Source organism: Flagellimonas onchidii, from assembly GCF_004804315.1.
GTDB lineage: Bacteria > Bacteroidota > Bacteroidia > Flavobacteriales > Flavobacteriaceae > Flagellimonas > Flagellimonas onchidii.
This window is the reverse complement of the sequence record NZ_SRXX01000001.1, coordinates 403,118-456,885: the sequence shown is the minus strand read 5'-3', so window position 1 is coordinate 456,885 and position 53,768 is coordinate 403,118. Positions and strand designations below refer to the sequence as shown.

Below are 53,768 nucleotides of genomic sequence, written 5' to 3'. Positions count from 1 at the left end.
ATGTTCAATATGACAGGTAGTTTTAATCAAGATATAAGCAACTGGGATGTTGGTAATGTTACCAATATGTTTGGAATGTTTGAGGATTCTCAGGTTTTTAATCAGCCATTGGATGGTTGGGATGTATCCTCTGTGACAAATATGGAAGGGCTTTTCCGGTCTGCCCAGATGTTTAATCAACCAATTGGTTCGTGGGATACGTCAAGTGTTGAGAATATGGCCTCTATGTTCAATATGACAGGTAGTTTTAATCAAGATATAAGCAACTGGGATGTTGGTAATGTTACCAATATGTTTGGAATGTTTGAGGATTCTCAGGTTTTTAATCAGCCATTGGATGGTTGGGATGTATCCTCTGTGACAAATATGGAAGGGCTTTTTCGGTCTGCCCAGATGTTCAATCAACCAATTGGTTCATGGGATACGTCAAGTGTTGAGAATATGGCCTCCATGTTCAATATGACAGGCAATTTTAATCAAGATATAAGTGGGTGGAATGTTGCCAATGTCAAAAATATGACAAGCATGTTTGAAGGCTCTCAAGCATTTGATCAACCTCTTGCCGATTGGGATGTGTCCTCTGTGACAAATATGACATATATGTTCAATGGAGCAGCGAGTTTTGACCAAACCCTCGAGAATTGGAATATTGGACAAGTGACGTCAATGATAAACATGTTCTCAGGCACAGTACTATCACAAACCAATTATGACAGTACTCTGATAGGTTGGGCCAATTTGACTACCCTACAAAACAATGTTCAATTTGATGCCGACAACAACGAATATTGTATAGGAGAAATAAGCAGGCTAACTTTAATTGAGGAATTTAATTGGACAATTAATGATGGTGGGAAGAATTGTCCATTTATCACCACTTGGAAAACTGATAATCCTGGAATATCTGAGGACAATCAAATTATTATTTCAACATTTTCAGGGGAAATCTATAATTATACAGTGGATTGGGGGGATGGTTCATCAGATTCTGGTGTTACCGGAGATATAACACATACTTATGCCCAATCCGGAACATATCAAGTGTCTATTTTAGGTGATTTCCCTAGAATCTTTTGGGGATACAACTTAAATGCTCCTGAAGGGGATAATTTAAAGTTGATTTCAATTGATCAATGGGGCAGTCTCAATTGGACTTCTATGGATCATGCTTTTATGTTATGCAGCAATATGGATGTTTTGGCTACGGATGTTCCAGACTTTTCCAATACTCAAGATTTAAATAGGATGTTTTGGGGATGCTCCTCTTTGCAAGGGAACGACAGTTTTAATTTTTGGAATGTAGAGAATATAACTGAATTAGTGGGTACTTTTGGCAATACAATCCTTTTCAATCAGGATATTGGTAACTGGAATGTTTCCAACGTGACCAATATAAATGGAATGTTTGCTGAGGCACGTTCTTTTAATCAAAACCTAAATACTTGGAATGTGAGCAATGTTGTTGATATGGGCGTTACTTTTGGGTATGCGTCTGTTTTTAATCAACCATTGAACCAATGGGATGTAAGTAAGGTCACCAATTTTAACGGCACATTTTCAAATACTCCATTTAATCAGCCACTAGATAATTGGGATACGGGTAATGCACAAGATATGTCAAATATGTTTGCCGATTCAAAAGTTTTTAATCAAGACATCGGAGGCTGGGATGTAAGCTCTGTATCCAATTTTGGAGGTATGTTTATCAGAACAGAGATTTTTAACCAAAAAATTGGAAAATGGGATACCTCAAGTGCAGAAGACATGGTAATCATGTTTGCCGAGACAAAATCGTTCGATCAGGATCTTTCAGGCTGGGATGTTTCCAATGTTATGCATATGGATGGGATCTTCTCGGAAGCGGGACTATCATCTGTCAATTATGATAAGACACTTTTAGGTTGGTCTGAGCTGCCAAATCTTCAAAGTGATGTGATTTTTAATGCCGGAAATAGCAGGTACTGCGAAGCATCAGACGCTCGACAACTTATTATGGATACTTACGGTTGGACCATTAACGATGCTGGTGAACATCCGCTTTGCAATCAAGACAATGATTCTGATGGAGTGCTTGACCATAAGGATGTTTGTTTAGGGAGTCTGCCCGGTGCTGAGGTAGATGCCAATGGATGTGATATAATACCAAAAGATGGGATTAAGGTTAATGTGCTCACTCCAAGTTGTGTGGGCAGTTCTGATGGATCCATAAAAATTAATATGGATGTTTCCGGTTATTTAATGGATGTGTCTGTAGTTGGGGAGGGTGTTTCCAATGAGATAAATGATGTTGCTTCAGCAATGGGTGCTGATATCAATGGGTTGGCTCCAGGCAGTTATACGGTTACCGTTACTATTCCTGAGATACTTTTTGAACAGACTTATGGAATTAAAATCAATGAATTGGGTGCGGTTACGGGTAAGAGAACTTTACTTGATACAAACTCCAGAACAGTTACTTATTCTGTGGCCGGAAGTAAAACCTATAAGGTCATGGTCAATGATAGAATCATGCACTTTGAGTTTAAAGATTCTGGTGAGCAGACCATATCTCTCCAAAACCTGAATGGTAAAATTGAAATAGCAATTTTAGGAGAAAGTGATTGTCAAGGAAAAGTGAGCGATAACTTTTTTATGGGTAGCGACATTCAAGTTTTTCCTACGGTTACATCTTCAACAGTAAATTTTTTTACTAACCAAAGGCAATTGAATGTTAAGGTGTTCGGTGTTGACGGAAGATTGATTAAGGAACAGAGTTATAACCAAAACGAGAAAAGTATGAACGTTTCGTCCTTGGAATCGGGATTGTATTTTCTTCAAACGGAAATAAACGGGCAAAAAGAGAATATTAAAATCGTAAAAAAATGAGAAGGCTTAAGATAAAATTATTTCAATTCGCGCCAATGCTAATGATGGTAGCGCTCTTTTCCTGTGGTGGAGGTGGTGGTAACGGAGAAGAACCGCCTGAGGAAAAAGCTCAACCTCCTGCAAAAGCAGTTGGAACATTGCCGGCTAATGGTGAGCCTTGCTCAGATTATGAAGAAGTTTCCAGTAATGATAGTAAAGTGCTCATTCCTTTCAAATGGAATGCCGCACAATTGGCACAAAGTTATACACTGGTGGTTATGCAAGGGTCTACCCAAGTGTTTGAAAACTCTTTGTCCGCTTTAGAAGCCAAAGTAGAGTTGGATAGGGCCAAAACGTATTCTTGGTCCGTAACTTCTGCAAACGCGGATGGTGAAACCAATGGTGACACATATTCGTTTACAACACCGGGCATTCCAGAGAGTAATTTCGCACCATATGCCGCTGCGATTTCAATAGAATTTAACATTGAAAACTCAGTAATGACCATTTCTTGGGTTGGAAGCGATGAGGATGGCGATGAGTTAGTATATGACATTACCGTATGGGAGGGAGATACAATTATGGTTGAAGAAAATGATTTTGAAGCAGTAGCCATAGATCCTATAGCTTACACAGACGGGGAGAAATACACTGTGGAAGTTGTATCAAAAGACCCATCAGGGAGTTCTTCGATATCCGTCAAAGAAAATGAGGCTCCCGAATAGTTTTTCTTTGACATTTTTTATCTTAACCCTATCTGTTTGGTTTATGTTACATCTATTGCATCTAACCTGCCAAGAAGATTACAAGTTAATTTTTGGAAAAAGTATAAACAAATGAAAATGGTTTACAGGAAACAGGGAAAATTATATTTAGTTACGTTATTATTATTCAGTTACTTGGTCAACGCTCAAGAAGTAACAGTGATGACGTGGAATATTTGGCATGGGGGATTACACGGAAAAAAAAGTGAACAGTTCAAAAAAGATACCCTGAACACCCAAAATGTTCTAAAAGTATTGAAGAGCTATGAACCAGATGTGCTATTAATGCAAGAAACCTATTGCTGCGGAATGGAAGTTGCCAAAGAAGCGGGTTATCCATATTCATGGCGAGGTAGCTCTAATCTATCTATTCATAGCAAGTTTCCAATAGTGGACACTTTAAACATTTATAAACCTTTTAATAGTCAAGGTGTAGTTGTGGATGTTAAAGGAAAAAAGGTGCTGTGTTTTAATATTTGGTTGGATTACCTGCCTGACACTTTTAATCAATATCCTACGCATAGCCCAGAGCAAATGATTGCTGAGGAGGAACCTACTAGGGTAAAAGAGATTAAATCAATTTTGGAAGAGGTTAATAAAATTGGTGATGAAAAAGGCTATCCAATTATTATAGGTGGCGATTTTAACTCAGCTTCGCATTTAGATTGGGTCGAAAGCACAAAAAAATGGCATTTTGGAAAAGTGGTGAAATGGCCAGTTAGTAAAGTAATGGAAAATCATGGGTTTGTGGATTCGTTTAGAGAGTCCAATCCAAATCCTGAGGATACTTTACATTTTCTATCAGATGATGTGATTTCTGATCGCATAGATTATATATATTATCGTGGCGATAACATTAAGAGTAATGCTTCCAAGATTGTTTTGGAAGACCCTTTGGGAGGTTTTTTTAATTCTGATCATAGAGCTGTACTTACACAGTTTTATTTGAGGGAATGACAATTTTCACCTATTCATATAAAATGACTGGTACGATTAAAAAATACGTTATGTATGTTTTTTGTTCACTGGTGCTTTCCAAAGTAAGTTTCGGTCAGGATAACACGATACTTCTATGGCAGAACAAGGTGCCAAATCAAAATCAAAGTCAAGAAGTAGAGTCACAAAATAAAGATGATATATTTTGGATTGAAAACGTTCAAAACCCCACTTTGGAAGTGTTTTTGCCCGCTAAGAGAAACTCAACGGGTAAGGCCATTATAATTTGCCCTGGTGGAGGGTATCAAGGCCTTGCCTATGATTGGGAAGGAACGGATGTAGCCAAATGGCTAAATTCAAAAGGAGTGGCGGCCTTCGTGTTGAAGTATCGATTACCGGGTTCAAAATCTATAATTAATAAAAGTATAGCGCCTTTACAAGATGCTCAAAGAGCATTACGTCTGGTTAGATACCATTCCGATAAATGGAACATTAAGAAAAATCAAATCGGAATCATGGGTTTCTCCGCAGGCGGTCATCTTGCTGCTACTCTTGCTACGCGGTTCAATGCCAATCTTTCTTCCAAATATGACGAAATTGATGATGAAAGTGCAAGACCAGACTTTACGATTTTAATTTACCCGGTAATTACAATGAACGTTCCATATACACATGAAGGTTCAAAGAGGAATTTATTGGGGGAAAATCCTGATAATCAACTGGTAGCTCTTTTTTCCAACGAACTTCAAGTTACTGAAAATACGCCTCCAACATTTTTGATTCATACTTCGGACGACGAAGCTGTACCGGTTGAAAATAGTATACTGTTCTATAAGTCCTTAAGAGAACATAAGGTTCCGTCGGAAATGCACATATTTCCAAAGGGAGGGCATGGGTTCGGTTTAGCGTTAGGACAAGGATACTTACAAACTTGGACGGAAAGGCTTTCCGATTGGATGGACAATTTGGATAACCAAAACTAATAGAAACTCATTTGTTCTAAGTAAAAGATAAAGACTCTCCATTTTCATCAGACTTTGTAAAATCGCTTTATGCGCAGAGACACATATTGATTAAATATAGAATGATGATTTTAATATCTAGTGGGTTTACGCATGTAGTATCAGGTTTTTTCATATGTCTTTATTGATATGACCGTTTATCTCATAGGGTAATAATTTATAGACCCGACAATTGTTTCCGTAAACACTTATCGGCTAGAACCTCATTATAGATGGTTTTTGGTAACTATGGTAAAGGTTTTTACCTAAACGGCTATGAGAAAAATCTTCAAAAGTTTATTTTCTTCCACCGGCGTCACCATAGAAAAAGAAGTTCAAACCGTGGCTTCGAAATATGAAAAATCTGGGTTGACGTTGGCAGAGGCAGTTGAGATTAAAAAGGAAATCGAGATAGCTTTTGAACTTGACAAATTGTATAAAGGTAATTCTGTAGGGTTGGCCGATCTCTCTCAGTACATTTGCAGAGACAGATACAAGGTGTCACAGGTGCTAAATGAGTATATGTTCAAAAACTTCTACGCTATACTCAATCAATACCGCATATCTGAGGCAAAGGATTTATTGCTTTCCCATCCATCCTTAAGTGTTAAAGCCATAATGTATGAAGTGGGTTTCAACAGCAAGACCAGTTTTTATAGCGCTTTCAAAAAAGAAACCGGATTGAGTCCGAATGACTTTCGGAATTTGACGCTGTTTGCCTCTTAAACAAAAAGTATTTACCCTATTTTGATTCTTGCTCTTACTTCGACAAATGCATTAAAGAAAAAACCTGTCTTTTCTTTTTTTTAATGTTTATTGTTTGTATATCAGTGGTTTATACTTATTTGTCTTTATTGTCATAAAGCTTTTGACATAAGTACTCTTGCCAAAAAAAGTTAAAAAGAGTTCTTCCCGTTGGGGAAAGATTATTTATAAGTGCATCCCGTTTTAAAAGTACTTGTCGTGATAAATCTTCTAGTTGTTTTGTTGTGCAATTGTAAAGGTAAGGCGGTGAGAGGCTTTACTACCTATAAATAATTAGACTTTCCATTAAAGTTTTGTTTTCGTACTAGGGAGTATTATTTGAATTAGCTATCAAAACATCTTCTCCCGCCTACCTTTCTCAGTTGCGCTAACTCATTAATTACTAACAAAACTTTTAGTTCTATGAAAGTAAAAAAGCTATTTGGGACATTAGTGCTGGCATTATTTTGTGTAGCCTTCATGAGATCTCAAGAAAAAACAATTACAGGTACCATTGTAGATCAAGTTGGTATTCCCTTGCCTGGGGTAAATATCGTGGTTCAGGGTACCAGCGTTGGTACGCAATCGGATTTTGATGGTAACTATGCCATTTCGGCCAGCCCGGGTCAAACATTGGAATTTTCCTATATCGGGCAAAAAACAATAACACGGACCATTGGTGGACAAAGTGTTATTGATGTTCAAATGGAAGAAGATGCCCAAGCTCTCGAAGAGGTTGTTGTTACAGGTAACGCCTCTGGTAAGTCCTTAAAAGAATTGAGCTTTGCCTTGGGACAGGTCAAAAATGAATTGCTGGAAAATGTACCGGCCACCTCGGCGGCGGCGGCACTTCAAGGTAAAATTTCGGGTATTTCAATTTCTTCTCCAGGTGGACAGCCGGGAAGTAATGTGGCAATTCAGTTAAGAACGGCAAACTCCCTTGCAACCGGTCAAGACCCATTGGTAATTGTGGATGGCGTTATACTCGAAGGAGGATTGGCTGATATCAACACTGAGGATATTGATAGAATAGAGGTTGCAAAAGGTGCAGCTGGTGCTTCTTTGTATGGATCACGTGCTGCAAATGGTGTAATCCAAATTTTTACCAAAAGAGGTAAGGGGAATAATAAAATCAATGTAACCTATAGAAACGAACTAGGGTTGAAAGAGATAAACAGCAAGTATGATTTGTCTACAACCCATAGGTTTAAATTGACAGATGATGGATCGGCATTTGACCTTTCCAGTGGATCTCGTGAGGTTGATGATGATGGTTTGAGCGATAACCGATACCCCATTAGTAGTATTTTTGATTACCAAGATGAAATATTCACAAAAGGAGTTTTCAACACACACTATGCTTCCGTTTCTGGTGGGGATGAAAAGACTAGATATCTTTTTTCTTACCAAAGACTTCAAGATGAGGGAATCTATGTACTGGTAGACGATTACAGACGTGATAACTTTAGATTAAATCTTGATAACAACCTATCGGATAAGATCAGTTTAAAAACATCGTTGTTTTACAGTAATTCCAACAGAGATGCCGCAATTAATTCAGGTACTACAGTGGGAATATTGTTTCCTGCCTTGATTACGGAGCCAATTTATAATTGGAATGCAGTGAATGAGGAAGATGGGAGTCCGTATAATTTTGACAGTAATACATTTGATCCAAACATCAAGAATCCGTTGTATACATTGGCAAATAATGATAGAACAGAGAAAAGAAACAGGGTTCTTGGAAATATTTCATTGGATTACAGAATAACACCATGGTTGAAATTAAATGGACAGTATTCGTATGACTTTGAAAACAACTCTTTTGAAGACTATATTCCAAAAGGGTATTTGTCAGATGATCCCGATGGTCAAGCCCAGAATATTGGATTTATTCAACGATCCAATTTTAACGGTAGAGCTCAGAACACTAGATTCAATGCGTTGTTCTCTCCTTTTGATGTGGATTCAGATTTCAACTTAGCATTGAGGTTGAGTTACCTTCACGAGCGTTATGAAAGTGAGTTTAACAATTCAGAAGGTTATAACTTGGCCGTTTCTGGTATTCGCTCTTTGGACAATATCTCGGATGAGCCTTCGGTTTCATCGCAAGCGCAAGAAATACTGACAGATAGTTATTTTGTCATTGCGGATTTTGATTATAAAGGAAAATATATATTCAGTGGTGTTGCCAGAAGGGAAGGTTCATCTCTTTTCGGACCAAACACCAGATGGGCAAATTACTTTAGGTCAAGTGTGGCCTATCGCTTAACAGAGGATATTGAAATTCCTGGAATTCAGGAACTGAAGCTAAGAGCTTCCTATGGTACTGCGGGTATCAGACCTACCTATGAAATGCGTTTCGAAACTTTCCAACTTAGGAATGGCTCACCATCGAGGGCAACAATAGGTAACAACGACTTAAAGCCAGCCAAAACAGGAGAGCTTGAGCTAGGTATAAACATGAATTTCTTAGATCGTTTTTCGTTCGAATTCAATTATGTAAGAGCGAAGACCGAAGATCAGATTCTTAGGGTACCGCTATCTGCAGCAGCTGGATTTAGTGCACAATGGAGAAACGCAGGTGAGATAGATGCCACAACTTATGAGGCGTCATTAAACGCTAGTATTATAAGGAGCAAAAATGTTTCGTGGGATTTAGGTATTGTATGGGACAAATCTGAGCAGAAAATCAGCCGTTTGGATGTTCCTGCATATTTAACAGGTCCGGGAACCCAAGAAACAACTCTCTTTAGAATTGAGCAAGGGCAGAATTTTGGGGTAATGTATGGTAATGAATTCATAAGGAGTTTGTCTGACTTACCAGCGGGATTAAACCCAGGTGATTATGTGATAAACAGTGATGGTTATGTAGTAGATCAGGCGACTGGTGAAACCCCCGTAAGAAGATCCGATGCATCAGGCAATGAGTTCTTTGTGATTGGAGATATAACTCCTGATTTTAGAATGGGTATCAATACCACCTTTAATTATAAGAACTTGTCTCTTTATGCCTTGGTCGATTGGAAACAAGGTGGGGATATTTACAACAAAACCAAACAATGGTTGTATCGTGATGGAAGACATACTGATATAAATAGCGGACTTCCATATAATTTCTATCAGGGCCTTTACAATGTTAATTTACCTAGTTCCGCCTTTGTGGAGGATGGTACTTTTGTAAAACTAAGAGAATTGTCCCTCTACTATACTCTTAAGGGAGAAACATTGGGCAATGTTGGTAACTTTATGGATTCTGTAAGGTTTGGTTTGGTAGGCAGAAACTTATTGACGTTTACAAAATACTCTGGTTTTGATCCGGAAATCACACACCAACCAGAATCCAACAGGGCTAATTTGACGACTCGTGACACGGACGGTATTGGAAACGACCCCAATACACCAGGAGGAGATCCGAACATCTTTAAGGTAGACAACTTTCCTTATCCAACTACCAGAACGTATAGCTTCTCCGTTCAATTAACATTTTAAAAAAAATAGAAATGAAAAGATTAATTCGTAATAAAGTTCTATTTCTTGGTTTTTTGATTTTATCCTTTTCATGTACCGAGGAAATAGACAAAGTAGTAAATCAGAACAATCCAGATAGGTCGCAGGTATTGGCCAATGGATCTGACTTGATAGGTATAGTCAGCGGTGGCTTTGTAAGCTGGTGGCAGGCAAATAATAGAGACCTTTATCCAGCGGTCGCTGTGGCCGGGGATATTGCAACATGCTCTTGGGGTAACTTTGGAATGCAGGTTTTGTCCAATGAGCCAAGAAACCCGATATTGAATGCGGCCTCATGGGCAGATGCAGCGGTCCTCGAACAACCATGGCAAGGAAATTACGCTGCAGTATCTTCTGCTAATGATGTTATCAATGCCATTAATAATAATGGAATTACCTGGGTGGTTGGAGGTATTGACAATACACCAATGGTCTTGGCGGCGGCTCACCTTCTAAGAGGTTTTTCCTATGGTTATTTAGGGTTGCTGTTTGAAAAAGGATTCATTGTGGATGAAAATACGGATATTTCACAGAAACTACCTTTTGTAGGATATGATGAACTGATTGCACAAGCAATTAGCGATTTAGATGCGGTAATTGCGCTTGCAAACTCAAACTCTTTTGAAATTCCAAATACGGTGATTAATGGGGTGTCGCTTCCCACGGATGACTTGATCAAGTTGTGTAATTCATTTAAAGCTCGATTTATTGTGCAATCTGCGCGCAACATGGACGAAACAAACGCAATTGACTGGAATGCCATTAAAACATATACAGAAAATGGAATAACGGAGGATTTCGGACCTACCGGAGACAATGGAATCAGTTGGTGGAACAACGCCAATGTGTTGATGGATTCTTCGAACGGTTTTGGAGCTTTTGGCGGTAGATTGGATATGCGATTGGTGCACTTGCTTGACCCGAATCAACCGGAATTCTTCCCAGCGACCTCTGGGTCTACTTTAGCAAACCCTGAAATGACTACTGATGACGCTAGGGTTGGAGATGGTAGGGATTTTGAGTTTAGGTCGGATATCCTTTTTAGAGCAGAAAGAGGAAGATTCCATTTTTCACATTATTTCCATACCAGAAATCTGTATGATGAGGGCTTTTCCGATGGAGCGGATGCCAAACAAATAAAAACCTTTATGTTGGAAGACAATAGGTTATTGTTGGCAGAAGCGAAGGCAAGGATGAACGACGCTACTTCTGTGGATGATGTCAACGCGGGATCAAGAGTGACTCGTGGTGAGTTGACTCCTTTGGCTGGCGGAGCATCACAGCAAGAAATATTGGATGCTATTTTTTACGAGAGATATATTGAGTTGTTCAACACTGCTGTGGGAAGTGGTTTCTTTGACAGAAGAAGAACCAACGATTTGCAAATAGGCACGTTTAGGCATTTCCCGGTTCCTGCCACGGAGCTTGAGGTGTTGGAAGAAGAATTGTACACGCTAGGTGGAGTTGCTGCTGACCCAACGGGGACAGTGCCTCATTATAATATTGCTGCAGCACCAGCTAGAACAGACGATACAGATATACCTACCTTTAATTGATGTAATTAAATTCAATATTGGAGCAAAGGGGCTTTTATTATAATAAAAGCCCCTTTCTTTTTAATGATTCCAATAAAAGGGCATGGGTATACGAGTACATTTTTGGTTCAATCCCTTAGTCAAAGTATCTTTGCCAAAATTATATTCATTTGATTGCGACTATTTGTAGAAAGGCACATTTTAACGCAGCTCATAGGCTCCACAATCCGAACTGGAGCGATGAAAAAAATGTAGCGGTGTTTGGGAAGTGCAACAGTAAGTATTATCATGGTCATAATTTTGACCTTGAGGTCAGAATTAGGGGAGAGATTGATCCAGATACTGGTTTTGTGATGGATTTGGCCAAACTTGGGAATCTTATCCACGATGAAGTTGAAGAACGCTTCGACCATAAAAACTTAAACGTAGACTGTCCTGAATTTGCCGATTTATATCCTACAACAGAATATTTTGTCAAGATCATCTACGATATCCTTAAACCCAAGCTTAAAAAAAGTCATCTATTGCATATTACTTTGCACGAAACAGAAAAGAATTCGGCAGAATATGGAGATTGGTAACAATTTTACGATATTGCACTCCATTTTCAAGGGATATTAGCTCAGTTGGTTTAGAGCGCTGCCTTGACAGGGCAGAGGTCACTGGTTCGAATCCAGTATATCCCACAAAACAGGACTTCTTCCATTTCTGGATGAAGTCTTTTTACATTATTTCCCCTTGCTGTTTCGAAACCTTAGGATACATCTTCTGTTTAAAATCTGAGATTTCATCTTTTAATCTTGTATTGGCTTTTTCCAACAGCTCATTTTGATGTTTCATAATGCTCAACAAATCATGCATTGCATTAAGATTTTCCAATTGGGCATAAACCACTTTTTCAAGGTCTGCTTTGGTGTATCGAATACTCATAATTATGTTTTTAATTTCTAATAAAAATCTTTTAACGTTTGTTTATCTCCTTTTAAAGCATTTCAAAGTTATATAAAGATTTTTAAATCTCCTAATAAAGCATATTTTAATGCTTATGACATTTATTTTTCTTAGTTATTTTTATTATAGAATCATTGCATTTAATATGAGTAAGCCAGTTTATAATAGGATTAAAGCGGTATTAGCTGAAAAAGGAAAAACCAACAATTGGTTGGCAAATGAGTTGGATATGAATACCAATACTATTTCAAAATGGTGTAGAAATGATATGCAACCAAGAATTGAAAATTTGTTCCTTGTGGCCACTGTTTTAGACGTAGATGTGAGGGAACTTTTGATTTCAACTAAAAAGTGAATGCTAAAAAGCTTTTCCAGTTTAAATTAACTGCCGTTTGTACATTTAAAAAACAAACTGTTCCTCCTTTAAAGGTTGATTGCACAAGTTTGTGACTTTCCAAACCATTTTACCCGATTCTGTGCTGCCAAAACATAAATGCGATCTCTAATTTCTTTGGGGATATACAAAAGAGCTGTCCCTGCGAATTGCCATTTTGGTATTTTGGAAAGAATGCGTAAAAATCCATTTGAACGGGTATGTTTGCCTTCTTCATCAAAAAGTATGACCGTATCTAGTTGTTGGGTGGGAAACCCATTGCCAATTAAAAGTTGTTGACCTAATGGGGATTGAAAGGCGACCATTTGAAATTGGTTTTTAGGAGCGAATTTTAATAACCATCCTACAACACCATTGCACAGATTGCATTCGCCATCAAAAACAATTATATCTTTCATAACACGAGGGCATTTTTCAATTACTAGGTCGAAAAAAATGCTCTTTCATTATGGAATTATGCTTTATTTAAGAATATTGTATGGTCAGAGTAGTTTTAAAACTCGCTCAAGGGCCATACCTCTAGAGCCTTTTATTAAGAGGGAACCTTTTTTAGGGGGATTGGCTTTTATATATTTTTGAAGATTATCAAATGATTTGAATTTTGCATAGGCGGTTTTAGTATTATAAAAGTTCTCGCCTACAAGAAACACATTGGGAAAATCCAAGACATGGGCTAAATCTACGATGGATTGATGTTCTTTGGAAGCCTCACTTCCAAGTTCAAACATATCACCAAGAATCAGCGTTTTATCCGTACCCTGAATGATTTTGAAGTTTTCCAAAGCCAACTTCATACTAGATGGATTGGCATTGTAGGCATCCAAAATAACTTTAAACCCTTTTTTTTCTATTATTTGCGAACGATTATTGGTGGGTACATAAGATTCTAGTGCGGACTTAATGTCTTGCATAGGAACATTGAAATACTTTCCCATAGTGATAGCAATGCAGCAGTTGGTGAAGTTATAGTTGCCAACCAACTGTGTTGAAATTTTAGCACCCTCAACTTTGATGGTAACAAAAGGGTTGCATTCTGTCAGTTCTATATTGAAGTATTCTGGATCACTGGTGCTGAATCCTATTTTTTTGATATAGCTGGACAGTTTTTTAAACTGTATAGGGTCATCAGCATTTAAGAAAATGTTCTTTTTGTTTGGAATTAGGTAACGATAAAGTTCACTTTTACCTTCAATAACACCTTCAATACCGCCAAAACCTTCAAGATGTGCTTTGCCAAAATTGGTGATATACCCAAAATCAGGTTGGGCCATATCGCATAAAGAAGCTATTTCACCTTTATGATTGGCCCCCATTTCGACCACTGCAAGTTCGGTGTCGGATTGAATGGTCAATAAGGTGAGAGGTACTCCGATATGGTTGTTAAGATTGCCTTTTGTGGCAATCGTGTTGTATTTTTTTGAAAGTACCGCATGTATTAACTCCTTTGTAGTGGTTTTACCATTACTTCCGGTTAAGGAAATCACTCTGGCTTTGCAGTGATTCCTATGGTAAGTAGATAACTTTTGAAGGGTTTCAAGCACATTTTCGACCAGCAAACATTTCTCCGAAACTTTAAATTTGGTGTCATCGATAATGGCATATGCCGCGCCTTTTTCCAAAGCTTGCCCAGCAAACTCATTTCCATTAAAATTTGGCCCCTTAAGTGCAAAAAAAAGACAGTTTTCAGTTATTTTACGAGTATCCGTGCAAGGAAAGGGGTGTTCCAAGAAAATCGAATGAAGTTGTTCCAATGTCATAAATCGAAGATATAAAAAAGCCCTGATGTTAATCAGGGCTTTTCTTTGAATTTTATCTAAAGCTTATTTCGCTTTTTTATGTCGAATTGTTTTGTTTTTGGATTTGGATTTAGACCCAACTCGTGACATGGCACATCTGAATCCGATATCGTCTGTAGCCATATATTGTGGTAAATATCTCCGTTGTGCAGGATCCAACCAAAACGCGCGATCTCTCCAAGAACCACCTTTATATACCCTTACTTCGTCATTGATTAGGGAAGTACGATAGTTAGAGGTGTCATACTGTCTAATTAGTTTGCCAGTAGAATCACGTTCAACCTTATGTTTTGGTGAGTCGTACATTTTTCTATTGTCAGATTCATCGCTGAATCTTTCGAAGAATCGTGAAGAACCTGGGTCACCATCTCGATAACCACGGTTGTCACTTGAGTCAAAATTAGTTCTCAAGTAGGTTTCTTCTTCTGTAACGGGAACCATTTCAATTTCTCCAGGTAGGTTTATCGCAACAATCTTACCGTTCGGGAGTGTATCGTATTTGATTTCATCACGTAAAACCTTCACCTTGCCATCTTCTCCAATGGCTTTCTTCAAGAAAATGTTTCCTCTATAGTAGTTAAAGTCACTGATTTCGTCATCAACAATCGGGCGGTATACATCAGCCACCCATTCTGATACGTTTCCTGCCATGTCATAAAGACCAAAATCGTTTGGTTTGTATGATTTTACCTCAGCGGTTATATCTGCACCATCATCTGACCATCCTGCAATACCGCCATAGTCTCCCTTGGCTTGCTTAAAGTTGGCCAATTGATCTCCGCGACCAACACGCTGTCCGTTACGAGTATAATCACCTTCCCACGGATATTTTTTTCTACCTCTGTAATTGTTGTATTCTCTTGACCCAATTAACGCCTGAGCGGCATATTCCCACTCTGTTTCTGTAGGTAATCTATACTCGGGCATAATAACACCACTGCTTCTTTTCGCAAAGGTGTTTATAGAGTCACGTTTTTGCTTTCCTTGCAATGAGTCAATCTGTCCACCATAAACAGATTCAGGGTTGTTTAGATAGGCTTCTGTGCTAAATGTGCCTCCAATTTCACCGTTTAACACTTGATACTTTGCATCTTGTGCCAAATACCCCTCTCTTTCTAGCATAGCCTCATTGACCCTGTCGGTTCTCCATTCGGCATATTGCGAAGCCTGTACCCAATTAACACCTACTACTGGATACTCCGCATATGCTGGGTGTCTTAGGTAGTTGTTGGTCATGGTTTCGTTAAAGCCCAATCGGTTTCTCCATACCAATGTGTCTGGTAACGCCCCATTATATATATTCCTGTAATTCGGGTTTTCAGGAGGATAGACTGCTTTTAGATAATCCAGATATTCCAAGTACATTACGTTGGTTACCTCTGTCTCATCCATGTAGAACGATTGCACATGTTGCTGTGTTGGGGTGTTGTTCCAATCATGCATAATATCATCCTGAACCTTACCTTTGGTAAAGGTACCACCCTCAATAAATACTGTTCCAGGAGGGGTTTCCTGCTCTTTAAAGTCAGAATTGTACTGAAATCCACCCTCTTTGGCGTTAATTTTCCAACCTGTGGCTCGAGAAACATTTTTTGATGAAGAGGATGAGGAATTTTTACAGCTTGAAAAACTTCCTGCTATAATAGCGCAAGAAAGTACAACTTTGATAAAGTGTTTTTTCATAATTTGGGCTTGAGTACTTTATATACTAGGCTTTTCCTAGCAACTTTAACTTGATTTGATTTTATCTAAAATCTATGTAACGGCTTTAAAACGACGTTTTCTCCATAATATTTTATACCTGAAAAATTAATCTTCGGGTATCATCTACCTTTTTAAACGACATTGAACCGAAATTAGTATGGGATACTCATAGTTTTAACTGTTTTAAACTCCTCTGCACGCAATGTGGGTATGCGAACTTCTTCTTTTTCTAAAGTTTTGCACAAAAAAAGGATATAAATTATAAGAATTGATAATAATGTTCGTTTACATGTAATACGTCATGAACGTATGCTATTTAAAGACGTAGGTTAAACTAAACGCTAAACGCTTAAAATGAAAAAGTTACTGATACTGGTAGTGCTTCTTGTTTTTGCCCCAAAAATGAACGCACAGCAAGAGAGAGTAATTACAACAGCAGTTCCATTTTTGACCATTGCTTCTGATGCCAGGGCTTCTGGTATGGGAGATATGGGAGTGGCAACATCTTTTGATGCATATTCCCAACAATGGAACCCTGCAAAATTTGCTTTTGCAAACCAAAAATCTGGAGTTGGGGTAAGTTATACACCTTATTTGGAAAGCATCGTAAATGATGTTTCTCTTTTAAATGCCAATTACTACAACAAAATTAATGACCGAAGTGCCTTTGCCTTTAGTTTAAGATATTTTGGTCTTGGTGATATAGAACTTCGTCAAACATTCGACCAATTAAACCCAACTTTGGTAAAGCCTAATGAGTTTGCTATTGATGGTTCGTATTCCCTTAAATTGAGCCAGACCTTTTCCATGGCTGTAGGAGGGAGATTTATCAGCTCCAATCTAAGATTCCAAGAAGGTACCCAAGATTCCCAAGCAGCCAATGCATTTGCTGTGGATATTGCAGGATTTTACCGATCTAGGGAAATCGCCTATAATAGTTTCGATGGAAGGTGGCGTGCCGGATTCAATATTTCCAATCTAGGAGGTAAAATTCAATACGATGCGGGAGGACAGGAAAACTTCTTGCCAACAAATTTGAAATTCGGTGCCGGATTTGATTTTATCTTTGATCAAGACAATGTTTTGGGACTGCACACGGAATTCAATAAGCTATTGGTGCCGACCCCAAGAGATTTTACCGGAGATGGTCAAATTACGGCGGAAGACAACGACGAATATCAACAAATAGGATTCTTTAGCGGAGCATTCGAATCTTTGGGAGATGCCCCGGATGGCTTTGGTGAAGAATTGAAAGAAATAACTTGGGCCTTAGGGGCAGAGTATAAGTACATGAATGCTTTTATGCTTAGAACGGGTTATTTTAATGAAAGTGAGGATAAAGGTTCAAGAAAGTTTTTTACCCTTGGAGCAGGATTTCAGTTTAAATCGGCACAGATAGATTTATCTTACCTGTTTTCAACTTCACAAGTGAAAAACCCATTGGAAAATACCCTACGCTTTTCACTTACCTTTAATTTTGGTGAAGAGTTCGTAAACGATTAGGAAAGAAACAACATAAATATTCGAAAACCTGTCGATCGACAGGTTTTCTTATTTTTGGATAATACCTTACCATAACCATGCAGAAAAAACAGATTGGTTTTGAACTTTCCATATATGAAAGCCCTGATGAGCTTTCACAAATCGAGCAAAAATTGTTAAGTGAAGCCGAAGCTGCACGGGAAAACGCATATTCCCCCTATTCCAACTTTAAGGTGGGAGCTGCGGTGTTATTGGAGAATGGGGAGATAGTTAAGGGTAATAACCAAGAGAATGCATCATATCCTTCCGGATTGTGTGCAGAACGTGTGGCGGTCTTTCATGCAGGAGCCATATATCCGGGAATGGCAATAAAAACTGTTGCTATCAGTGCTACTTCAAAAGATTATGTAGTGGATTCTCCTGCGGCTCCATGTGGTAACTGCAGACAATCGATAATTGAATATGAGCAAAAACAAAAATCCCCAATTTCCATTATGCTGCGTGGAGAGGTAGGTCCCATTTACAAGTGTAATTCCATGGCCGATATTCTACCCTTGGCATTCAGTAGTTCATTTTTGAGCGATTCTTAATCCAAATTTTTCCACAAAACAGATATATATGTATTTTTGCTGTTCTCCTAAGTTGGGGAATTTCAAATAATACAATCGTTGATGAAAAAAATCACCAAAGAAGTCTACCTCAAGTGGTACGAGGACATGTTATTCTGGAGAAAGTTTGAAGACAAACTGGCCGCAGTATATATTCAACAAAAAGTTAGAGGATTTCTACATCTATATAATGGTCAAGAAGCTGTTTTGGCAGGTTCATTGCATGCGATGGATCTTACCAAAGACAGAATGATTACGGCCTATCGGAACCACGTGCAACCCATCGGAATGGGTGTGGATCCAAAAAAAGTAATGGCTGAACTTTATGGTAAGGTCACGGGTACCTCCAAAGGTAACGGGGGATCTATGCATATCTTTTCCAAAGAACACCGTTTTTACGGAGGACATGGTATCGTAGGGGGACAGATTCCACTAGGAGCAGGATTGGCTTTTGCTGATAAATATTTCAAGAGAGATGCAGTTACCCTATGTTATATGGGTGATGGAGCTGTTCGCCAAGGATCGTTGCATGAAGCATTCAATTTGGCGATGCTTTGGCAATTGCCAGTTGTATTCATTTGTGAAAACAATGGATACGCCATGGGAACCTCAGTGGCGCGAACTGCGTATACTACCGAAATCTGGAAGTTGGGATTAGGTTACGAAATGCCGAGTACAGATGTAGACGGAATGGATCCTGCTGCTGTTGCTAAGGAGGTTGATAAAGCTGTAGAAAGAGCCCGAACAGGTGGTGGACCAACTTTCTTGGAAATGAAAACATATCGTTATCGAGGTCATTCCATGTCTGATGCACAGCACTATAGAACCAAGGAAGAAGTTGAGGAGTACAAAAAGATAGATCCAATTACCCAAGTTAAGGATGTTATCTTGGAGAAGGGATATGCTACGGAAGATCAAATCAAGGAAATCGATGCAAGAGTGAAAGATTTGGTCAAGGAATGTGAGAAGTTTGCGGAAGAATCCGATTTTCCACCAATCGAACAGATGTACGATACTGTATACGAACAAGAAGACTATCCATTTTTACAACATAAATTATAAGTAGATGGCAGAAGTAATCAACATGCCTAGGTTGAGCGATACCATGGAAGAAGGTACTGTGGCAAAATGGCTCAAAAAAGTAGGGGATAAAGTAGAGGAAGGTGATATTTTGGCTGAAATCGAAACGGACAAGGCGACTATGGAATTTGAATCCTTCCACGAAGGTACTTTGCTCCATATTGGCATAGAAGAAGGAGATGGAGCGCCAGTTGATTCACTTTTAGCCATTATTGGAGAAGAAGGGGAGGATATTTCTACTTTGTTAAACGGCGAAGGTGGAACACAGCCCGCTGTTGATGCTCCAGCAGTCGTCGAAAATGCTCCTGAAGCACCTGCTGCTCCTGTGGCAACAAGTGTTGCGATTCCCGAAGGAGTTGAGATAGTTAAAATGCCTCGTTTGAGCGATACCATGGAGGAAGGTACTGTTGCCTCTTGGTTGAAAAAAGTTGGGGATGCTGTGGAAGAAGGTGATATTTTGGCCGAAATCGAGACAGATAAGGCGACGATGGAATTTGAATCCTTCTACTCAGGTACCCTTTTGCATATAGGAATTCAAGAAGGTAAATCTGCTCCTGTGGATGAGGTATTGGCTGTTATTGGCCCTGAAGGTACAGATGTGAACGCCGTATTGAATGCCCCTGCAGGCGCTGCAGTTGCAGAAAGTGCTCCAAAAGCGGAAGCTACTCCAGAGGCACCTAAAGCACAACAGTCCGCTCCGGAAGTGATATCTTCCCAAAACGGACAACGTATATTAGCTTCACCTTTGGCTAAAAAGATAGCTGTTGAAAAAGGAATTAATTTGGCAGATGTAAAAGGTTCTGGGGATCACGGTAGAATCGTAAAAAGGGATGTGGAGAATTTCCAACCAACCCAAGCCCCTGTTTCAGCACCGGCTGTTTCCGCACCTGCAGAAACCGCTGCTCCTATAGCTGCACCGATTAACCTACCTGTTGGAGAAGAGGGCATGGAAGAGGTTAAAAACTCCAACATGCGTAAGGCGATAACTAAGCATTTAAGTGCTTCCAAGTTTACTGCACCTCATTTTTACCTTACCATTGAGGTGGATATGGATAACGCCAAGGCATCTAGGGCGCAGATCAACAACTTGCCCGACACCAAGGTTTCTTTTAACGATATGGTGCTAAAGGCCTGTGCTATGGCCTTGAAGAAGCATCCGCAGGTAAATACAACTTGGACAGATGATGCCACTATTTTCAAACACCATATCCATATGGGTGTTGCTGTGGCTGTTGATGAAGGTTTGGTGGTTCCCGTGGTCAAATTTGCCGATCAATTAACATTGACCCAGATTGGGGCTGCTGTGAAAGATTTGGCAGGTAGGGCACGTACCAAAAAGATAAAACCGGACGAAATGGAAGGAAGTACTTTTACAGTGTCTAACCTAGGAATGTTCGGAATTCAGGAATTTACATCTATCATAAATAAACCCAATTCAGCGATTTTATCCGTTGGAGCCATTGTTGAAAAACCAGTGGTAAAAAACGGGGAGATTGTTGTAGGAAACACTATGAAAGTGACTTTAGCCTGTGATCATAGAACCGTTGACGGTGCTGTAGGAGCACAGTTCTTACAGACATTGAGAGCTTACTTGGAAAATCCAGTGACTATGTTGGCCTAAATTTTTATTGTCACACTGAGCTTGTCGAAGTGTGTATAACATAATAATATTAAAGCATCCTTTTAGGATGCTTTTTTTATCTTTAAAAAATTCAAAAAACAGAACAATGAAAAAACTGAGCTGTGCTATCAGCGCCCTATTTTTAGTAAGTTGTGGTTCTACCCAATTGGTTGAAACAAAAACCTCACCCGCAGGACCTGATGGAGTTCAAGGCAAAATAGTTGAAGAAAAGCCCACGGTTAAAACGGTAGATGCTACTGGTACTACTTTTACAGATGCTGATCGTGTCGGAGAGATTATGAATTATCTAGCTTCCGACGATCTTAAAGGACGGGATTCTGGCAGCGAAGGCATAGAAATGGCGGCCAACTATATTAAAAATTATTTTAAGAGCTATCAGGTAAAGCCCTATTTCGATTCCTATTTAGATACACTTTCCAACTTCAAAAAAACATCTTATAACGTTGTGGGGGTGGTTGAGGGCAATGACCCTGATTTGAAGAAGGAATACATCGTGATAGGGGCACATTATGACCATATCGGGACCATTGCTCCCGAAAATGGGGACTTTATTGCAAATGGAGCTAATGATAATGCCTCGGGGACCACAACCGTAATGGAACTGGCCCGTTATTTTGGAACTAAAAAGAACAACAAAAGAAGTTTGATTTTTGCCCTATTCAGTGCTGAGGAAAAAGGATTGTTAGGTTCGGAGCATCTGGCTAAAAAAATGAAGGAGCAAGACCTGAATTTATATACAATGCTCAATTTTGAGATGACTGGAGTTCCTTTAAAAGGCAAAGATTATTTTGTATATATCACAGGATATGACAATTCAAACTTAGCGGAAGTGAGCAACACATATGCTAAGGAAAATCTGGTAGGTTTTTTACCAACTGCAAAGGAATATAACTTGTTCCAACGTTCGGATAACTATCCATTTCATAAACAGTTTGGAGTGCCATCCCATACCTACTGTACTTTTGACTTTACCAACTTTGCGCACTATCATAAGGTCGGTGATGAAGTTGACCTGATGGATTTTGGACATATGGCCGCCTTTGTGAACAAAATAATTCCAGTCTTAGAAGGAATTGCCAATGCACCAACCCAAGAAATTAAGATTACTTCAAAGTAGAATAATAATCTAGCACAGTCAAGAAGTCGTAATATGTCAAACATTATTATAACAGGCACCAGCAGGGGTATTGGGTTTGAGTTGGTGCAACTTTTTGCGAAAGAAGGACATCGGGTTTTGGCCCTATCTAGGAACGAAACACCCATCAGCAATTTAAACCTACCCAATGTCCATACCTTTCCTTTTGATTTATCAAATCCCAGTGATTTTAAAAAAGTAACTGATTTTCTCCAACAATGGGGTGGGGTTGACGTATTGATAAATAATGCTGGAAGTTTGTTGAACAAGCCTTTTTTAGAAACTTCTCCTTCGGAATTTGAGGAAGTTTACAAAGTAAATGTGTTCGGAGTGGCCGAAATGACGCGAACAGTGCTCCCAAAAATGGGCAAGACCGGGCATGTGGTGACCATTAGCTCTATGGGCGGTGTCCAAGGAAGTATGAAATTTCCGGGACTTTCAGCATATAGTTCCAGTAAAGGGGCAGTAATTACCTTAACCGAACTTTGGGCGGAGGAATTTAAAGAAACAGGCCCCAGTTTTAACGTTTTGGCCATTGGTGCCGTACAGACCGAAATGTTGGCTGAAGCCTTTCCGGGCTACCAGGCACCAGTTACTGCCTTGGAGATGGCGACCTATATCAAAGATTTTACCTTAACGGGACATAAACTTTATAATGGAAAACTGCTTCAGGTAAGTAATAGTACTCCTTGATGGGTTTGATTTTCAGATGTCAACCTGAACTAGTTTCAGGTTCTCACATATAGGTTTTTCAGCTTGTTTTTATTCTTTATTTATCTTTTTATTGAATCTTGATATTATCTTATCTAATTCCTGCCCATAAATCAATTTAGCATTTTCATAAACCTGGTTTTTTGATAATTCGATGAACTTTTCTTTATCTATAGAAATTAAGTGTTCAACAAAAGCTCCTGCAACAGGATAAATCACTTCTTCGGAATAAGTTTCCCCATCAATCCATAACTTCTTAACGTCAATTTCCTTATTGTTGGCGACCCGTTTTGCTTGGAGTATTCTATTTTTATTGGAATGGTCAAAATAGACTCCAATGCCTTCGTTAATGAATCGGGTTCTTTCAATATTATTACTAATCCAAAATGATATATTGTGTGCTATTTCGTGACCTTTTGTTTGATTTGGTCGATTATGGGAAATGCAGTACTGTGGATTTGTAAATCCTAAGGGCGTACCTAAAATTCTTATTGCTTCTTCATTGGACTTCCAGACGAAAAAGTCAATCTTTTTTGGCAAATTCGATAAGAAGAAAGAGTTTATGTTCATGAATACTCTTTCCCTTTCTTTTATGTACTTTTTCTTATCGTTTATCTTTACCCCTTCTTGAAAATGAAAAATGACATTTTGTCCCTCTATCGTTTTCCATTCTTCGTAATATTCTCCAAAACCAAACAATAAGGCTAATCTCCTGAGTTTTTTGTTTGAGTTTTGAGTGCCCTTATAATTAAGCGATTCTTTAAAATGTTTGTAGGCTTCATTTTTATTTCCAAGGGCAAAATGAGATTCCATTAGTTCTATGTTTGCCCATGCAAATTGCCAACCTTTTTCGCAATTATCAATCGCTTTATGCAAATAGGGGATCGCATTTTTGAAATTGTTCGACAGATTGTATGATTTTCCGATTACCAATAGTCCGTCATAATCATTTGGATGCAATTCAACAAGTTGTTTGCCAAGTTCGATTGCCTTTTCATATTCCCTGTTTTTAAAAGCTAAGCTTATCTCATTTTTTTGAGCGTAGGAAGGAAGATATAGGCAAATTAAAAAAACAGCCTGAAGGTATTTTTTCATAATTGAATTTTTTGTGCAAGCATAGAACTAAAGTAATTCTATATAGATATTCGCTGAAATGTGGCCAGGAATAATTTGAGATACCATATCTACTTCCGTTTTTTTCTCAACTTTTTGATTTCTTCTATAGTAAGTCCAGTAAATTCTACAATTTTCTCCACAGGCTCGCCGGCACTTTTCATGCTTCTTGCTATTTCAATGCTTCTTTTTTGCTCGGCAATTTCTGAAGCCTCCTTTTTAAATCGCTTTTCCAGAATATATGATGGCACGTATTGGGTGCTTTCTTCAAGTTTTTCCATGAGTCCAATATCCTTAAAGCTCAAATAACTTGTAGAGGAAATAATCAAATGATCAAGCACAGGAGTGTTTACGATGATTCCCACTTGAATCAGTCGATCGGTGGTATCCTTATCAGATGCAGAAGGTTTAAGTTCTCCTGAAGGATGGTTATGGCACAGAATAATCTTTACCGCTCTTTTTTGTAGTGCCAGACTAAAAACTTCCATTGGGTCTGCTATAGAACGGTTTACGGTTCCTAAACTGATCAATTCTATAAAAAGAATACGGTTATTGGTCTCTAGTCCAATTACCCAGAAATGCTCTCGATTCAGATCTATCTTGTCCTCACGCAAAAGAATCATACGCATGATTTCATACAAATCATCCGAGTTTAAAATCTTAATTCGTTCGGCTTCGGTAAGTTTAATGTCCATCGACTAAAGATAATGTTTTGTGGTTTTTTCTGTTTGAGGTAGATAAATTCAAATTTAGAAAAAATAACTACAGATTTTTCCTTCCAAAACAAACCAACCTATAACTTTGTTGGAAGTGAATACTACCTTACAAAAATATTTGCCTGAATGTGCAGTAAATCCATGTTTTGAATTGATCAAAACCCATGGGGTTCATTTAAAGGTGGTGAACCATCGAGTGACCAGACATGGCGATTATAGGATATTGTCCAATGGTCTTCACCAGATTACCGTGAATGCCTCCCTCAATAAATATCGTTTTTTGATTACGCTTATTCACGAAATTGCCCATCTGGTGGCCTTTGAAAAATACGGTAGACGTATAAAACCACATGGCTTGGAATGGAAGCAAACCTTTCAACATTTAATGATTCCTTTTATACGTCCAGATGTATTCCCGTCCCAGTTACTGCCTGTAATTGCAAATCATTTTAAGAATCCGAAGGCAAGCAGTAGTACGGACGCTCGTTTATCCATTGCATTAAAAGCTTTTGACGAGGGAGAACGTAGAAACAGTTATGTTTACGAAATACCAAAAGGCAGTACTTTTCGGTTATATAATGGCAAACTCTTTAAAAAAGGAGAGAAAAGGGTAAAGCGTTATGAATGTGTGGAGTTGGCATCGGGGAGGTTATATTTGTTCCAACCGAATGCCGAGGTAGAGTTGATACAATAATGTCACTTCGAGCGCAGTTGAGAAGTAAATAAGGTTTCGACTGCACTCAATCTGACAAATCGAATATATAAAATAGGTTGTCATTTCGAACGCATGTGAGAAATCTAAAGAAGTTCATCAGCAAAGATTTCTCAATCTTCCCGATTTATTTGGGGACTCATTTCGAAATGATAGTGAAAAATAAGAACTATGAACAAAAACTATTACGCAATATTGATGGCGGGAGGTATAGGTTCTCGATTTTGGCCCGTAAGCACCTCGTCAAATCCCAAACAGTTTCATGACATGCTTGGAACTGGAAGAACTTTAATACAAAAAACATTTGATCGGTTAAATCGATTTGTTCCTGCAGAAAACATCTTGATTCTTACCAATGAACGTTATAACGATTTGGTATTAGAGCAATTACCAAAGGTAACGCAAAAACAGGTAGTGCTGGAACCAGCTATGCGCAATACTGCACCTTGTATTCTGTACGCGGCACTCAAAATTCAAAAAATGAATCCCAATGCGGTAATGATTGTGGCGCCGAGCGATCACTGGATTGAGGATGAACTGGCTTTTGAAAATGATGTTAAAGCTTGCTTTGAAAAGTGTGAAAAAGAGGAGGTGTTATGCACATTGGGTATACAACCTTCATTTCCGAACACTGGTTTTGGATATATAGAGTATGAAAAAGGTAGTGACGAAAACCTGAAAAAAGTGTCACAATTTAGGGAAAAGCCGGATTACGAAACAGCCAAAGAATTTTTGGCCCAAGGCAATTTTCTTTGGAACGCTGGGATATTTATGTGGGGAGTCAACACAATAGTGAACGCATTTAAAAACTATCAACCTGAACAATACAAATTGTTCGAATCTGGAATCTCCTTATACAATACAATAGAAGAGAAAGACTTTATTCAAGAAAACTACGGCAAAGCAAAAAACATCTCCATAGATTATGCTATCTTGGAGAAATCCAAATCTATTTTTACCCTGCCTGCTACCTTTGATTGGAACGATTTAGGAACATGGGGGGCGCTATATGACAAGCTGGATAAAGACGGAGCTAAAAATGCCGTGGTCAATAGCCAAACCCTGTTGCAAGACGCTAAGGGAAATATGATTCGTTCCCCGAAGGGCAAAGTTATAGTGGTTGATGGCCTGGAAGACTATATTATAGTTGATAAGGAAGAGGTGTTGTTGATTTATCCCAAATCAAAACAACAAAACATAAAAGAAGTGCTTAACCAGGTAAAAGATAAATTTGGTGATAAGTATGCATAATTATGAGTGAACATTTGTTTACAGGAGGAGGGAATTCTCCTGATCAGGACAGTGGAGAAAAAGTTAAAAGAGACTTTAAAGGTCTTTTGGGAAGCGTTAGAAAGTTTCTTGCCGAACTCTTGGAGGTAAGAACAAACACAGATGCTGCTGCCACCAAGGAATCGATTATAGAAGATATTCCCTTTAAGGGCCATACCTCCTGGATTCTTATTTGCTCTATTTTTATCGCTTCCATTGGACTTAATGCAAATTCCACAGCTGTGGTAATCGGAGCGATGCTGATATCCCCTTTGATGGGGCCTATTTTGGGTATGGGTCTTTCATTGGCGATTAATGATATTGATACACTCAGAAGATCACTCAAAAATTTTACGGTGATGGTGGTTTTAAGTGTGATAACTGCTTATTTGTTCTTTGCAGTTTTTCCGCTACAGGATGAGTCATCGGAGTTATTGGCGAGAACTAAACCAGATATTCGTGATGTGTTGATCGCGTTTTTTGGAGGGTTGGCCTTGGTAATTGCCAGAGCCAAAAAAGGAACCATAGCTAGCGTGATTTTTGGTGTGGCTATCGCAACTGCCCTGATGCCACCGCTTTGTACAGTTGGGTTTGGATTGGCTATTGGGAAGCCTTGGTACGCAGCCGGAGCAATGTATTTGTTTATCATCAACACAATTTTCATTGGACTTGCAACTTTTTTGGTGATTAAGTTTTTGAGGTTTCCGATGGTCAGGTATGCTAATTCCCAAAGAAGAAGATTAATAGCTCGTTTAGCCTCCATCACTGGAATCGCAGTCATGATTCCCGCCGGTTTTACGTTTTACCAGGTTTTTCAGGAGTCCTTGTTTAAAAAACAAGCTCGACAATTTTTAGGAGAGACCATTGAAGTCTATCAGTTCAACGGTGCTGGGCGATATGTTGACAATCTAACTAAAATCGATTACAATGAAAAAGGGGAGTCACTTATTGAATTGGTGGTTATGGGAGATGAACTTATCCCTGATAATGTTCTAAATACTTGGAGGGTTCAAAAGAATGAGTTTTCAAGATTAAAGGAAGCTCAGTTCAAAGTACTGCAAGGTGGTAAAGATGATTCGGAGGAAAAGTTCAATTATGTAAGCGAACTGTATGAAAAAAACAAAGCTGAATTGTTGAACAAGGATGAGCAAATTCGATTGTTGGAGGAGGAAGTCGCTACGTTAACGAAAAACGCGGGAAAGCGGATACCATTCAATAATATCAGTGCAGAAGCAAAAGCCAATTATAATAATATAGAAGGGCTGGGTTTTTCCTACCAAATCCAAACAGATTTTAAGAAGCAAGATACAGTTCCAGTTTTTGAGATAAAATGGAAAGAAGGGATTCGTCAAAACCAAAAGGATTTGGACGCGAAGAAAATGTCTGATTGGTTAAAAATCAGGATTCAAGACTCCACGGTGGTAGTCAAGGAATCGGATTAAATTTTAGATATCTGTCATCTGAGCTCCGATATCCATTAATTCCTTTCCTCAATGTACATCTGGCGAACTTTTTTGAAGAGCTCCGAAGAATAGACAAAATTAGTTACCGCTTCGTTATCCGTTTTAAAGATTTCCTTATTGGTGCCTTCCCATTCTTTATATCCATCTTTTAAAAAGATGATTTTTTCTCCAATTTCCATTACGGAGTTCATGTCATGAGTATTAATCACTGTGGTAATGTTGTATTCCTTTGTGATTTCTTGGATAAGGTTATCAATCAAAATTGCAGTTTTCGGATCTAGCCCTGAATTAGGTTCATCACAGAACAAATATTTTGGATTCATAACTATGGCCCGTGCAATGGCAACCCGTTTTTGCATTCCACCTGAGATTTCGGAAGGAAATTTTTTATGGGCATCGATAAGGTTTACACGTTCCAATACAAAATCGACCCGATCTTGCATTTCACCTTTAGATTGGTTAGTGAACATGTTTAGGGGAAACATCACATTCCCTTCCACGGTCATGGAATCAAAAAGGGCGCTTCCTTGGAATACCATACCCATTTCTTGTCTTAAGTCTCGCCTTTGATCACCCGAAAGCTCTGAATAGAATTGGCCGTTGTAGCAAATATTACCTTCTTCTGGCTCGAAAAGACCCAACAGACATTTTAAAAAGACCGTTTTTCCCGAACCACTCTGACCGATGACCAAATTGGTTTTCCCATCTTCAAAAGTAGTGCTGACCCCTTTCAGAATATGGGCATCACCAAAAGACTTATGTATGTTTTCAACCTCTATCATTAACCTAACATGAGTTGCGTAAGGATATAGTTTGTAATAATGATCACCACACTGGTCCAAACAAATGCTGTGGTACTCGCTTTACCCACTTCAAGGGCGCCACCTTTCATATACAATCCATGAAATGACGGTATGGTGGCAATAATAAATGCAAAGACAACTGTTTTTATGAAGGAATAAGTAATATGGAAGGGAATAAAATCCAATTGAAGTCCCTTTATAAATTCACCACTGGGAGCATATCCGCCAAACGCCCCTGCAATCCATCCACCTAAAATACCCACATACATGGCAATGGCCACTGCAAAAGGATAGGCCAACATGGCTATAATCTTTGGAAATACTAAATAATTAACGGAATTGACCCCCATAACTTCTAATGCATCTATCTGCTCCGTTACTTTCATGGTACCAATACTCGAGGTGATGTAAGAGCCAACCTTTCCGGCCATAATAATAGAGGTGAACGTAGGGGCGAATTCCAATATTACGGATTGTCTGGTCGCAAAACCGATAAGGCTTTTCGGAATCAGCGGGTTGTTGAGGTTCAACGCGGTTTGAATGGTAACAACTCCACCGATGAAAAAGGAAATAAATATGATAATACCCAAAGAACCAAAGATCAACTCATCGATTTCCTTTAAGATAAGGGATCTCATGACGGGCCATTTGGTTGGTTTCTTAAATACTTCCCATATCATGATGAAGTATTTCCCAATCGCTTCAAGGTATTTCATGCACCAAAAATAGACTTGCGGCCATAAAAATAACAATATTGATGTGCATTTGACCATCATTTAAATTATTTAAATGAGAGAAATGAATAGTTTTGTCCTCGCTAATCCATAACTGGCCCATGAAAAAAATCGACCTGTTACTCGTATTGTCCTTTATTTTGGTAGTGAACCTTTCCTTTGGTCAGAGAAAAAGAAGGAAAGCTGCTGAGGTAAAACCTCAACCTGTACAAATTGCTGAAACCCCAAAATTGGTGGTAGGCATCATCGTGGATCAAATGAGATACGATTATTTGAGCCGTTTTTGGAATCATTATGGCGAAGGTGGATTCAAGCGAATTGTGAATGATGGATTCAACTGTAAAAACCACCATTTTAATTATGCACCGACCAAAACAGGGCCCGGGCATGCTTCGGTTTATACGGGTACAACCCCGGCTACACATGGTATTATCGCTAATGATTGGTATGACAAGAGATTGGATAAGGAGGTATATTGCGCCTCTGACGATAGTTATGCATCGGTAGGAACAACCTCAGATGCTGGAAAAATGTCTCCACATCGAATGCTCACCACCACAATGACCGATCAGTTGCGATTGCACACACAACAAAGAGGAAAAGTGATAGCTGTTGCTTTAAAAGACCGGGGTGCGGTATTGCCGGGAGGGCATACTGCAAATGCTGCTTATTGGTTCGAAGGCGGAAATACAGGAGAATGGATTAGTAGTTCTTATTATATGCAAAATTTACCCCAATGGGTAGTTGATTTTAATGCATCGGATAGGGTGGAAGTGTACAAAAAGCCTTGGACAACTTTAAAGGATATTGCTTTGTACAGGGAAAGTGGACCTGATAACAACTCGTATGAAGGGCTGTTCGAGGAGGAGGCCACTCCCACCTTCCCGCATGATACACCCAACATGTTGGCTAAGGACAGGGATTTTGAGATTCTGAAATATACACCTTATGGAAATAGCATTACACTGGATTTTGCTTTAGAGGCCCTTCAGCAAGAAAACCTTGGAAAAGATGCCATAACAGACTTTTTGGCCATCAGTTTTTCCAGTACGGATTATGTAGGCCACAAGTTTGGGGTAAACTCCAAAGAAATACAAGATACTTACCTGCGGTTGGACCTTGATTTGGAAAGATTGTTCAACCAATTGGATCAAAAAGTTGGAGTGGGTGAGTACACAGTGTTCCTTACTGCAGACCACGGAGCGGTACATGTTCCTTCGTATTTAAGAAGTCAAAAAATACCAGCAGGATATTTAGATTTAGAGGGTATGCAAAACAAGTTCAAGGAATATGTAAAATATACATACGGCACAACCGATATGATCAAACATATGTCAGATTCCCAAGTCTTTTTGGATCATAAGATTATATCCAATTTGGATATGGACCTAAAAAGTGTTCAGGAGGATATCGCTCTTGAACTTTTGGATTACGAAGGAGTCAACGAAACCTATACAGCTTATCAGCTTTGGCAGAATGAGTACAACCATGGTATACCCCATTTGCTTCAAAATGGATGGAACCAAAAACGTTCTGGTGATGTACTTATAGTGAAGCGCCCGGGATTTGCACATTATCATTCAACAGGCTCTACACATGGATCGCCAATGATGTATGATACCCATACACCACTGTTATTGTTTGGCAAGGGAATAAAAAAGGGAAGTACGTTTAATAGGACCGAGATTCCAGATATCGCCCCTACAATAGCCGCTTTATTGGGTATGGCTTTTCCCAATGGAACCACTGGGGAGCCTATTGCGGAGGTTTTGGAATAGGGGCGTCAAGTGTGCATGAACCATGATTGCTATTGGATTATGATGGCGTAATTTGAGTTTCCATGGCTAAAAATCAGTATTTCTTCATTTAGGGAAAGAAAAACTTGTCTTTTATCGGAATTATTTTTCATGAGTTTTTCCAGGTGAAGCAATATACTTTACTCCAAAAGAAAATACAAAATCAGTTAACGGAATATCATTGCTATAATAGGGATTGGAATGTTGACTTTTTAGCTTTTTTAATCATCTTTCCAATTGTTAAAAAGTTCATCCAAACGATGTTCCGTGGGGTTATGGTAAAGGGATTTTACATGGTCCTTCCATTCGCCCAAACATCGGAACCTTTTAAGGCATTTTCCAGTTGCGAAATACAATACCCACTTACTCTCCACATATCTCTACCGTGCAGGGTATGGCATTATCATAATCTTCTTGGGTGAGCTCCATAGTATAGATAGTGGGTGTTTCCTGCGCGTAATTGGAGATTCTAAAAATATTCCTTTCATTTGGTATGAATATCCTATTGTCCTGGTCATATGAATAAATCAAATATCTGTCGCCTAGTACTATAATTGCGGAATCGCCAATTGGGTTTGGATATAAAGGGACAAAATCTTCCAATAATTGTAAACTCCCATCATTAATTACAAATCCGAAAGGAGTATTTGGGTCAAGAAATGTTGTTTCGGAAAGAAGATTACCTGAACTCTTCTCATATATCTTGACTTTCATATTTTGACTTGTTTCATTATTTATAATAAAGGAATTTGTTTTCATCCCCTCTTCATCAGGACAACCATATAAGACTAGCAGAGACAATACGAATGGTAACTGTTTGGCTTTTTTAATCATCTTTCCAATTGTTAAAAAGTTCGTCCAAATGATGTTCCGTTGGGTTATTGTATAGGGATTTTACACGGTCCTTCCATTCACCCCATACGTCGGAACCTTTTAAAGCATTTTCCAACTGTCTAATTGAATAACCACTTACTCTATCATTAGGGTAGTCAGCCCCATATATTGAACGTTGATTATCAGTGTCAGTCATGTCATATCCACAGGAAGTATAATAATTGTTATCGATGATTCTAACCAATTGAAAATCATTATCTATATAGCTATAGTTACTTAAATACTTCTCCCGGTACAGTTTTCGGGTAAGGTAAATTTCTACAGTGGTGGCCCAGGTTTCCAACAGGCGCCTAGCACGTTTGTTATGGCGTTTCATGCCCACGGTTTTTGCTTCTATGTAGCCTTTCCATGCCAGATCATTATAGTTTTCGCGGTCCATGTTCCAATGGCTGGCATGGGCCAGTTCGTGTATGGTGGTGCCGATTACCTGGTCGCTCCGCTCCCCATATTCTTTTAATACGATCTGCGATCCGATAATGGGAAGCCACCTTCTTTGGTGTATATGGGAAGAAACAGCATTGGTCTTTGAGGCACTGATGTTCATCTTGCGTTTCCACAAAGCGTTAAGGGGGGGGTCTTCTTAAGCCATCTATATTTTTATAGTAGTAGTAATAGGCCCCTCTAAAGATATCGGCCAAATAACGTTCGTGTTGGCTTGTTAGGGTTCGGTTCACTTTTCTTTGTCTGCGATTTGCCCATATATATTTCCGCTGCTGAGCGACCTCTTGCCCAACGGATGATATCACCGGCAAATGTGCCCACATCTTTTATCTGAAAATGATGCCTTTCAAATACAATACGATATTTAAAATACTTCTTTCGTACCCTGCCCATGCGATAATACCCGGAACTATTGGTTATAGCTGATCGACGGGTAAACCATCGCCAGCCCTTTACCACGACTCCTTCCGGTGCTATTTTTTTTCCCAAACGATTGTCATGGGTTTGTACGGTACCTTCCGGTGTCCATTTTTTTCTTCGCCCGAACAATCTGGAAGCTTCCCCATCACCTATATAAAATGCCTCGTCTTCGTCGTCCTGCTCCATTTCATTTCCGGTCAGGCGAAAAGCCTCCGTCACAAGGGCATCCAAAAGCAATACCTTCTCCTTAGTCTTTCCTTTATTGGCAAAGCTTTTCAGGCCTTTCCTGTCCCAGGGTTTAGCGGTTAGGGGATTACTTTTTGAGGCCGTGCTTTCCTCGACGGTGACCACTTGGTCGTTTTCAGGATCGTCCAAAAGTTCGGGATCGATGACGGCATCCTCCTCTGGTAGGTAAAGTTCCGATAATATTTCGAAAGGAATGGTATCTGCCAGTACCTGTGAAATTTTTAGAGTGGCGTATCTGGGGGTTGGAATGGTATCGGGCACTTCGGGGTCACGGTAATAATCCCCTTCTTGTTCGATTTCATAGTCCAGGGGATGGTCGAAAAGCACCAATGTGGTATCTGCTTTTATGGCATCCAGTTCCTCTTCAGAACTGGGCTTGAACTTTACATATTTGTGGGTCACCCTAATTACGTCCTCAGGAATATCAACCAGTTCAAGGGTGTCTCCTACCTCGTCGATTACGGTCCTTAAGGCATACCTTCCATTGGTTTTGGCGCCTTCAGTAGGAGTGGTAATATTTTCGAAAGCCTTTTTCATCACCGAAATAGCATAGGGATTTTTCAGTTTTGGCCCTAAAACAATAGCACTTTCCGTTTTGTTCCCTTGTGTTACGTCTTGTATGGGTTCATTAACATAGTTGTGCTCTTTTTGACAGGAGTAAACAATTAACCCCAGTGCTGCGAGTAGCACTAATCGATTGATTCTCAATAAATACATATAGTCAGTTTTTAATTGCTATTTGATTGAGAGGTCGATTTGCTTTGCGAGCTTATCTGCTTTATTTTATTTGGAGGTAAATTCCTTCTTTTTTAAGAGAAAAAGATTTTAAAATTGATGAAAGCGGGGTATGAGTTGACGAATGCTAGTTTTCAATTGACGGATGACGGATAAAGATTAGGGGGAGTTAAGGCAATAGTTGCCTTACGCAAGCTAATAAAATAATTTACTTAGAGGAAAAGTGTCTAAAGTACTTCGAGATTTACAATGTAAGGTACCGTTCCTTGCTTGTAAAAACTGATGATGTTTGTAGCGCCCATTCGTGCCATTTCATTTCTGGCCGTTATTGTAGCTGAGCCAATATGAGGTAGCACACAGACATTTTCCATGGTCAATAATGGATTGTCTGGTTTCATGGGTTCGGGATTGGTGACATCGAGTCCTGCACCCCAGATGCTGCCTTTTTTTAAGGCATTGATCAAATCAGTTTCATTATGAACAGCTCCACGGGCCGTATTGATAAAAAGGGATGTGGGTTTCATCTTATCAAACGCTGATTTATTGAAAATGTCTTTGGTTTCGGGTGTAAGGGCACAGTGAGCGGAAATCACATCACTTTCAGCTACTAAAGTTTCAAAATCGACCCATGTCGCACCCAATTCACTTTCTGCTTCGGGGTTGGAGTTTCTGTTGTGGTATAAGATTTTCATATCGTAGGCTCCTTTACATTTTTTGGCCATAACCATCCCTATTCTCCCAAGTCCCAATATTCCCAATGTTTTTCCCTTTAGTTCCAGTCCTAAATGTCCAACAGGATCAAAAGAGCCCCATTTTCCATCCTTGATTTTCTGGTTCATAAAGAACATCTTCCGTGCTGTGGCAATCATCAAACCAAATGCAATGTCCGCTGTGGCCTCGTTCATGGCATTGGGTGCGTAACCTACTGGAATTCCCAGTTTGGTGGCTACTTCGATTGCTATGTTGTCATAACCCACCGCAAATTGGGTGATGATATCCAAATGTGAACAGGCATTTAAAAAGGTGCTATCAATCTTATCTGTCAATGTGCAAAAAAGCGCATCACAGTTTTTAGCTTTCGATGTCAATTCTTCATAAGACATGGGTTGTTCTTTGTCCCAAGCTATAACTTCACACCCTGCTTCTTCCAAAAGTTGGGTGGCCAGTTTTGGGAAAATTCTTGATAACAGTACTTTTTTTCGAGCCATGTTTGTTTTGAATTATGAGTGACAGTATTCACTACAGTTTTTGCATGATTCCCTTCCATCTGTATTTTCTGATGAAAGACCCTTCCTTTGGTGTCACGAATCGAGGTAACCCCTTGATGATTGCACCAAGGTAGCCTATGATAACATTGAGATACAATTTTAGGCTTTTCGCTTGCCAAGCCATTTTAAGTGCGGCTATTTTGGCAAGAACAATCCCATATCTCATTCTATACAACGCTTCCCCCTTTGAACGATAGCTTGTTTTGCTATATCCATGCCCAGTTGGCCTTAAGTGCTTTACTTGTAGAGAAGGGTCGGTGTGGGTTTCGAAGTCATTGTATTTGGCCAATAACACGTCTACGGTGTCCCATCCAACCCTGGGTCTTAGCCCTTCTATTTTATCAAAACAGGCTTTATGGTACAATTTTATGGGGCCACGGATATGATTCTTACCAGAAATATTCTCATAGGCCCAAGTGTCTCCCTTTTTGATATAGAGTAGCCCGGAGCACATACCCAATTTCCAGTTGGACTGAAAATGGTTGAGCATAAACTCAAAGTATTTTGGAGGTAGAATGATATCCGCATCGAACTTTCCAATTAAATCATAATCGGAAGCATGGGATAGGCCAAAATTGAAGGCATCCACTACTTTTTTTCCGGGAATGTGCTCATTAAGAGAGTTGCGTTGAACAACTTTGACCCATTCAAAGTTAGCAGCATAATGAGATGCAATTTCATATGTGCGGTCTCCGGAGTTGTCATCCACGATAATGAGTTCATGCGGAACAACGGTTTGTGCAGCAAAAGAATCAAGGCATTGGGCTAAAAAAGCCTCCTCGTTATGTGCGGGAATGATAATGCTGATTCGCATGGTCTAAAATTCCAAAAAACTAAGCACAATTCCCAAAGCTATTTCCGCTCGGCATAAACGATATAATATCTGTTGGTGAAAAGACGCAGTAAAGGTCTAAGTCCAATCTTCTTAGCTGGATTGGTCCATTTGGCGCTATCCTTTATGACCCAACCTGATTTTTCCAGGAGCCAATCAAATTGCCAATCTTCAAACTCGTGATAGTGTCTGTCCCAAGGATCTATTTTACTTCGATAGGCTGATGAAAACCATAAACGCATGGGGATGCTGGCCACCAATTTGTCAGCTTTTATTTCACTTAAAACATTGAACGGGGCAACCAAGTGTTCAAAAATCTCAAAAGCTGTTACTACTTCCGCTTTGGATTTGGTGACAGCATCAAAATCAATATCTAAATCTTCACCTCCTGTATTTTCCACTTGATATCCATTGGACCTCATGATTTTGGAAAACGGATTGTCCACTCCCAAATCCAAAATGGATTCAGAAGGTTTGATATGCTTTTGTAGAAATGCTAGGGTGTGTTTGTATCTTTTGTTGGGAAAGTTGTTCTCGTACATTTAATAGCGGTATACAATGGCATTGATGTTCATTCCGGCACCAACACTTGCAAAGATAACAACATCTCCTTTTTTTACTTCATGATTTTCCAGCTCTCCTTTTCTTACTAAATCAAAGAGGGTTGGAATCGTTGCCACTGAGCTATTGCCCAATTTGTGAATACTCATGGGCATGATGTCTTGGGGAGGTTGCACACCATACAGACGATAAAATCTTTTTATAATCGCCTCGTCCATTTTTTCGTTGGCTTGATGGATGAATATTTTTTTTACCTCTTTAATATCCACTCCGCTATCATCCAGACAATCCTTCATGGCTTGCGGCACATGGGTGCAGGCAAATTCATATATTTTCCTACCATGCATTTTAATGTATCGGGTGTTGGGGCAACCTTCTGATTTGTAGGTTTTATCAAAAAATAAATAATAAGCTTCTCCATTGGCATGGGTTACCGATGCGTGACTTAATATTTCACCTGAACCACCGTCACCCTCAATAATTGCGGCACCAGCACCGTCGGAATAAATCATACTGTCCCGATCATGGTCATCGACCACTCTGGAAAGTGTTTCTCCACCTATGACCAGACATTTTTTGGCAATTCCACTTTTGATAAAGGCATTGGCCTGTATCACCCCTTCAATCCAGCCAGGACATCCGAAGAGCATATCATAGGCTACACATCTGGTGTTCTTGATCTTCAGCAAATGTTTAACCCGAGTGGCCAGACTTGGTAGGGTATCGCCTTGAATTTTTCCGGATGTTACATCTCCAAAATTATGGGCAAAAATGATATAATCCAGTTCTTCTTTGTCGATTTGTGCATCTTCAATGGCCTTTTCAGCTGCCAGATATCCAAGGTCGGAAGTATTCAGGTCGGGTGAGGCGTAACGTCGCTCCCGTATTCCGGTAATAGCTTTGAACTTTTCAATGATCACGGCATTCTCATAATTGAAACCAGTACCGTCCGTTTCTAAAAACTCATGGTTTAAAAAGTCCTCATTTTTTGTAATAACGGAAGGGATGTAACTGCCGGTTCCTGTAATGCTGATACCCATTAGTTGAAGTTTTAATTATTTAAGATAGCGGAGGGATGTTTATTTAAGTGATTTGGTGAAAATGCCCTACGATGTTCAAACACTGATTTGTCTGGTTTTCCAAAGGAAAAAGCCCTGAAACGATATTTGAATCAGAGCTTTTTGCTAATATTTATAATGCTTTAGCTAAGCTTCGGCATAGGCTTCGATAGGAGTACAGGTGCAAATTAAATTACGATCCCCAAAGGCTTCGTCTGTCCTACGAATGGAAGGCCAAAACTTGTTTTCTCCTACAAAAGGTAATGGAAAAGCTGCTTTCTGCCTGCTATATGGAAAGTCCCAAGTATCATTGGTGACCATTTCCATGGTGTGAGGTGCATTTTTCAGCACATTGTTTGGATTTTCGGCGCTCACCTCATCAATTTCTTCCCTAATGGAGAGCATGGCTTCGCAGAATCGGTCCAATTCTGCCAAACTCTCACTTTCGGTAGGCTCAATCATAATGGTCCCGGCGACAGGGAAAGATACTGTAGGTGCATGGAATCCATAATCCATTAGTCTTTTGGCAATATCGATAACCTCAATGCCATGTGCTTTAAAAGGTCTGCAATCAATAATCATTTCATGGGCCGCACGTCCACGTTCACCTGTATAGAGGACATCAAATTTACCTTTAAGACGATCTTTGATATAGTTGGCATTTAAAATGGCCATAATCGTCGATTCCGTTAGACCTTCAGCGCCTAACATTTTAATATATCCATAGGAAATCAAACAGGCTAGTGCACTTCCCCAGGGGGCTCCCGAAATGGCTGTAATGGCGTTTTCGCCACCAGTTTCTATTACTGGATTCGACGGAAGGAATGGTTTTAACTGCTCTGCAACACAGATAGGGCCTACACCTGGGCCGCCTCCTCCATGCGGAATGGCAAAAGTTTTATGGAGATTTAAGTGGCAGACGTCTGCGCCAATTGTGGCGGGATTGGTCAACCCCACTTGTGCGTTCATGTTGGCCCCATCCATATAAACCTGCCCTCCATGTTCATGAATCAATTGGGTTACTTGAACTATGGATGATTCAAAAACTCCATGCGTTGAAGGATAAGTGACCATCAAGGCCGCTAAATTTTCAGAATGTTGAATCACTTTATCCGTCAAATCTGCGACATCAATATTCCCTTTGTCATCGGTTTTGGTGACAACGACTTTCATGCCGGCCATAACTGCAGAAGCAGGATTGGTGCCGTGCGCAGAAGCTGGAATAATACAAATATTGCGATGTCCTTCACCTCTGGATTCATGATAAGCACGTATGGTCATTAATCCCGCATACTCCCCTTGAGCTCCTGAATTAGGTTGTAATGAAGTGGCGGCAAAGCCGGTAATGGTGGTCAACTGCGATTCCAATTCCTTAAGGGCGATTTGATAACCCTCGGCTTGATTTAATGGTACAAAGGGATGTATGTTCCCCCAATTGGCCCAGCTCAATGGCAACATTTCTGAGGCTGCATTCAATTTCATGGTACAACTACCCAAAGAAATCATGGAGTGGTTCAATGCCAAATCCTTTCTCTCTAATTTTTTGATGTAGCGCATCAACTCGGTTTCTGAATGATAGGAGTTGAACACCTCATGCTCCAAAAATGGTGCTTGTCTTTGTAAAGAATCCGGTAGAATTTGCTCCACTGATTTTACGAAAGACTCACTTGGCTTTTTATTTTGACTGCGCATAAAACATTCCACCAATGGCTTAAAATCATCTTGGGAAAATGCTTCATTCAAGGAGATTGATACAGTGTTGTCGTCAATATAATTTAGGTTGATACCAGCATTTTCAGCAGTTTCTTTTAACTTCTGAACATCATCCACCTTGAATTTTACTGTGTCGAAATAAGTGGAATTGAGTTGTTTGAAGCCCATTTCCGAAAGGAAATCTGATACCATTTTGGTATAGTTATGCACTTTGTTGGCTATATACCTCAATCCGTCTGGCCCATGATAAACGGCGTACATTCCTGCCATAACGGCCAATAGCACCTGTGCCGTACAAATGTTGGAAGTGGCCTTGTCCCTTTTTATGTGCTGTTCTCGGGTTTGAAGGGCCATTCGAAGTGCTCGATTGCCATCGGTGTCTTTTGTAACCCCTATGATACGACCTGGAATATTTCTTTTATAAGCTTCTTTTGTGGCGAAAAATGCCGCATGCGGCCCTCCATATCCCAATGGAATTCCGAAACGTTGCGTGGTTCCTACCACGACATCCACACCCCACTCTCCAGGAGGGGTCAACAAAACCAGACTTAAAATATCTGCAGCCACTGCGACTTTAATATCGTTTGCTTTGGCATTTTCCACAAATCCTGCATAATCATGAACTTGACCATGTTTGCCAGGATATTGCAAGAGTGCCCCATAGAAATCTGTTGAAAAATCAAACTCTTCGTGGTTGCCAATAACCAATTCAATGCCTAATGGTGTCGAGCGGGTCTTAAGGAGACTCAATGTTTGTGGCAATACTTCTTCCGATATAAAAAACTTGGTGGTTCCATCTTTTTTCTGTTGTCTAGAACGTAAATCAAACAACATGGTCATGGCTTCGGCTGCTGCCGTACTCTCATCCAAAAGGGAGGCATTGGCCAGTTCCATTCCTGTTAAATCACTCACCATCGTCTGAAAGTTAAGTAAAGCTTCTAACCTTCCCTGGGCGATTTCAGCTTGATAGGGTGTATAGGCCGTATACCAACCAGGATTTTCAAGAATGTTTCGCTTGATAGCGGATGGAATAAGACTTTCGTGATAGCCCAATCCGATATAGGATTTAAAGACCTTGTTTTTGTCTGCCAGTTCTTGAATATGTGTGAGGAACTTATGCTCACTAATTCCCTTGGGCAAATCCAAAGGAGATTTCAATCTAATATCATCGGGAATGGTTTCATAAATCAACTGTTCCAGACTGTCCACTCCAACGATTTCAAACATCGGTTGAAGGTCTTTTTCGGTAATGCCGATATGCCGGGAGGCAAACACATCTGTATTCATAAATCTATCCAATAAAGTGCACAAAATTAGGGATTAATTCGATGAAAATAAGCAATTTTGATACACACCATTTTAAAGTTGTTAACCACCAATTAACCTTAGGTCTAGGGTGGTGATTTTTTCAGATGCGATTCTTTAGAATACTTTTCGACTTTTATTTAAATGCCAGCGTGCATGTCTCGCTATCCGTGGTTGCTTTGACTATGGTTACCGCTTATTTTTTTCAACTTCCTGACAATGTTTCGCTTTTGGGGTTTGCTTTTTTTGGAACTATAGTGTGTTACAATTTTGTGAAATATGGTGTAGAGGCGGAAAAGTACCTAATTGTATACAACTCATATCATAAAACTATACAGCTTTTTAGCTTTCTGTGTTTTCTTCCGGCGGTGTATTTTTTTCTTCAACTAGGAAATCGTACGCGATTGGCAATTTTGGTTTTGGGACTGCTTTCAGTGCTCTATGCTGTTCCTTTCTTGCCCAAAAACAAGAATTTGAGAAGTCTTGGTGGGTTTAAGATTTACATTGTGGCAGCAGTGTGGGCAGGGTTTACGGTGATTTTACCATTGTTGGAACAAGAAGTCTCGCTCTCTTGGGATGTATTTCTGCTTTTAGCCCAAAGATTTATTCTAGTGTTGGCGCTGATCTTACCTTTTGAGATTAGGGATTTAAGATGGGACGATACACGGTTACGAACAATACCTCAAGTTTTAGGTATTGAAAAAACTAAAAGATTTGGGATGGTACTGGTGGCGTTTTTCTTTTTTTTGACGTTTTTGAAAGATGAGTTGACCGCTATTGAGATTGGGACGCGTTTTGTGGTCAGTATAATTTTGCTTGTTGTATTTGTTTTAGGGAAAAATATGCGACAAAAATATCTTGCTTCATTTTGGGTAGAGGGTGTACCAATGTTTTGGTTTGGAATATTATGGTGCTTGGAGCAATTTCTTTAGATATGCTTTTCCAAATCTTTTTTCATTTCCTCTTTTTCCGTTTCTGTCAATACATTAAGGCCTGCACGGTCGCAAAGTGAAGTGAATGTGGTATTCTGTTTAGAGAACTTTGCACAGGTCTTGCACATAAAAATATGCCACTTGAGCTTAATAATTTCCCATAAACCTGCCTCTTTATATTGTGATTTGTTGCAAATATGTGCAGCTTCCTCGCACGAAATCTTCATAACTAAAACCAATTTTGATTCAAACAACCCATAAGGGCCGTTCTAGCTCTATGGATCATCACCCACAGGTTGGACGGATTAATTCCAAGTTCATTACAAATATCTTCGGTACTCATTCCTTGAATGGTCTTCATCTTAAAAACAAGGGATTGTTTTTTAGGTAATTTTGAGATGCATTCTTGAATTGCAAGCCCCAATTCCTCATTTTCAATGGAGCTATCCCCATCCTTGCTAAAAGGATCAGCCACTTGCTCTTCCAACCAATCTCCTTCAGCGTCTGATGCAGCGCTGTAATTCACGCGGACTTCGGCCTTTCCTTTTTTGGAGTTGATTTTTCGATAGTAGTCGATTACCTTTCTCTTTAAGATAGCAATCAACCAAGTTCGTTCGGCAGCATCGCCCTTGTAATTTTTGGCCGAATTAAGGCCGGCGTAAAAAGTTTCCTGTACTAAATCTTTAGCGATTTCTGCATCACTTACACGGGCCACCGCATAGTTGAACAGGTAATCTGCATATTGATCTACCCAATTTTCAGGTTGAAGTTTATACGCTACCATATTTTTTTCAAGAAGTACCAAATGTAATGGATTTTAGTTAATGATTTGCTTTTTATCCATTACAAACGACTTTAAAAAGTATCACGAAAAGTTCATGAAAATATAATTTAGCGTAATATTAAGATTTCGAGATAAATAAATCATCCAGAGCACTGTCCAAAGCCCCAAAATCATGCTCATATCCCGCATCAATAAGCTTTTTTGGAATCACATTTCTACTTTTTAATATAAGCTCGGTCTCGGTATTGATCAATCTTGCTCCCATTTCAAGAAGGGACGTACTAAGAGGAATACCAAAGGGAATCTTTATTTTATCCCTTATTTTTTTCATAAGAGCTTCGTTGGTGGTCGGTGTTGGAGCCACTAAATTGATGACTCTTGTTATACAGTTATTCTTAATTATGAACAAGATACTTCTTGCAAAGTCCTTTTCATGAATCCAACTGACGAATTGCTTTCCGCTTCCTTGTTTACCACCAAATCCTAATTTCACTAGATTTTTGATTGGAGCTAGTGCGCCGCCTTCTTTGCCTAAAACTATGGATGTTCTAAGTGCAACTTTTCTTGTTTTAGGGGTGTTGCAAGAGAAAAATGCTTTTTCCCATGTTTTGGCAACTTCCACTGAGAACCCACTGCCCAATTCGCCAGTGAGTTCATTCATTTTTTTATCCATGGAATGCCTATAAATGGTAGCTGTGGATGAGTTTATCCATATTTCAGGAGGGTTGATGCTCTGTTCAACGGCTTTTCCCAAGACTTTGGTGGAATTGATACGGGAATCCAGAATTTCTGCCTTGTTTTTTTTGTTATATCTACAATCCACCGAACGCCCTGATAAATTGATAAGAGCAGTGCAGTCATCTATTTCCTTTGCCCACTCGGATAGTGTTTTGCCATCCCATTTTATGAAGCGGATGTTTTCAAAGGAAGGTTTTGATTTACGACTTAACACCACAATCTCCTCCACATAAGATTTTAGATTTTGAATGAGAATGTTTCCCAAAAAACCACTCCCGCCTGCTATGACGATTTTTTTCATGGCTTGGGTACTTTTCTCGTTATTCTGGAGACCTCCCTAGACTTTTTTCTTCCCCTGAAAAACAGGAAAAGATTGAAAAATAACATAATACCTAGGTAAATGGTAAAACCTCCAATTTTTTTACTCAATATTTCCATTAAAGTTTGATTGCTCATTTCATAATTTGGAGCATAACCGTAGATTTTCATGATGTACAATGCAAAACCTAAGTTGATCAGATAAAAACCTATTTCAAAAAGCTTATTTGTGGCTAGTGCAATGTCGTCCTTTCCTTTGAAGATATCGATCATAAATAACCTTCCATTTTTAAACAAAATTTTGGAAGTGTAGATGGTTAAAGAAATTACTATTGGTAAATAGATGATGTAGCCGATAATGATTTTTATGTTGTCCATAATTTATTGATTTAAGAGTTTTGATTTGTGTATGTATTTAAGCCAAAAAATGTTGTTATAATGCATAATGGATAAAAGCAAGATTATCTTGCCCAGTGTAAAGGATAGAGAGTTGAGCATCTCTAGTACGCTTCCTATATTTTTCCAGTATGTAATTGTGATTATGGCATATCCAATATTGGTCAGATAGTATCCAACTAAAAGAAGTTTGTTGATACTTTTTGCGAGCGGGATATCCATGTGAAAAAGATGGAACAGGAAGACCTCGCCATTTTTGTAAAATAACCAACCTACCTTTATCATTATGAAAACAATAATGGGGAGATATATGATATATGTAAGGATGTTATAGTTCATTTTTTATTCTGTAAGTGATGTATAAATGCAAGAATGCCAACATCATGGGGATTACAGCAAATTTCATAATGTAGTTAATGTCTCCATAGTTGTCTGTTGCAATCAAAACCAATATGGTTGCAGTTGGAATCAAATAAATGATAAAGAGCACTTTATTGGTTTCGCTTAACTTTTTGAAATTGTAAAGCATGATGAGACTCATGATTACTTGTACACCGCCTAAGACTATTGAGAAAAGCAATCCTAAATAAACGGTTAAATAGAGAACAAGGGTTAGTATCACAAAAACTAGGTTTATTTTATATAGCTTAGTCATTTTTACAATATTTTATAATTTCAGAAAAAATTGAAAGTTTATGTCAAAAAAATTATTTCATTAGTTTGATCAAGGCATTGCTTATCCAGTTTTGTTTTAGTTCCACGGTTTTGGCCAATAAGCGGTCTGCAGTTTCCGCCATTTCGTGAAGTGCTTTGGTTTGTTTGATCAGTTCTTCGCTGGATGGATTTCCATCACTTTTAATGGAACTGATTTCTTTCAAGGTTTTGATTACCGGTTGAATTTCCCTTCGACTGCGTTCCCGGGCAATAATTCGAGCAAGTTCATGCACATCTTTTTCCGTGGAGAAATACTCCTTACGTTCACCGGTTTTCAGTTCTTTGGTCACGATTCCCCAATCGATAAGTTGACGAACATTCATGCTGGTATTGCCCCTGGAGATTTGCAACTCCTCCATAATCTCTTCTGTACTCAGGGGATTTGGGGAAATAAAAAGCAATGCTTGTATCTGAGCCATGGCCTTGTTGATGCCCCATAAAGAGCCCAAACTACCCCAGGTACTGATAAACTTCTGCTTTGCTTCTACAAATTCCATGTAACAAAGGTAACAATATTTTTTAAACTTTCAGAAATAATTGAAAGTTTAACAACCTTATTGAGATTCCAGAAGTCCAGCGCGTTCTAAAAGGGGTTCTATTTTGGGTTCGGCACCTCTAAAACGTTTGTAAAGTGTCATTGGGTTTTCTGTTCCTCCTTTTGAGAGCACATGCTCCTTGAACTTATCTGCAATTTCCTTGTTGAAAATCCCGTGCTCTTTGAAGTAAGCGAACGCATCTGCGTCCAGCACCTCGGCCCATTTGTAACTGTAATACCCTGAAGAATAGCCACCTTGAAAAATATGGGAAAAAGCAGTGCTCATACAGGTTTCTGGAGTCTCGGGAAAAAGGTTGGTCCCTTCGAAAGCTTTGTTTTCAAATGTTTTCACTTCTTGTATCGGCGAAGGATCGCTTCCATGCCATGCCATATCCAAAAAACCAAAACTTAATTGGCGAAGGGTGGCCATTCCCTCTTGAAAGGTAGCCGACTCCTTAATTTTTTCAACCAATTCCATAGGAATTAACTCGCCAGTTTTATAGTGAAACGCAAAAAGTTCCAATGCTTCTTTCTCATAGCACCAGTTTTCCATGACCTGACTGGGAAGTTCCACAAAATCCCAGTACACCGAAGTACCTGAAAGCCCAGGATAGGTGGTATTGGCCAACATACCGTGCAGACCATGTCCGAATTCATGAAAAAGCGTGGTTACCTCGTTAAATGTCAGTAAAGAGGGTTTGGTTGCCGTAGGTTTGGTAAAGTTGCATACGTTGGATATGTGCGGACGATTATTTTGCCCATCTAATCTGTATTGTGGTTTATAAGAGGTCATCCACGCCCCTCCACGTTTCCCTGGTCTAGGGTGGAAATCAGCATAAAATAGTGAGATAAAATTGTTGGATTCGTCATAAACTTCAAAGGTTTTGACCTCATCATGATACTTTTCTATGTCAAATACCTCTTTGAAGGTAAGCCCGAACAATTTTTCTGCCACTTTGAACACACCATCTATGACATTTTCAAGTTTAAAATAGGGTTTGAGCTTTTCATCATCCAAATTGAACAACTTCTGCTTCAATTTTTCAGCATAATAGGCACTGTCCCATTTTTCCAACCGATCAATGCCATCCAAATCTTTGGCGAATACTTCGAGTTCGGCAAACTCTTTTTGAGCAGCAGGTTTGGCCTTTTCGAGCAATTCGTTCAAAAAGTTCAACACCTTTTCAGGTGTTTCCGCCATTCGTTCCTCCAAAACAAAATGGGCATGGGTTTCATACCCCAAAAGATTGGCCCGTTCATGTCGCAAGGCAACAATTCGCAGTACATTTTCTTGGTTGTCCAGTTCATCACCATGGAACCCTTTGCTTCCGAATGCCAATGAAAGTTCCTTACGAAGCTTCCTGTTTTTGGCATACTTCATAAAAGGGATGTAGCTGGGGTAATCCAAAGTAATTAACCAGCCTTCTTTGTCTTTGGACTTGGCCAATTGAGCTGCAGCCTCTTTTGCTCCATCTGGCAATCCATCCAAATCAGACTCATTGGCCAGTAGCAATTTATATTTATTGGTTTCCGCGAGCACATTTTCGCCGAATTTTAGTTTTAATTGGGCAAGTTCTGCATCAATCTCACGCAGCCGTTTTTTTTCTTCCTCCCCTAAATTAGCACCGTTTCGACTAAAGCTTTTGTATCGTTTTTCCAATAAAGTGTACTCCTCTGGACTTAGGTTTAAGCTTTCCCTTTCCCCATAAACAGACTTGATACGTTGAAAAAGCGCTTCATTGAGGGTGATGTCATTACTGAATGCCGACAACAAAGGCGAAACTTCTTGAGCAATTTGCTGGATTTTCTCGTTGGTTTCTGCCGAGTTAAGATTGAAAAATACACTTGAAATACGATCTAGTTGACGACCGGAGAAATCCAAAGCTTTTAAGGTATTTTCAAAAGTGGGCTGGTCTGAATTGTTTGCAATGGCATCAATTTCCTTTCTGGCACTTTCAATGGCTTCCAAAAAAGCGGGCTTAAAATGCTCGTTTTCGATTTGTTCAAATGGAGCCGTATCAAAATCGGATAATAGGGGGTTGTTCATGGATTTTTAGACTTTTGGATTTTTCGATAGGTCAAAATTAGATCTATCGATATAATTGGAATAGTGATCAAGGCAGCAAGAATGGCTCCAGTGATAAAAGCAAAATTTCTGCCCGTATCAGCAATCCTTTGAGGGGGCAAAACAAATTCCCACCGAAAAAGGACAATTAGTTGGATTAATAGATAAGCGCTAAAAAAAATAAATGCAGCCCTCCATATGCTTTTGTAAAAGGGCTTGACAAGCTGTTTTTTAATAAATAAAAGTACAATGCATGAGATTAAGGCGAAAATGCTACAAATTAATGTGGGCATGCTCATTTCTGGTATTTTAAATTCATGAATGAAGAATAAAAATACTTCTTATTTCTTTCCTCCAACCTCTTGAGCTCCCTTAATCACTTTTTCCTTGAGGCCCTGTTTGTAAACCTCGATTTTGTCCAGGACGCATTTATCGCCACTGCCGATGATTTGGGCGGCCAAGATTCCGGCATTTTTAGCTCCATTAAGAGCTACAGTGGCAACAGGTACGCCCCCGGGCATCTGTAAAATGGACAATACGGAGTCCCAACCATCAATAGAATTACTGCTTTTTACTGGAACGCCAATGACGGGTAATGGCGAAAGTGATGCCACCATTCCAGGAAGGTGGGCTGCCCCACCGGCACCTGCAATAATCACAGCATAACCATTTTTATGTGCATTTTTTCCAAAATCAAACAGTTTTTCGGGTGTTCGGTGCGCCGAAACAATATCCACATCGACTTCAATATCGAATCCTTTTAAAATATCAACTGCATCTTGCATAACAGGGAGGTCACTGGTACTTCCCATAATAACGGCTACTTTACTCATGATTTATCCGATATAACTTTAATAGTTTGCTTTACTTCTTGGGCTATTTCCCGTGCCCTGGCCATATTTTCATCGACAATGGTTACATGCCCCATTTTGCGGAACGGACGGGTTTGGCTTTTGCCATAAATATGCGGGGTCACTCCTTCCATATTCAATATGGTTTCCATGTTTTCATAGACCACATTGCCTGTATAGCCTTCGGCCCCAACCAAATTTACCATAACTCCCGCTACCTTGCTCCCGGTTTTTCCCAAAGGCAATCCTAAAACGGCCCTAATATGTTGTTCGAATTGGTTGGTATAGCTGGCTTCAATACTATAATGTCCACTGTTATGCGGCCTTGGAGCAACCTCATTGACCAAAATTTCATCGTCTTGGGTCTGGAACATTTCGACGGCAAGCAGTCCTACATGACCAATTGACTCTGAGACCCTGAGAGCAACTTCTTGAGCCTTTTTGGATACTTCTGAATCTATTCGCGCTGGGCAAATAACATATTCTACCTGATTGGCCTCTGGGTGAAACTCCATTTCAACTACAGGATAGGTTACGACCTCTCCTTCTTCGTTTCTGGTCACAATCACTGCCAGTTCATTCTTAAAATTGACCATCTCTTCTGCAATGCACTCCACATTGGGTAGGCCTTCTAGGTCTTCTATTTTCCTTACCACTTTAACACCTTGGCCATCATAACCAAATTGGGCGCTTTTCCAAACAAAAGGAAACCGAAGACCACCATTGGCGACACTATCGGATATTTCCGAAGTGTAAGCAAATCGGGTGAAAGGCGCGGTTGGAATATCGTGATCCGTGTAAAACAGTTTTTGAGTGGCTTTATTTTGAATGGTTCGCAACGCTTTGGTTGGAGGAAAAACCTTGATACCTTCTTGCTCCAGTTTTTCTAGAGCGTCCACGTTTACGTTTTCAATCTCAATGGTAAGTACATCGACATCTTTGCCGAAATTGTAAACGGCATCAAAATCAAGGAGGCTTCCCTTTATAAATTCGTTGCAAGCTATTCGGCAGGGGGCTTCGTCCGAAGCATCCATAACTTTGGTGTAGATATCCCATTTTCGGGTCTCATAAAGCAACATCTTACCTAATTGCCCACCTCCTAAAATACCAAGTTTAAAACTGGAAGAGAAAAAATGCATTGGTCCTTTGAATTGGAATGAAAGCAAAAATAAGCGAATTCCATGAAGGGATAAAAACTCAAGGTAATTAGCCTTTTAAAAATGTTATCTTTGCCAACCTATTGTAAATGAACGGCAAGTTGATAAAGCTTCATGACAAAGTCTTTAAGCCCTTTTTGGGTGAGGATCGGATTTTGGAGGCCATTAATAAAATGGCTGACCAAATCGCGAATGATTACAAAGATGAGGTGCCCATTTTTGTGGGTGTGCTCAACGGAGCTTTTATGTTCGTTTCCGACTTCCTTAAAGCCTATCAATATCCTTGTGAGGTTTCTTTCGTGCGTTTAAGTTCGTATCAGGGACTTACTTCCACGGGTATTGTAGAAACCTTGTTGGATGTGCCGGAGAACATTGAAGGTCGAAGCATTATCATTCTTGAGGATGTTATTGATACAGGACGGACTTTAAAAAAACTTGTGCATTTGTTTTCCCAGACCAATGCCAAAGAGTTCAAGATTGCTTCGTTGTTTTACAAATCTGAAATCTACAATGGCGAATATGCCATAGACTATGTGGGATTGGAGATACCGGACACCTTTATTGTAGGATATGGACTGGATTACAATGAACTGGGAAGAAATTTAAGAGAAGTATACCAATTAAACCAGACAAATATGATCAACCTAGTGCTTTTTGGAAAGCCAGGCGCAGGCAAAGGAACCCAAGCAGGGTTTTTGAAGGAGAAATACAACTTAAAACACATTTCTACTGGGGATGTGTTTCGATACAATATTAAAAATGGGACGGAACTTGGTAAATTGGCCAAATCCTATATTGATAAAGGAGATTTGGTGCCCGATGAAGTCACCATTGACATGCTTAAGGATGAGGTAGAGAAAAATCCACAAGCTTCAGGATTCATTTTTGATGGATTTCCGAGAACTGCAGCCCAGGCAGAGGCATTGGATAACTTTTTGGAATCCAAGGATATGCAGGTGGACGCTACGATTGCTCTAGAGGCTGAGGATGATATTCTTGTTTCACGTTTACTGGAACGTGGCAAAGAAAGTGGGCGTTCCGATGATCAAGACGAAAGTAAGATTCGCAATCGCTTTGACGAGTACAATCAAAAAACAGCTCCTTTAAAGGCGTACTACGAAAAGCAGGGTAAATTCCATTCCGTAAATGGAATCGGAGAAATATTGGAAATTACCGAGCGATTGAGCACGGTAATTGACGCGCTGGCTTAAACTCTAATACCAAAAGTACATGGGCCTTGATCTACAACCCACTTTAGAAGGTGATTTGGTGAGAATAAGACCCTTGGTGAAAGAGGATTTCGATTTGCTTTTTCAGATTGCATCGGATTCCAAGATTTGGGAACAGCATCCAGATAAAAAAGATTTACATTATCTGGGTTTTCTGGGTTTTTTAAGGATTCTTTGGACTCTAAAGGTGCCTTGATAATTCTAACGAAGGAATCGGGAGACATCATTGGTAGCTCCCGTTTCAAGTTAAGACCAAATTTTAAAAATGCCGCAGAGATAGGTTGGTCCTTTCTGGCCAGAAAATATTGGGGAGGGCAATACAATGGAGAGGTAAAAAGACTAATGATGGAGTATGCCTTTCAACATGTAGACCGAATTTTATTTTTTGTGGACAAGGATAACCGTAGGTCTCAAAAAGCAGTGGAAAAATTGGGTTCCCTTTCTTTAAAAGTTGATAGAAAAGTTGAGTCAGGGAATGATGATATCACCTATATAATCCAAAAGGTGTTGTAAAGTAATAAAGTTATGACCGAAGGTAATTTTGTCGATTATGTAAAAGTGAACCTAGCTTCCGGAAATGGAGGAAAGGGTTCAGTACACTTACATCGTGAAAAATATATTACCAAAGGTGGACCCGATGGTGGAGATGGTGGCCGCGGTGGACATGTAATCGTAAAGGGTAATAAAAACCTTTGGACCTTGGTGCATTATAAGTTCAAAAAACACTTTAAGGCAGGTCATGGTGAGCATGGTAGTAAAAATAGAAGTACCGGGGCCGATGGAGCTGACGTTTATCTTGAAGTGCCTTTAGGAACTGTAATCCGGGATACCGAGACTAATGAGGTGATTTTTGAGATTACCGAAGACCAAGAGGAAAAGATTGTATTGGCTGGTGGAAAAGGAGGTAGGGGCAATTGGCATTTTAAAAGCCCTACCAACCAAACACCAAGGTATGCCCAACCTGGGATTCCCGGCGAAGAGTTACAGGTGACGCTTGAACTTAAAGTATTGGCGGATGTAGGACTGGTAGGATTTCCCAATGCGGGAAAATCCACCTTACTTTCGGTAATGACCTCTGCGAAACCCAAGATAGCAGATTACGAGTTTACTACATTAAAACCGAATTTGGGTATCGTTGAGTATCGCGATTTTAGAAGTTTTGTAATGGCCGATATTCCAGGGATTATCGAAGGTGCCGCTGAAGGAAAGGGCCTGGGACACTACTCCCTAAGACATATTGAACGTAATGCCACCTTACTTTTTCTGATTCCAGCAGACAGCAATGATATCTCCAAAGAGTACGAAATTTTGTTGGATGAACTAAGACGTTACAACCCAGAACTTTTAGATAAGGAGCGTTTGGTGGCCATTTCCAAAAGCGATATGCTTGATGAAGAGCTTCAAGCAGAAATGAAGGTAGAGCTGGACAAAGACCTTGAAAATGTGCCGTATCTTTTTATTTCATCCGTGGCCCAACAAGGAATCCAAGAGCTAAAGGATCAGCTCTGGGAGTTGTTGAACGAATAAAATCCTCCACTTTACTTACGAGATTAAATATTGACTACCTTTAAAGATAGTTGATATAAGGGATGCGATATTCTATTTTCATAGTTGTTCTTGGTTTACTGGCCTCATGCGCCGGGATTAGGGTGCAATATGATTATGATAAGGCCACCAACTTTTCCAATTATTCCAGTTACAATTATTTTTCGGATTTGGATTCCGGTTTAAGTGAATTGGATGAAAGAAGATTAATTCGGATTTTGGATTCCATTCTACAATCCAAAGGTTATCTGTTATCAGAAGAGCCCGATTTTTTTGTCAATATTCTTAGTAGTGAATACCGCAACGCTCCAAACAATTCCGTTGGAGTTGGAATTGGGGGAACGGGAAGGAATGTCGGTGGTGGTGTTTCCCTTGGATTACCTCTTGGAAATTCTGGGATTCAACGTCAAATACAATTTGATTTTGTCGACTCCCAAAAAGATGCCCTTTTTTGGCAAGCCAGCAGTGAAAGTGGATACAGGGACAATGCCTCTCCCAGTGTTCGCGAAGAAAGATTAAGGGCAGTTGTGCAAAAGGTGTTCTCAAAATACCCGCCTAAAAAAAGGTAAACCATTGGACCATGGTTATTTGCCGCTTATCATAATGTGATTTTTCAGAAATACTTGCCACATTACATTTATTTTATGTTAAAAATGTAACAAAAAGATGTAAATACGGTCTTATTAAAGATCAACTTCAGTATTCAATCAAAAACAATTAATTCAACACATATGAAAACAACATTTAACTTGAAGTATGTATATGGTCTGCTTTTGCTTTTTTTGACAGGGTTTGGATCATATGCACAGGAGCAAACGGAGGATGCTGGAAAGGAAGAAAAAACGTTACCGGGACGACCCGAATTGGCCAGTTCCGAAGAAGACTTAAAATCCTTGGCCACCTTGGACCAGGGAGATTACAGATATTCGGTAGAGGACTATTTCGCCAATCCAAAGGCTTTTACATTCCGATTTTCTCCAGATGGTAAATACCTGTCGTATCGTGAAAGTGATGAAAATGGAAAGCAACATATATATGTCAAGAATATCAAGACTGGTGAAGCAAAACGAGCTATAGAGGAAAAAGATGAACTGGTACGGGGATACGGGTGGTTGAACAATAGTAGACTTTACTATGCCATGGATAAAGGTGGTGATGAAAACTACCACATTTATGCTGTAGACTTGGATGGAAATAACCTTAAGGATTTAACTCCTTTTGATGGGGTTCGAGCAGAATTCACTGAACTGTTACGAGAGGATAAAGACCATATTATAGTTGTCATGAACAAAAACAATCCCCAGGTTTTTGATCCCTACAAAGTAAATCTGAATACTGGAGAGTTGACCCAGCTTTTTAGCAATGATGATGCGGCCAACCCTATTTACGGGTATAGTTTCGATAAAAATGGCAATCTCAAAGGATATGTGAAGATTAGGGATGGTGTGGAGCAAGATGTATATTATGAAGATGGAAATGGAGGTTACAAATTGATAAAGAGCCTTAATTGGAAGGATAATTTTAATATTTTGGATTTCAACTATGCTACTGATAATCCCCACGATGCTTACATGCTCTCCAATTTGGA

At 39.5% G+C, this 53,768-nt stretch carries 51 protein-coding genes and 1 tRNA gene (1 of these 52 cut by a window edge); 27 read left to right on the top strand and 25 right to left on the bottom strand.

Annotated features, from left to right (window positions below):
- The 9 genes from E4661_RS01925 to E4661_RS01885 all read left to right on the top strand — a co-directional run.
- Nucleotides 1-2,865: BspA family leucine-rich repeat surface protein (locus tag E4661_RS01925; RefSeq protein WP_205728912.1), on the top strand; the 2,865-nt coding region annotated here is incomplete at its 5' end.
- A complete protein-coding gene (locus E4661_RS01920; protein ID WP_136465124.1) occupies nucleotides 2,862-3,569 on the top strand; it encodes a hypothetical protein in 708 nt (235 codons plus the stop codon). The genes E4661_RS01925 and E4661_RS01920, both read left to right, overlap by 4 nt.
- A gap of 117 nt (nucleotides 3,570-3,686) precedes the next feature.
- A complete protein-coding gene (locus E4661_RS01915; protein WP_168796310.1) occupies nucleotides 3,687-4,565 on the top strand; it encodes an endonuclease/exonuclease/phosphatase family protein in 879 nt (292 codons plus the stop codon).
- Nucleotides 4,566-4,615: 50 nt separating this feature from the next.
- Nucleotides 4,616-5,527, top strand: coding sequence for an alpha/beta hydrolase (locus tag E4661_RS01910; RefSeq protein WP_136465122.1), 912 nt, complete (start codon nucleotides 4,616-4,618; stop codon nucleotides 5,525-5,527).
- Between the two features lie 294 nt (nucleotides 5,528-5,821).
- Nucleotides 5,822-6,271, top strand: a complete 450-nt coding sequence (locus E4661_RS01905; protein ID WP_136465121.1) for a helix-turn-helix domain-containing protein — start codon at nucleotides 5,822-5,824, stop codon at nucleotides 6,269-6,271.
- A gap of 441 nt (nucleotides 6,272-6,712) precedes the next feature.
- Complete coding sequence (locus tag E4661_RS01900; protein WP_136465120.1) at nucleotides 6,713-9,781, top strand: SusC/RagA family TonB-linked outer membrane protein; 3,069 nt, start codon at nucleotides 6,713-6,715, stop codon at nucleotides 9,779-9,781.
- An 11-nt stretch (nucleotides 9,782-9,792) separates the two neighbouring features.
- Nucleotides 9,793-11,355 carry a RagB/SusD family nutrient uptake outer membrane protein gene (locus E4661_RS01895; protein WP_136465119.1) on the top strand — a complete coding sequence of 521 codons (1,563 nt, stop codon included), beginning with the start codon at nucleotides 9,793-9,795 and terminating at the stop codon, nucleotides 11,353-11,355.
- Nucleotides 11,356-11,504: 149 nt separating this feature from the next.
- Nucleotides 11,505-11,915 carry a 6-carboxytetrahydropterin synthase gene (locus E4661_RS01890; protein WP_136465118.1) on the top strand — a complete coding sequence of 137 codons (411 nt, stop codon included), beginning with the start codon at nucleotides 11,505-11,507 and terminating at the stop codon, nucleotides 11,913-11,915.
- A gap of 30 nt (nucleotides 11,916-11,945) precedes the next feature.
- Nucleotides 11,946-12,020, top strand: a tRNA-Val gene (locus E4661_RS01885).
- A gap of 37 nt (nucleotides 12,021-12,057) precedes the next feature.
- Here E4661_RS01885 and E4661_RS01880 read toward each other — a convergent pair.
- Nucleotides 12,058-12,264, bottom strand: a complete 207-nt coding sequence (locus tag E4661_RS01880) for a hypothetical protein (protein ID WP_136465117.1) — start codon at nucleotides 12,262-12,264, stop codon at nucleotides 12,058-12,060.
- A 166-nt stretch (nucleotides 12,265-12,430) separates the two neighbouring features.
- Between E4661_RS01880 and E4661_RS01875 the strand changes: the two genes are divergently transcribed.
- The gene (locus E4661_RS01875; RefSeq protein WP_136465116.1) at nucleotides 12,431-12,640 is read left to right on the top strand and encodes a helix-turn-helix transcriptional regulator; all 210 of its coding nucleotides are present in this window, start codon (nucleotides 12,431-12,433) and stop codon (nucleotides 12,638-12,640) included.
- A 68-nt stretch (nucleotides 12,641-12,708) separates the two neighbouring features.
- Here E4661_RS01875 and E4661_RS01870 read toward each other — a convergent pair whose 3' ends face one another.
- The 3 genes from E4661_RS01870 to gldJ all read right to left on the bottom strand — a co-directional run bounded on the left by E4661_RS01870 (nucleotide 12,709) and on the right by gldJ (nucleotide 16,158).
- The gene (locus E4661_RS01870; protein ID WP_136465115.1) at nucleotides 12,709-13,077 is read right to left on the bottom strand and encodes a thiol-disulfide oxidoreductase DCC family protein; all 369 of its coding nucleotides are present in this window, start codon (nucleotides 13,075-13,077) and stop codon (nucleotides 12,709-12,711) included.
- Nucleotides 13,078-13,161: 84 nt separating this feature from the next.
- Entirely contained in the window at nucleotides 13,162-14,436 is a 1,275-nt protein-coding gene (locus tag E4661_RS01865) for a UDP-N-acetylmuramoyl-tripeptide--D-alanyl-D-alanine ligase (RefSeq protein WP_136465114.1), read from the bottom strand.
- A gap of 63 nt (nucleotides 14,437-14,499) precedes the next feature.
- Nucleotides 14,500-16,158, bottom strand: coding sequence for a gliding motility lipoprotein GldJ (gene gldJ / locus E4661_RS01860; RefSeq protein WP_136465113.1), 1,659 nt, complete (start codon nucleotides 16,156-16,158; stop codon nucleotides 14,500-14,502).
- A gap of 375 nt (nucleotides 16,159-16,533) precedes the next feature.
- Here gldJ and porV point away from each other — a divergent pair, with 375 nt between their 5' ends.
- The 6 genes from porV to E4661_RS01830 all read left to right on the top strand — a co-directional run bounded on the left by porV (nucleotide 16,534) and on the right by E4661_RS01830 (nucleotide 22,819).
- Nucleotides 16,534-17,682 carry a type IX secretion system outer membrane channel protein PorV gene (porV, locus tag E4661_RS01855; protein WP_136465112.1) on the top strand — a complete coding sequence of 383 codons (1,149 nt, stop codon included), beginning with the start codon at nucleotides 16,534-16,536 and terminating at the stop codon, nucleotides 17,680-17,682.
- A gap of 77 nt (nucleotides 17,683-17,759) precedes the next feature.
- Nucleotides 17,760-18,251, top strand: a complete 492-nt coding sequence (gene cdd, locus E4661_RS01850; protein WP_136465111.1) for a cytidine deaminase — start codon at nucleotides 17,760-17,762, stop codon at nucleotides 18,249-18,251.
- A gap of 81 nt (nucleotides 18,252-18,332) precedes the next feature.
- Nucleotides 18,333-19,331, top strand: a complete 999-nt coding sequence (gene pdhA / locus E4661_RS01845; RefSeq protein ID WP_136465110.1) for a pyruvate dehydrogenase (acetyl-transferring) E1 component subunit alpha — start codon at nucleotides 18,333-18,335, stop codon at nucleotides 19,329-19,331.
- 4 nt (nucleotides 19,332-19,335) lie between these two features.
- The gene (locus E4661_RS01840) at nucleotides 19,336-20,970 is read left to right on the top strand and encodes a pyruvate dehydrogenase complex dihydrolipoamide acetyltransferase (RefSeq protein ID WP_136465109.1); all 1,635 of its coding nucleotides are present in this window, start codon (nucleotides 19,336-19,338) and stop codon (nucleotides 20,968-20,970) included.
- Nucleotides 20,971-21,076: 106 nt separating this feature from the next.
- Entirely contained in the window at nucleotides 21,077-22,108 is a 1,032-nt protein-coding gene (locus E4661_RS01835; protein WP_136465108.1) for a M28 family metallopeptidase, read from the top strand.
- Between the two features lie 33 nt (nucleotides 22,109-22,141).
- Entirely contained in the window at nucleotides 22,142-22,819 is a 678-nt protein-coding gene (locus E4661_RS01830; protein WP_136465107.1) for an SDR family NAD(P)-dependent oxidoreductase, read from the top strand.
- A gap of 69 nt (nucleotides 22,820-22,888) precedes the next feature.
- Here E4661_RS01830 and E4661_RS01825 read toward each other — a convergent pair whose 3' ends face one another.
- Nucleotides 22,889-23,932 (bottom strand): tetratricopeptide repeat protein, encoded by a 1,044-nt coding sequence (locus E4661_RS01825; protein WP_136465106.1) that lies wholly within the window; start codon nucleotides 23,930-23,932, stop codon nucleotides 22,889-22,891.
- An 89-nt stretch (nucleotides 23,933-24,021) separates the two neighbouring features.
- Nucleotides 24,022-24,645, bottom strand: a complete 624-nt coding sequence (locus E4661_RS01820) for a JAB domain-containing protein (protein WP_136465105.1) — start codon at nucleotides 24,643-24,645, stop codon at nucleotides 24,022-24,024.
- Nucleotides 24,646-24,760: 115 nt separating this feature from the next.
- On the opposite strand from E4661_RS01820, the gene E4661_RS01815 reads away from it, so the two are divergent.
- From E4661_RS01815 to E4661_RS01805, 3 genes are all read left to right on the top strand, one after another.
- On the top strand, nucleotides 24,761-25,360 hold the full coding sequence (locus E4661_RS01815) for a SprT-like domain-containing protein (RefSeq protein WP_136465104.1): 600 nt from the start codon (nucleotides 24,761-24,763) through the stop codon (nucleotides 25,358-25,360).
- A 189-nt stretch (nucleotides 25,361-25,549) separates the two neighbouring features.
- Nucleotides 25,550-26,629 carry a mannose-1-phosphate guanylyltransferase gene (locus E4661_RS01810; RefSeq protein WP_136465103.1) on the top strand — a complete coding sequence of 360 codons (1,080 nt, stop codon included), beginning with the start codon at nucleotides 25,550-25,552 and terminating at the stop codon, nucleotides 26,627-26,629.
- Nucleotides 26,630-26,631: 2 nt separating this feature from the next.
- A complete protein-coding gene (locus tag E4661_RS01805) occupies nucleotides 26,632-28,089 on the top strand; it encodes a DUF389 domain-containing protein (RefSeq protein ID WP_136465102.1) in 1,458 nt (485 codons plus the stop codon).
- A 35-nt stretch (nucleotides 28,090-28,124) separates the two neighbouring features.
- On the opposite strand, the gene E4661_RS01800 is transcribed toward E4661_RS01805, so the two are convergent.
- The gene (locus tag E4661_RS01800) at nucleotides 28,125-28,892 is read right to left on the bottom strand and encodes an ABC transporter ATP-binding protein (RefSeq protein ID WP_136465101.1); all 768 of its coding nucleotides are present in this window, start codon (nucleotides 28,890-28,892) and stop codon (nucleotides 28,125-28,127) included.
- Nucleotides 28,892-29,629, bottom strand: a complete 738-nt coding sequence (locus E4661_RS01795) for an MlaE family ABC transporter permease (protein WP_136465100.1) — start codon at nucleotides 29,627-29,629, stop codon at nucleotides 28,892-28,894. Before E4661_RS01795 ends, E4661_RS01800 begins: the two co-directional genes overlap by 1 nt.
- Nucleotides 29,630-29,748: 119 nt before the next feature.
- Between E4661_RS01795 and pafA the strand changes: the two genes are divergently transcribed.
- Nucleotides 29,749-31,425, top strand: coding sequence for an alkaline phosphatase PafA (pafA, locus tag E4661_RS01790; protein WP_136465099.1), 1,677 nt, complete (start codon nucleotides 29,749-29,751; stop codon nucleotides 31,423-31,425).
- Nucleotides 31,426-31,806: 381 nt separating this feature from the next.
- Here pafA and E4661_RS01785 read toward each other — a convergent pair whose 3' ends face one another.
- The 8 genes from E4661_RS01785 to gcvP form a co-directional block, all read right to left on the bottom strand.
- A complete protein-coding gene (locus tag E4661_RS01785; protein ID WP_136465098.1) occupies nucleotides 31,807-32,157 on the bottom strand; it encodes a hypothetical protein in 351 nt (116 codons plus the stop codon).
- A 112-nt stretch (nucleotides 32,158-32,269) separates the two neighbouring features.
- A complete protein-coding gene (locus tag E4661_RS01780) occupies nucleotides 32,270-32,881 on the bottom strand; it encodes a hypothetical protein (RefSeq protein WP_168796308.1) in 612 nt (203 codons plus the stop codon).
- Nucleotides 32,882-32,958: 77 nt separating this feature from the next.
- Nucleotides 32,959-34,161: a hypothetical protein gene (locus tag E4661_RS01775; protein ID WP_136465096.1), complete on the bottom strand. Its 1,203-nt coding sequence runs from the start codon at nucleotides 34,159-34,161 to the stop codon at nucleotides 32,959-32,961.
- Between the two features lie 245 nt (nucleotides 34,162-34,406).
- Nucleotides 34,407-35,387 (bottom strand): 2-hydroxyacid dehydrogenase, encoded by a 981-nt coding sequence (locus tag E4661_RS01770; protein ID WP_136465095.1) that lies wholly within the window; start codon nucleotides 35,385-35,387, stop codon nucleotides 34,407-34,409.
- 31 nt (nucleotides 35,388-35,418) lie between these two features.
- A complete protein-coding gene (locus E4661_RS01765; protein WP_136465094.1) occupies nucleotides 35,419-36,261 on the bottom strand; it encodes a glycosyltransferase family 2 protein in 843 nt (280 codons plus the stop codon).
- Nucleotides 36,262-36,299: 38 nt separating this feature from the next.
- Nucleotides 36,300-36,821 carry a class I SAM-dependent methyltransferase gene (locus E4661_RS01760; protein ID WP_136465093.1) on the bottom strand — a complete coding sequence of 174 codons (522 nt, stop codon included), beginning with the start codon at nucleotides 36,819-36,821 and terminating at the stop codon, nucleotides 36,300-36,302.
- Complete coding sequence (locus E4661_RS01755) at nucleotides 36,822-37,880, bottom strand: 3-oxoacyl-ACP synthase III family protein (protein ID WP_136465092.1); 1,059 nt, start codon at nucleotides 37,878-37,880, stop codon at nucleotides 36,822-36,824.
- A gap of 165 nt (nucleotides 37,881-38,045) precedes the next feature.
- Nucleotides 38,046-40,898 carry an aminomethyl-transferring glycine dehydrogenase gene (gene gcvP, locus E4661_RS01750; RefSeq protein WP_136465091.1) on the bottom strand — a complete coding sequence of 951 codons (2,853 nt, stop codon included), beginning with the start codon at nucleotides 40,896-40,898 and terminating at the stop codon, nucleotides 38,046-38,048.
- 125 nt (nucleotides 40,899-41,023) lie between these two features.
- Here gcvP and E4661_RS01745 point away from each other — a divergent pair, with 125 nt between their 5' ends.
- On the top strand, nucleotides 41,024-41,848 hold the full coding sequence (locus E4661_RS01745; RefSeq protein WP_136465090.1) for a UbiA prenyltransferase family protein: 825 nt from the start codon (nucleotides 41,024-41,026) through the stop codon (nucleotides 41,846-41,848).
- On the opposite strand, the gene E4661_RS01740 is transcribed toward E4661_RS01745, so the two are convergent.
- The 9 genes from E4661_RS01740 to E4661_RS01700 form a co-directional block, all read right to left on the bottom strand.
- On the bottom strand, nucleotides 41,845-42,075 hold the full coding sequence (locus E4661_RS01740; protein WP_136465089.1) for a hypothetical protein: 231 nt from the start codon (nucleotides 42,073-42,075) through the stop codon (nucleotides 41,845-41,847). The two genes, E4661_RS01745 and E4661_RS01740, sit on opposite strands and share 4 nt — an antisense overlap.
- 2 nt (nucleotides 42,076-42,077) lie before the next feature.
- Nucleotides 42,078-42,632 (bottom strand): sigma-70 family RNA polymerase sigma factor, encoded by a 555-nt coding sequence (locus E4661_RS01735; RefSeq protein ID WP_136465139.1) that lies wholly within the window; start codon nucleotides 42,630-42,632, stop codon nucleotides 42,078-42,080.
- Between the two features lie 118 nt (nucleotides 42,633-42,750).
- Nucleotides 42,751-43,671 (bottom strand): TIGR01777 family oxidoreductase, encoded by a 921-nt coding sequence (locus tag E4661_RS01730; RefSeq protein ID WP_136465088.1) that lies wholly within the window; start codon nucleotides 43,669-43,671, stop codon nucleotides 42,751-42,753.
- Nucleotides 43,668-44,066: a hypothetical protein gene (locus tag E4661_RS01725; protein WP_136465087.1), complete on the bottom strand. Its 399-nt coding sequence runs from the start codon at nucleotides 44,064-44,066 to the stop codon at nucleotides 43,668-43,670. The genes E4661_RS01730 and E4661_RS01725 overlap by 4 nt, the downstream gene beginning before the upstream one ends.
- Before the next feature lie 346 nt (nucleotides 44,067-44,412).
- Nucleotides 44,413-44,739, bottom strand: coding sequence for a hypothetical protein (locus E4661_RS01720; RefSeq protein ID WP_136465086.1), 327 nt, complete (start codon nucleotides 44,737-44,739; stop codon nucleotides 44,413-44,415).
- A 52-nt stretch (nucleotides 44,740-44,791) separates the two neighbouring features.
- Nucleotides 44,792-45,295 (bottom strand): GbsR/MarR family transcriptional regulator, encoded by a 504-nt coding sequence (locus E4661_RS01715; protein ID WP_136465085.1) that lies wholly within the window; start codon nucleotides 45,293-45,295, stop codon nucleotides 44,792-44,794.
- A 57-nt stretch (nucleotides 45,296-45,352) separates the two neighbouring features.
- Nucleotides 45,353-47,380, bottom strand: coding sequence for a M3 family metallopeptidase (locus E4661_RS01710; RefSeq protein WP_136465084.1), 2,028 nt, complete (start codon nucleotides 47,378-47,380; stop codon nucleotides 45,353-45,355).
- 359 nt (nucleotides 47,381-47,739) lie between these two features.
- Nucleotides 47,740-48,231, bottom strand: coding sequence for a 5-(carboxyamino)imidazole ribonucleotide mutase (gene purE / locus E4661_RS01705; protein WP_136465083.1), 492 nt, complete (start codon nucleotides 48,229-48,231; stop codon nucleotides 47,740-47,742).
- Entirely contained in the window at nucleotides 48,228-49,388 is a 1,161-nt protein-coding gene (locus E4661_RS01700; protein ID WP_136465082.1) for a 5-(carboxyamino)imidazole ribonucleotide synthase, read from the bottom strand. Before E4661_RS01700 ends, purE begins: the two co-directional genes overlap by 4 nt.
- A 119-nt stretch (nucleotides 49,389-49,507) precedes the next feature.
- On the opposite strand from E4661_RS01700, the gene E4661_RS01695 reads away from it, so the two are divergent.
- The 6 genes from E4661_RS01695 to E4661_RS01670 all read left to right on the top strand — a co-directional run.
- Nucleotides 49,508-50,617: an adenylate kinase gene (locus tag E4661_RS01695; RefSeq protein ID WP_136465138.1), complete on the top strand. Its 1,110-nt coding sequence runs from the start codon at nucleotides 49,508-49,510 to the stop codon at nucleotides 50,615-50,617.
- A 19-nt stretch (nucleotides 50,618-50,636) separates the two neighbouring features.
- Entirely contained in the window at nucleotides 50,637-50,831 is a 195-nt protein-coding gene (locus tag E4661_RS01690) for a GNAT family N-acetyltransferase (protein ID WP_136465081.1), read from the top strand.
- Nucleotides 50,828-51,148, top strand: coding sequence for a GNAT family N-acetyltransferase (locus tag E4661_RS01685; protein ID WP_168796307.1), 321 nt, complete (start codon nucleotides 50,828-50,830; stop codon nucleotides 51,146-51,148). The genes E4661_RS01690 and E4661_RS01685 overlap by 4 nt, the downstream gene beginning before the upstream one ends.
- 12 nt (nucleotides 51,149-51,160) lie before the next feature.
- A complete protein-coding gene (gene obgE, locus E4661_RS01680) occupies nucleotides 51,161-52,162 on the top strand; it encodes a GTPase ObgE (protein ID WP_136465079.1) in 1,002 nt (333 codons plus the stop codon).
- Nucleotides 52,163-52,224: 62 nt separating this feature from the next.
- Nucleotides 52,225-52,749, top strand: a complete 525-nt coding sequence (locus E4661_RS01675; RefSeq protein ID WP_136465078.1) for a DUF4136 domain-containing protein — start codon at nucleotides 52,225-52,227, stop codon at nucleotides 52,747-52,749.
- Between the two features lie 162 nt (nucleotides 52,750-52,911).
- Nucleotides 52,912-53,768, top strand: partial view of a S9 family peptidase gene (locus E4661_RS01670; protein WP_136465077.1) — the 5' portion only. The gene runs 1,201 nt beyond the window's last position; the window shows 857 of its 2,058 coding nt (coding positions 1-857); it begins with the start codon at nucleotides 52,912-52,914; its stop codon lies off the right edge, out of view.

What these genes read in the sequence shown, in the direction of transcription:
- E4661_RS01920 (WP_136465124.1), top strand. Translation starts at nt 2,862, where the DNA reads ATGAGAAGGCTTAAGATAAAATTATTTCAATTCGCGCCAATGCTAATG.
- E4661_RS01915 (WP_168796310.1), top strand. Translation starts at nt 3,687, where the DNA reads ATGGTTTACAGGAAACAGGGAAAATTATATTTAGTTACGTTATTATTA.
- E4661_RS01910 (WP_136465122.1), top strand. Translation starts at nt 4,616, where the DNA reads ATGTATGTTTTTTGTTCACTGGTGCTTTCCAAAGTAAGTTTCGGTCAG.
- E4661_RS01905 (WP_136465121.1), top strand. Translation starts at nt 5,822, where the DNA reads ATGAGAAAAATCTTCAAAAGTTTATTTTCTTCCACCGGCGTCACCATA.
- E4661_RS01900 (WP_136465120.1), top strand. Translation starts at nt 6,713, where the DNA reads ATGAAAGTAAAAAAGCTATTTGGGACATTAGTGCTGGCATTATTTTGT.
- E4661_RS01895 (WP_136465119.1), top strand. Translation starts at nt 9,793, where the DNA reads ATGAAAAGATTAATTCGTAATAAAGTTCTATTTCTTGGTTTTTTGATT.
- E4661_RS01880 (WP_136465117.1), bottom strand. Translation starts at nt 12,264, where the DNA reads ATGAGTATTCGATACACCAAAGCAGACCTTGAAAAAGTGGTTTATGCC.
- E4661_RS01875 (WP_136465116.1), top strand. Translation starts at nt 12,431, where the DNA reads ATGAGTAAGCCAGTTTATAATAGGATTAAAGCGGTATTAGCTGAAAAA.
- E4661_RS01870 (WP_136465115.1), bottom strand. Translation starts at nt 13,077, where the DNA reads ATGAAAGATATAATTGTTTTTGATGGCGAATGCAATCTGTGCAATGGT.
- E4661_RS01865 (WP_136465114.1), bottom strand. Translation starts at nt 14,436, where the DNA reads ATGACATTGGAACAACTTCATTCGATTTTCTTGGAACACCCCTTTCCT.
- gldJ (WP_136465113.1), bottom strand. Translation starts at nt 16,158, where the DNA reads ATGAAAAAACACTTTATCAAAGTTGTACTTTCTTGCGCTATTATAGCA.
- porV (WP_136465112.1), top strand. Translation starts at nt 16,534, where the DNA reads ATGAAAAAGTTACTGATACTGGTAGTGCTTCTTGTTTTTGCCCCAAAA.
- cdd (WP_136465111.1), top strand. Translation starts at nt 17,760, where the DNA reads ATGCAGAAAAAACAGATTGGTTTTGAACTTTCCATATATGAAAGCCCT.
- pdhA (WP_136465110.1), top strand. Translation starts at nt 18,333, where the DNA reads ATGAAAAAAATCACCAAAGAAGTCTACCTCAAGTGGTACGAGGACATG.
- E4661_RS01840 (WP_136465109.1), top strand. Translation starts at nt 19,336, where the DNA reads ATGGCAGAAGTAATCAACATGCCTAGGTTGAGCGATACCATGGAAGAA.
- E4661_RS01835 (WP_136465108.1), top strand. Translation starts at nt 21,077, where the DNA reads ATGAAAAAACTGAGCTGTGCTATCAGCGCCCTATTTTTAGTAAGTTGT.
- E4661_RS01830 (WP_136465107.1), top strand. Translation starts at nt 22,142, where the DNA reads ATGTCAAACATTATTATAACAGGCACCAGCAGGGGTATTGGGTTTGAG.
- E4661_RS01825 (WP_136465106.1), bottom strand. Translation starts at nt 23,932, where the DNA reads ATGAAAAAATACCTTCAGGCTGTTTTTTTAATTTGCCTATATCTTCCT.
- E4661_RS01820 (WP_136465105.1), bottom strand. Translation starts at nt 24,645, where the DNA reads ATGGACATTAAACTTACCGAAGCCGAACGAATTAAGATTTTAAACTCG.
- E4661_RS01810 (WP_136465103.1), top strand. Translation starts at nt 25,550, where the DNA reads ATGAACAAAAACTATTACGCAATATTGATGGCGGGAGGTATAGGTTCT.
- E4661_RS01805 (WP_136465102.1), top strand. Translation starts at nt 26,632, where the DNA reads ATGAGTGAACATTTGTTTACAGGAGGAGGGAATTCTCCTGATCAGGAC.
- E4661_RS01800 (WP_136465101.1), bottom strand. Translation starts at nt 28,892, where the DNA reads ATGATAGAGGTTGAAAACATACATAAGTCTTTTGGTGATGCCCATATT.
- E4661_RS01795 (WP_136465100.1), bottom strand. Translation starts at nt 29,629, where the DNA reads ATGAAATACCTTGAAGCGATTGGGAAATACTTCATCATGATATGGGAA.
- pafA (WP_136465099.1), top strand. Translation starts at nt 29,749, where the DNA reads ATGAAAAAAATCGACCTGTTACTCGTATTGTCCTTTATTTTGGTAGTG.
- E4661_RS01785 (WP_136465098.1), bottom strand. Translation starts at nt 32,157, where the DNA reads ATGAAAGTCAAGATATATGAGAAGAGTTCAGGTAATCTTCTTTCCGAA.
- E4661_RS01780 (WP_168796308.1), bottom strand. Translation starts at nt 32,881, where the DNA reads ATGAACATCAGTGCCTCAAAGACCAATGCTGTTTCTTCCCATATACAC.
- E4661_RS01775 (WP_136465096.1), bottom strand. Translation starts at nt 34,161, where the DNA reads ATGTATTTATTGAGAATCAATCGATTAGTGCTACTCGCAGCACTGGGG.
- E4661_RS01770 (WP_136465095.1), bottom strand. Translation starts at nt 35,387, where the DNA reads ATGGCTCGAAAAAAAGTACTGTTATCAAGAATTTTCCCAAAACTGGCC.
- E4661_RS01765 (WP_136465094.1), bottom strand. Translation starts at nt 36,261, where the DNA reads ATGCGAATCAGCATTATCATTCCCGCACATAACGAGGAGGCTTTTTTA.
- E4661_RS01760 (WP_136465093.1), bottom strand. Translation starts at nt 36,821, where the DNA reads ATGTACGAGAACAACTTTCCCAACAAAAGATACAAACACACCCTAGCA.
- E4661_RS01755 (WP_136465092.1), bottom strand. Translation starts at nt 37,880, where the DNA reads ATGGGTATCAGCATTACAGGAACCGGCAGTTACATCCCTTCCGTTATT.
- gcvP (WP_136465091.1), bottom strand. Translation starts at nt 40,898, where the DNA reads ATGAATACAGATGTGTTTGCCTCCCGGCATATCGGCATTACCGAAAAA.
- E4661_RS01745 (WP_136465090.1), top strand. Translation starts at nt 41,024, where the DNA reads ATGCGATTCTTTAGAATACTTTTCGACTTTTATTTAAATGCCAGCGTG.
- E4661_RS01740 (WP_136465089.1), bottom strand. Translation starts at nt 42,075, where the DNA reads ATGAAGATTTCGTGCGAGGAAGCTGCACATATTTGCAACAAATCACAA.
- E4661_RS01735 (WP_136465139.1), bottom strand. Translation starts at nt 42,632, where the DNA reads ATGGTAGCGTATAAACTTCAACCTGAAAATTGGGTAGATCAATATGCA.
- E4661_RS01730 (WP_136465088.1), bottom strand. Translation starts at nt 43,671, where the DNA reads ATGAAAAAAATCGTCATAGCAGGCGGGAGTGGTTTTTTGGGAAACATT.
- E4661_RS01725 (WP_136465087.1), bottom strand. Translation starts at nt 44,066, where the DNA reads ATGGACAACATAAAAATCATTATCGGCTACATCATCTATTTACCAATA.
- E4661_RS01720 (WP_136465086.1), bottom strand. Translation starts at nt 44,739, where the DNA reads ATGACTAAGCTATATAAAATAAACCTAGTTTTTGTGATACTAACCCTT.
- E4661_RS01715 (WP_136465085.1), bottom strand. Translation starts at nt 45,295, where the DNA reads ATGGAATTTGTAGAAGCAAAGCAGAAGTTTATCAGTACCTGGGGTAGT.
- E4661_RS01710 (WP_136465084.1), bottom strand. Translation starts at nt 47,380, where the DNA reads ATGAACAACCCCCTATTATCCGATTTTGATACGGCTCCATTTGAACAA.
- purE (WP_136465083.1), bottom strand. Translation starts at nt 48,231, where the DNA reads ATGAGTAAAGTAGCCGTTATTATGGGAAGTACCAGTGACCTCCCTGTT.
- E4661_RS01700 (WP_136465082.1), bottom strand. Translation starts at nt 49,388, where the DNA reads ATGCATTTTTTCTCTTCCAGTTTTAAACTTGGTATTTTAGGAGGTGGG.
- E4661_RS01690 (WP_136465081.1), top strand. Translation starts at nt 50,637, where the DNA reads ATGGGCCTTGATCTACAACCCACTTTAGAAGGTGATTTGGTGAGAATA.
- obgE (WP_136465079.1), top strand. Translation starts at nt 51,161, where the DNA reads ATGACCGAAGGTAATTTTGTCGATTATGTAAAAGTGAACCTAGCTTCC.
- E4661_RS01675 (WP_136465078.1), top strand. Translation starts at nt 52,225, where the DNA reads ATGCGATATTCTATTTTCATAGTTGTTCTTGGTTTACTGGCCTCATGC.